This is a genomic window from Rhodococcus sp. KRD197, assembly GCF_017168235.1.
In the GTDB taxonomy this organism is placed as follows: domain Bacteria; phylum Actinomycetota; class Actinomycetes; order Mycobacteriales; family Mycobacteriaceae; genus Rhodococcoides.
The window spans coordinates 186,593-243,956 of the sequence record NZ_JABFAO010000016.1; the positions used below are offsets into that span (position 1 = coordinate 186,593).

Sequence of the window (57,364 nt, forward strand, 5' to 3'; positions counted from 1 at the left end):
GCTCCCCGTGCTACTGGGGTCCACCGGCGATTCGACGATCGCGCAAATACTGGCACCGATCGGGTATGCCCTGATCATCTGGGGAACCGGACTCTACATATGGACCGGCGCCCTCTACACCTACAAAGCCATGGGCATTGCCCGAGCCGTGCCCAGGACATCGGATCGGTCAGCCCGCGATGCGTGACCCCGTCCGCCGCAATCCCGTTCCCTCGCTTCTACGCTCCCTGATGTCGGAGCATCTCGATCCCGGTTACGCGGCAGCAGCGTCGAAAAAGCCCCGCGGCGGCAGGCCCAACAAGGCGGACATCGCGGTGGCGGTTCTCGGGGCCTTGCTCGTCGGCTGCGTTTTCGGGATTGCGATGTCTCAGCTGGCCTCGAACAACGTCGATGGCTCCGGTGAGCGAGGTGACATTCTCGCGAGCGTCCGCGCCGCGCAGGACCGAGCTGCCGCCCTCGACGACAATCGTCGGGAGCTGGCCGAGGATCTCGAAGCGATTCGAGCGGCAGCGCTGACCGACGACGCAGCGGGTGAAAGCGTGCTGACCGAGCTCTCCGCGCTGGAGATCGCTGCCGGCGCGGCGACGGCCTCAGGTCCGGGCATCGTGGTGACGGTGGCCGAACCTCCGACACCGGTGAACCTGTCGGACGTGTCGAGCCCCGTGCGGGGATCGTCCGAGGCCGCGGTTCTCGATCGAGATCTGCAGGTTCTCGTCAACTCTCTGTGGGTCAGTGGCGCCGAGGCCGTTACCGTCGACGATGTACGCATCGGGCCGGGCGTCACCATCAGGCAGGCAGGAGGTTCGATGTTGGTCGACAACCGACCTGTCTTCGCTCCCTACACGGTGGCCGCGATCGGATCACCCAGCCAGCTGCAGGCGCGTTTCGCTGTCAGTGACGCCTACCTGCGCCTGTCCGCATTGGCGCAGCTCTATCAGGTCGGCTTCGATGTCCGCGTCGCCGACGAACTCGACATGCCGGCCTCGGTGGTGCGCACGATTCGGTCGGCGACCCCAGGAGGACAGCCGTGAGCAACGGGAGAACGTGAGCGACGAGAGAATGGGCGAGGAGAACATGCGCAAGGAGGATCAGATCGAACAGGGCGACGAACTCGGCACGCATGCGGCGGTGGGGCGGTCCGGTCGCGGCGGTGTTCTCGTGGCAATGGCGGTCCTGGCTCTGTGCATCGGTGTCGCGGTCGGAACGGTATCCGGACCGCAGGTGCCGGCCAGCTTGGCTCCATATCTTCCCATCGCGGTCGTGGCTGCGCTCGATGCGCTGTTCGGGGGAATCCGCGCGTTTCTCGACGGCATCTTCGACTCCAAGGTGTTCGTGGTGTCCTTCGTCTTCAACGTGCTCGTTGCAGCTCTGATCGTGTGGCTCGGCGATCAACTCGGTGTCGGCACTCAGCTCTCGACTGCGATCGTGGTGGTCCTCGGCATCCGAATCTTCGGCAACGCCGCGGCTCTGCGTCGTCGACTGCTCGGTGCGTGAGGGCGTCGTGACCGAGGACGGCAGGCACAAGCTCCGCAGACAGCATTTCCGCAGCGATCGCATACGTGCGCTCGTCGGCACGCGGCCCAGGTCGATTCTGTTCGGCTCCCTGACGATTGTGTTGATGGTCTTGCTGGGCTTCGGGCTGGTGGTTCAGGTTCGGGAGAACGACAGCAGCGACTCCCTCGACGCGGCAAGACCGGCCGACCTGCTGGTTGTACTCGACAACGTCGGACGCCGAGAGGCGGCTCTGCGGGAGGAGATCGCCGATCTCGAGGCGACGTTGGCCGCCCTGGATCGCTCCGATTCAGGTGGTGCGGCGCTGGCCGATGCCCGTGCACGGCTCGAGTCACTGTCTATCCAGGTGGGCATGACCGCTGCGACGGGCCCGGGTGTGGTGGTCACGGTATCCGATCCTCATACCGGAATCGGCTCGGACGTCTTGCTCGACGCTCTGCAGGAACTACGAGCGGCAGGCGCGGAGGCGGTCCAGATAGCGGGTGCAGATGCAGAACCGGTCCGTATCGGGGTCGAGTCGTGGATTGCCGGAAAGGCGGGGGGAGTGATCGTAGACGGCGTCGAGATGTCCGCACCGTTCGTGTTCACCGCGATCGGCGAACCCGCGACTCTCGCTGCTGCCCTCGACATACCGGGTGGCGTCATCGACACGGTTGCTCGCAACGGCGGACGCTGCGATGTGGTTCGATCGGACCTGGTCGAGGTGTCCGCCTTGCGGGATCCTCGTCTGCCTCAATACTCTCAGCCCGGAAACTAGCTCTGCTCCGACAGGACGAGCTCCAACCGCCCGAAAGGAATGCAGACGTGAGTGAGATCTCCCCGCCGGCCGACCTGCTGTACACACCGGAACACGAGTGGGTTCAGCGAACCGCGCCGACCACCGTGCGCGTCGGGATCACCGACTACGCGCAGGGGCAGCTCGGTGACGTGGTGTTCGTGCAACTGCCCGCCATCGGTGACGAGGTGACCGCGGGATCGTCGATGGGAGAGGTCGAATCGACCAAGAGCGTGTCGGACGTTTTCGCGCCGTTGACAGCCAAAGTCATTGCCGTGAACGAGGATCTGGACACGAGCCCGGAAAAGGTCAACTCGGGTCCCTACACCGAGGGCTGGTTGGTCGAGCTCGAGGTCGAATCGGCGCAAGCGTTGGACGAGTCGGTGGCGCAGATGCTCGACGCCGACGGATATGCTGGAATTACGGCCGGGTAACTTCGCCCGCTCGGACACCGTCGACCGCTTACACACGTGCCCGTCCGCAAGGTACGGTCGTCAGGTGTAGTTGCCGTGGCCGAGTAGCTGTGTGATCTGGCACAGGTCCGCATGATTTGTTGAACGAGCAGGTTGATTACTGCGTAACCCTGGTGGTTCCAAGCCCGGGCGATCGGACTGAGAAGGAGAAACGGTGAGCGAGAACGACAACGACGGCATCTACGGAGAGTCGCCGGCGGAGACCACTTCGGTATTCCGCGCGGATTTTCTCCAGGAGCTCGATAAGTCGGCAACGAGCCAGACTGCCGAGGCTCCGGTGTCGGGCGTGGAGGGCTTGCCGGTCGGGTCGGCGCTGCTCGTGGTCAAGCGCGGCCCCAACGCTGGGTCTCGTTTTCTGCTCGACCAGCCGACCACCTCGGCTGGTCGCCATCCCGACAGCGACATCTTCCTCGACGACGTGACTGTCAGTCGTCGTCATGCCGAGTTCCGTCAGGACGAAAACGAGTTCCAGGTTGTCGACGTCGGCAGCCTCAACGGAACCTATGTCAATCGCGAACCGGTCGACTCGGCAGTGCTCGCCAATGGTGACGAGGTTCAGATCGGCAAGTTCCGCCTGGTCTTCCTCACGGGCCCCCGCGGCAGCGCTGGTTCGCAGGTCGGCGATTCGTCTGCGGGTGCAGGCAGCCAGTGACCGCCGTCGGGCAACAGTCTCCCGGGGGGATGTCGATAGGCTCCGTCCTGGATCGGCTTCGGCCCGACTTTCCCGATGTGACGATTTCCAAGATCAGATTTCTCGAAGCCGAGGGATTGATCTCGCCTGAGCGAACACCGTCCGGTTACCGCCGGTTCTCCATCGCGGACTGCGAGAGGCTGCGGTACGTGTTGACGGCTCAGCGAGATCAATACCTTCCGCTGAAGGTGATCAAGGAGCAACTGGAAGCGATCGACAGTGGGGTTGCGCGGGTGGAAAGTGCCGACCCTGCTCCGCGGAAACCCCGGACTCTCAGTGTGGCGCCGGGTGAAGTGTCGCCGGAAGAATTTCTCCCGGATCGAGAGGTTCGAGTGAGCAAGTCCGACCTGTTGGAACGCGCCGGTATCGAGGACTCGTTCATGACCGAATTGCTCCGGGCGGGGTTGATCACGCCGGGGCAAGCCGGGTTCTACGACGAGGATGCGGTGACCCTGGCTCGTACCGCCCACGCGATGTCGCAGTTCGGACTCGAAGTGAGACATCTCCGGGCATTCAAGCTCGCCGCCGATCGCGAAGCCGGCCTTGTCGCGCAGATCGCCGGCCCTGTCGCCAAGGGTCGTGATGCCGGAGCCCGCGATCGTGCCGAGGAGATGATTCGCGAACTCGCGGCACTGTCTCTCACACTGCACACGTGTCTCGTCAAAGCTGCGGTGCGTGGCTCGCTCGATCGGTGATCACGGTGCTCGCAGAATGCCAACACCGCTCGGCCGCCGGTTTCCCATAGACTCGAGGGCAGTCGGGTCGCCCTCGGACCACCGGCCAGATTCTCAACGCATGTGGGAGGCAGTCACCATGAGTGAAATGCGTGTAGTAGGCATTCGCGTCGAGCAGCCCCAGAATCAACCGGTGTTGCTACTCCGCGAATCCGATGGCGATCGCTATCTGCCGATTTGGATCGGGCAGACCGAGGCCGCCGCGATCGCGCTCGAGCAGCAGGGTGTCCAACCGGCACGGCCATTGACTCATGACCTGATCAAGGAACTGATCATCGCTCTCGGTCACACGCTCAAGGAAGTTCGAATCGTCGATCTGCAAGAGGGCACGTTCTACGCAGATCTCGTCTTCGACAAGGACGTCAGGGTGTCGGCTCGGCCGTCCGATTCCATCGCCATCGCATTGCGGGCGGGTGTGCCGATCATCGCCGAAGAGCCGGTGTTGGCGGAAGCGGGACTGTTGATGCCCGACGAGCGCGAGGACGAGGTCGAGAAGTTCAAGGAGTTTCTCGAATCCGTATCGCCGGACGATTTCAAGGCCACGGACGGTTGAAGGGTCATTCCGGTAACGGATGAGTCTCAACCTCAACTTTAGGTTCAGCCTTACGGCGCGTTGCGTTGACCCTCTCCCTGCTGACCCATAGCGTCTCTTTTGTGAGTTCGCAGTCGGTGATCGTATGTCGCCGATCCGTCCCGGGGAGTAGTCTGGCCTGGTACGCGGAATGGAACTTCACGTTGCAGTAGGCCGGAATTCGCATCCGGCCGGGGCGAGATCACTCGCCTCGCGCAGTGTCGAGACATTCGAGAGGGAGCAGTCAGTGGGAGATACGCCGCAGGAGCACCAGAGTTCAGCGAGCGCTGCGCCGGGGGCCGATGCTTCTGCGCCGAGGGCCGCGAGTTCCGGTGACATCCAGCCCGGATTGTTCCCAGATGATTCGGTGCCTGATGATCTGGTGGGTTACCGAGTCCCGAGCGCATGCCAAATCGCTGGTATCACCTATCGCCAGCTCGACTACTGGGCACGAACCGGTCTCGTGGTTCCGTCCATACGCGGTGCAGCCGGCTCGGGGAGTCAGCGGTTGTACTCGTTCAAGGACATGCTGGTCCTGAAGATCGTCAAGCGCCTGCTCGACACCGGTATCTCCCTACAGAACATCCGTGTCGCAGTCGACCACCTCCGTCAGCGTGGTGTCGGTGATCTTGCGAACATCACCCTGTTCTCGGATGGCACGACCGTGTACGAGTGCACGTCCGCTGAGGAGGTCGTCGACCTGCTACAGGGTGGTCAAGGTGTGTTCGGTATCGCCGTCAACGGTGCCATGCGTGAGCTGACCGGCCTCATCGCCGACTTCCCTGCCGAGCGAGCCGACGGTGGCGAGTCGGAGACCAGCCCGGAGGACGAGCTGGCATCGCGTCGCAAGAATCGCGCAAGCCGCAAAACAGGCTAAACTCATCGCTACGTCGCGCAGGCACGGGAGAGTTCCGGGATCGCCAGTTCCGGACGCCGAAGGAGCAATACCTCCCCGTCAATCTCTCAGGCACCCGGACCGTATCTGCTTCGGCGACTCTGGAAAGTGGTGGAAGAACCACCCGCCCAAGGGGAAAGACGCTTAGGCTGCACGGCCGACGGTGATCGAATCTCTCAGGCGCTCGTTGAGACGAGCATGCGACAGAGGGGGAGGACTGATCGCGCAACCGCGCGAAAAGAGCCCACCTTCTGCACGCACACCTTGGAGCCTCTCGTGACCGAACAGATTCCCCGCTCGTCCTTCGCCGATCGGCACATCGGTCCCGATCGACTCGAACTTGCGCGCATCCTCGATGTCGTCGGAGTGGAATCGCTCGAGCAACTGGCCGCACGAGCCGTTCCGGAATCGATCCTCGATCATTCGGTCGACGGGGTGGCCGACGGCCTCGACACACTGCCGACTGCCGTGGGTGAACACGCTGCGTTGGCCGAACTCGCCGAGATTGCCTCGAAGAACGTCGTCGCGACGTCGATGATCGGACTCGGCTACTACGACACCCTGACCCCGCCGGTTCTCACTCGGGGCATCCTCGAGAACCCCGCGTGGTACACCGCGTACACGCCGTACCAGCCGGAGATCAGCCAGGGCCGTCTCGAAGCCCTGCTGAATTTCCAGACGATGGTGTCGGATCTGACGGCGATGGATGTGGCGAACGCGTCGATGCTCGACGAGTCCACGGCAGCAGCCGAAGCGATGACGTTGCTCCGGCGGGCCAATCGAAAGTCGGCCTCCCATCGCTTCGTCGTCGACAACGATGTCTTCCCGCAGACACATGCTGTCCTCGCCACCCGTGCAGAACCGCTGGGAATCGAACTCGTTCGTGCCGACCTCTCGCACGGCCTTCCCGATGGTGAGTTCTTCGGAGTTCTCGCGCAGATACCGGGTGCGTCCGGAGCGCTCGTCGATCATCGCGACCTCGTCGCCGCAGCCCATGAGCGTGGCGCTTTGGTGGCTCTCGGCGCGGATCTGCTAGCGCTGACGCTCGTCACCCCACCCGGGGAGTTGGGTGCAGATGCGTGTTTCGGCACCACCCAGAGATTCGGTGTTCCCATGGGATTCGGCGGACCCCACGCCGGCTATCTCGCGGTCGGCTCGTCACTCGCTCGGCAGCTGCCCGGCCGTCTGGTGGGAGTTTCGGTGGATGCCGACGGCAATCTTGCCTACCGCCTTGCGCTCCAAACTCGGGAGCAGCACATCCGCCGTGAGAAGGCGACCTCCAATATTTGCACCGCACAGGTGCTTCTGGCCATCGTTGCAGCGATGTATGCGAGTTACCACGGCAGTGAGGGATTGCGGTCGATAGCTCGACAGGTCAATCTGCATGCACTCACGCTTGCCGACGGGTTACGCACAGCTGGTCTGACGTTGGCGAGCGATAACTTCTTCGACACGGTCACCGTCGACGTTCCCGGGCGCGCTCGGACGGTCGTGGAGGAAGCGAAAGCGGCCGGTATCAACCTGCTGTTCGTCGACGCGGACACCGTCGGTGTCTCCTGCGACGAGGCGACCACTACGGACCACGTCGATATTGTCCTGGCAGCATTCGGGGCCGTCCGGTCAGACGGCGACCACGCCCCGTCCATCCCAATGCCACTGACGCGGACGTCGGAGTTTCTCGCCCATCCCGCCTTCACCCGCCACCGCACCGAGACGGCGATGCTGCGCTACCTTCGCACCCTGTCCGACAAGGACATTGCGCTCGACCGCAGCATGATCCCCCTGGGCTCGTGCACCATGAAGCTCAACGCCACCGCCGAAATGGAGTCGATCACCTGGCCGCAGTTCGCGCGCCTGCATCCTTTTGCGCCGGACGAGGACACCGAGGGCATCCGCTCCGTGATCACCGACGTCGAGAAGTGGCTGGTCGACATCACCGGATACGACGCGGTCAGCATTCAGCCCAACGCCGGTAGTCAAGGCGAATATGCCGGTCTCCTCGCCATCCGCAGGTACCACCTCAGTCGCGGGGACGACAGCCGCGACGTCTGTCTGATCCCATCGAGCGCGCACGGGACCAATGCTGCGTCCGCTGTGATGGCGGGTATGAAGGTCGTCGTGGTCGGCTGCCGATCCAACGGCGACGTCGACGTCGATGACCTGCGCGCCAAGATCGCGGCCCACGCGAACAGCCTCGCGGGCATCATGATCACCTATCCGTCGACCCACGGCGTCTACGAGCACGAGATCGACGACATCTGCGCGGCGGTGCACGACGCGGGTGGCCAGGTCTACGTCGACGGCGCCAACCTGAATGCGCTTGTCGGACTTGCCCGACCGGGGCGTTTCGGCGGAGACGTGAGCCACCTCAACCTGCACAAGACGTTCTGCATTCCGCACGGCGGCGGCGGACCGGGCGTCGGTCCGATCGGCGTTCGGTCGCATCTGGCGCCCTACCTACCCGGCCACCCGCTGCGTGCCGAGCTCGGTGACGGGCCCACGGTGTCCGCTGCACCGTTCGGCAGTGCGTCCATTCTGTCGATCACCTGGGCCTACGTGAGGATGATGGGTGCACAGGGCCTTCGCCGCGCAACCCTGACAGCAATCGCGTCGGCCAACTACATAGCCCGGCGACTCGACGAGCACTTTCCCGTGCTCTACACCGGTGACAATGCGATGGTGGCGCACGAGTGCATCCTCGATCTGCGCGGTCTGACCAAGGCCACCGGCGTCACCGTCGACGATGTCGCGAAACGGCTCGCCGACTACGGTTTCCACGCACCGACCATGAGCTTTCCGGTGGCGGGCACACTCATGGTCGAGCCGACCGAAAGCGAGAATCTCGATGAGATCGACGCGTTCTGCGACGCCATGATCGCGATACGCGGAGAAATCGATCGTGTGGGTAGTGGGGAATGGCCGGTCGAGGACAATCCGTTGCGGGGGGCACCGCACACCGCGCGCTGCCTCGTGGGGGAGTGGACACATCCGTATTCCCGCGAGGAAGCGGTCTACCCGGCAGCAGTCTCCGGTCGCGCCAAGGTATGGCCGTCTGTACGCCGGATCGACGGAGCCCACGGCGATCGAAATCTCGTGTGCGCATGCCCCCCGATAGAGGCATTCGCCTGACCTCCCGAGTCGTGGGCTAGGGCCGGGTCAGCGATCTTCGGACGTTGTCGCGTGATCTGTCGAGGTGGCCTGTGCCTCGACCTTGCGCACTAGTGCGTGGATGTCATCGTCTCGGGCCATTCGGTGGTCGATGATCACGTTCGCGATGCCGCGCAGCAACGAGTAGGGCTTCCATGTCGTGGGGGCGATGGTGCTGGCGGCGCGTGCTGTGATTCCGTCGGCAATCGATTTCGCGGCCTGCGCGGCGGTGATCCGTTGGTTCAGCGGCCACGGGAGCATGGCAAGGGCGTCGCTGGCCAAGTCATTCTGATCGACGGAGTCGTGAGTCATCGAGGTTTCTACGATGCCGAAGTAGGCCACTCCGGCGGTGGCGCCGACCGCGGCGAGTTCGATGCGCAGTGCGCGCCCGAGTTGTTCGACTGCTGCTTTGCTGATCATGTACGGGGATGCGGCTGCGCCGGGGGTGAACGCGGCGGCCGAGGATACGACGACGACGTGACCGTGGTGTTGGATGACCTGCTCCAACGCTGGGCGGACGGTGTTGAACACTCCGGTCAGGTTGATGGCGATGACACGATCGAAGTCGTCCTCGTCGATGGTCCGCAGCGTCGCAGGTGGCGGTGCGACCCCGGCATTGGCGACCACGACGTCGAGACGGCCGAAGCGATCCACGGTGTGTGCCACCGCTGTTGTCATCCTCGGTCGATCTCGCACATCCGCGGTCAGGGGCAGGGCTCGTTTTCCCAGTGTCCGGGCAGCGGATTTCACCGCTGTCGTATCCACGTCGACTAGCGCGACGGATGCGCCACGCGTATGCAGGATCCGGGCCAAGGCCAGTCCGATGCCTTGCCCACCGCCGGTGATCAAGACGACCTTGCCGTTGACGTCGTAGGCAGGGGAGCGGCTGTCGAAGGGGAACATCAATGTGTCCTAACCGATGCGTGTGCGGGGGAGGGGTCTGTGGCGCCGAGTTCGTATGCGTCACGGTCGAATCGACGGGTTCGGTTGGCGTACTCGAAGCTCCAGTTCGGATACAGGCCGGCGTTCTTGCCCTCGGCGGTGCGGTAGTAGGTGGTGGCGCAGCCGCCGGTGAGCCACACCGTCCTCGCGCTCCGTTCGTTGACTTCGTAGAGAAAAGCTTCCTGTGCGTCTTTGCGGACTTCGACGCGGTCGAGTCCTTCGGTTCGCATGGTCGCCAATGCGTCCACGATGTAACGGATTTGGCATTCGATCATGTAGATCGCGGATTGGTTGCCGACGGCTCCGAACGCACCGAGGGTGGTGAAGAAGTTCGGGAACCCTGCTAACGTCGCGCCGAGATAGCTTTGCGGCCGGGTGGTGTACAGGTCGGCGAGGGTCTGGCCATCGCGGCCGCGAATGCGGGCCTGTACCGCTGGTGGTACCTCGAATCCGGTGCCGTAGATGATGGTGTCGACTCGATGCTCGACACCATCACGGGTGAGGATCGAGTGTTCGCGGATCTCGGCGATGGCATCGTCGATGACCTCGACGTTGTTTTTGGTGAGCGAGGGTAGATACGAGTCGGAGAAGATCGCACGTTTGCATCCGATCATGTAGTCCGGGGTCAACCGCTTGCGCAGTGTCGAGTCGCGGACCTGACGGAGCAGCTGCATCTTTCCCATCGCCTCGTAGGGGTGGCGGAATCGTTTGTCGATGAACCCGACCAGGCCGAACGCTTCGATCGCGGCGTAGTAGCTGCCCCGCAGACCTTTTCCGATGATCGGGAGTCGGGCAATCAGTGCCCGCTCGGCGCGGGAGGTTGCGCGGTCGAGTCGCGGGATGATCCAGGGTGCGGAGCGCTGGAAGACGAGCAAGCGCGCGACGCGGGGTTGGATCTCGGGCACGAACTGGACCGCGGATGCCCCGGTGCCGAGCACGGCGACCCGTTCGCCGGTGAGATCGTGGTCGTGGTTCCAGTGCAACGAGTGGAAGCTCGTACCGGTGAATCTCTCCATACCGGGGATATCGGGGAACTTGGCTCCGCCGTAGACCCCGGTCGCAGAGATCAGGATCCGGGCGGCGAAGTCGCCGCTGTCGGTGTGTACTCGCCAGCGGCGCGACACCTCATCCCATGCGGCGTCGAGAACTTCGGTATCGAACCGGATATGCCGGACGACATCGTGGTCCTGTGCGACAGAGTGCAAGTAGGCCAGAATTTCCGGTTGCTTACCGTAGGTGCGTGACCAGTCCGGATTCTGCGCGAAGGAGTAGCTGTAGAGGTGTGAGGGAACATCGCAGGCACAGCCGGGGTAGGTGTTGTCCCGCCAAGTGCCGCCCAGGTCACTCGAGCGTTCGAGGATGACGAACTCGCCGAACCCCGCATCGCGCAACTTGACCGCAAGACCGATACCGCCGACGCCCGCGCCGATGATGGCGATATCGACCTGCTCAGGCACCGCACCGTTGCGTTGCTGGTTCATAGTGATTCCTTCCGTACCGCAGCCGCTTTGCGCGCTGCAGCAATGAGTCTTCGGCTCGTTCGATGTTCTGGCGAGCGTGAGAAGAGTGGTGAGGTTCAGAGGTCGAGAACCAGGGGCCCGCCCTGGGAGCGGGACACGCAGATCAACATCGAAGCTTTTCGTTCGGATTCGAGCAGTCTGTTGTCGCGGTGTTCGACCCGACCGGCGAGTACGCCGATCTTGCAGCTGCCGCAGTAGCCCTGCTGGCACGAGTAGACAACACCGGCCACCTGTTCTCGGATCGCGTCGAGCATGGACTGGTCGGCAGCGACCGATACAGTCACACCGCTCCGCGCAAGCTTCACATCGAACGGTTTGCCACCTACCACGGGCGGAGCCGAAAACCGTTCGGTGTGCATCGATCCCGTGGGATCGATGGCCGAGATCAGTCTCCGCGCGGCGTCGGAGACCGGAGGCGGCCCGCAGACATAGGTTGCGCCTCCCGGATGCAATCGGGTCAGTAGTCGACCGACATCGGGCAGGCCGAACTCGTCGTCCGGTCGAACGTCGACGTCACCGCCGGTGCACGCCTCGAGCTCGTCGAGAAACGGCATGTTCTCCCGGGTCCGCCCGAGGTACACCATTCGCCAGGGTATTCCGCGTGCGTTCGCCTTTTTCACCATCGGCAGGATCGGTGTGATACCGATACCACCGGCGATGAACAGGTACGAGTCGGCGGCTACCATTCTGAAGGCATTGCGAGGCCCGCGTACATGCAGCAGGTCACCTGTGCGCAAGGTTTCGTGCACCTCACGGGATCCGCCGCCACCGTCACCGATCAAGCGGACCGCGATCCGGTACCGGTGGCGATCGGCCGGATCACCGCACAGTGAATACTGACGCTGGCGGCCCGAGGGCAAGAACACATCAAGGTGTGAACCCGGATTCCACACCGGCAAGACTCCGCCGCCCGGCGCCGCCAGCGTCAGGCTCACCACATCCTCGGCTTCGGTCTCGATTCCTTTCACAACAAGATCCATATCGAAGTCGTCGTAGCGCAACGGATTCGGACGAGACAGTAGGGGCGCCAACCCACCTTCGACGAACAACCGCTGATAGGCGGCGAAACCCTTGGTAACCACCCGCAGACTGGTCTCGATCCCGTCGTCCGACGCGGGAGCCGGCGCGCCCCAGCGAGAGGTGAACCCGGCCATCGTCATCACTGCTGTTGCTCGGCTGCGCGGGCCGCCGGAGAGGTCGCCAAGTACTCGAGTGCCTTGTCCAGGCTGCCCATCTGTGAGGGGTGAAACCCCGGCCTGAGATAAACCGGGATCTCGGCCAGATAATGCCAGCCAGTGGGGATGACACCGCGGACGGCTGCGCTGAAGAACTGCCACGGCCATGGCTTGCCCCTGACAGGAGATGGATCGTTGTTGGCCAGGTAGATGGCGGTGCTGAACCACAGGATCGCGATGGCGCTACTGGCCAGAAATGCCGTTCGTGCGCGGCGGGCGTAGCTGCCGTCGACGTACTGGTAAACGTCGAAAACCACCGCGCGGTGTTCGACTTCCTCTGCGCCATGCCATTTGACAAGATCCAGCATCATCGGGTGCATCCCCATCTCCTCGAGATGGTCGGCATCGAGCAACCATTGGCCCAGGACGGCGGTGAAGTGTTCCATTGCCGCAAACAACGCCAGCCGCTCACACAACCACGCATGCTTGGCCCGGCCGGTCAAACCGTGATCGCCCAAGATGCTGTTGACAACGAAATTGAAGCGCTTCAGAACCGGTTCGACCTTGATCCCCTGCGTGATCAGATGCTCGCGAACCCCCTGATGTGACTGCGCGTGCATCGCTTCCTGCCCGATGAAACCGACGGCTTCCTCGTGCAAACGAGCGTCGTCGATCAGCGGCAACGCCTCGGCGATCGCTTCGGCCATTGCACGTTCGCCCTCGGGCAGGACAATATGCGCCACGTTGAAGAACTGCGTCGCGAACGGTTCTCCCGGCAAGTACTGCACCGGGATGCCGTCCCAGTCGAACTGCACGTTGCGCGCGTTGATGGCGTGCGCTTCGTCGCGGGGACGCGCCTTGTCGACCAATTTCTCGAGTCTGCGTGTCATATCAGCTTCCTGTCCACTTCGAGGGTCCTGTATTTCGTTCGACCACGATCAACTCGCCTGCTCAGGTCACAGGTTCGCGCCGTCATCGAGAACCGCACAGACGAAGGCCTGCGCGCCGGGTGCAGCAAGGTGTCGGTTTCCGAACCATACCGGAATTACGTAATTCCGTACAGACCTAATTCCGGATATGAACTGTGGGACAATCTCGAGATGGCGCGGGCAACCACAGGCATGTACAACGGGGTCACAGCCGGGCAGCGGCGCAACGAGCGCCGGAAAAAATTGATGGATGCGGCTTTGGAGATTCTGGGTACGCGGGGTTGGTCCGCGATGACTGTCGCCACCGTGTGCGAGGAGGCGAAGGTCGGCCCCCGCTTCCTCTACGAAAGCTTCGAAAACCTCGACGCTTTGGCGCTGGCCGTCCTCGATGACATCGTCGCGACCGCGTCCGCCAACACCGTCACCAATCTCGCTGCAGCACCCGACGACACCACCGCGAAAGTGCATGCCGCAGTGAGCACAATGGTGCACGAGTTTGCCGACGACCCGCGCCGAGCCCGCATCATCTTTGTCGAGTCCTACGGCAACGCGGCGATGATGAAACGCCGATCCCACGCACTACACGATGTCGCCGCGTTGATGGCAACGCTGGCGACCACCTTCGTCGACCTACCGAAAGGCGCCGACGACTTCATCGAATCAGGCACGCTGTTTCTTACCGGTGGCGTGGCTGAACTGGTAATCGCCTGGGTCGCAGGCGATCTCACCCTCAGCCGCGAAGAGCTCATAGATACCTGCACCGAGATGATGATGACCATCGGGGAAAATGCGCACGCCATCGCGGAGCGCTTGGCAATCGCACGCCAACATCGGCTTTGAGTGCACCACTTACCTAATTCAGTACAACAGCCTTCGCAGGAGGTCAGCGAGCTCGGGACCGGCCGACGAGCCGACCGTGGTCAGCGAACCGCCGGTGATATCGGCCATGGACTGCAACGTCTCGATGTCCGGATTGTCTCCGATCGAGACGACGTCGATCGACACGGGACGGTTCTGATCCGTCGATGCAGTCAACGCCTCGATGAACCGATCGGACGTTGCGAGGGCGTTGTCGTCGGGACCATCGGTGACCAGTAGAACGCTGTTCGGTCTGCCGGCAACGAACCCATCGACCGCGGAGGCGTAGGCGGCCAACATCGACTCGTACGTCGACGTCGCGGCCTCCGGCTGCAACGTGGACGCCGCAGCGATCAACTGCTCGCGCCGCATGCCTGTGGGCAGAGTTTCGTCGACAGGTCCGGCGGGAACCACAGTTCGGAAGGCTCGGCCGGCGTCGAGGTCACTGCTGTACACCCACAGGCCGAGTTGGGACGAATCGACCACGCTGCCGAATTGCTGGACGAGCGCATCGGTGGTGTTCTGCAGCCTCGTTCGCTCGCCCTCGGCGGTGTCCATCGACCCCGATACGTCGAGCACGATGGTGACCCGACGCGGCGTCGCTGGATTCTGCACCAGGTCCACCATGGCGCGGCGGGCGTCCGGCGAGGCAACTGGGGCGTTCCCCGGGGGCGCCCCCACCTCGAATCCCAAATCGACGAAGACCGGTGTGTTCTCGGTCTGTCGCATGAAGTCGACGAACTGTGCAGCTGCACGGCGGCGGGTCTCGTCCGTCCACTGCCCAGCCAGGACGGCAGCCGGGTGATCTGCCATCGGTGTAGGCCCGGCGGGGGCATAGGCCGTCAGATCGCTCGCGGCGGCATTGCTCAGTTGCTGAGCTGTCACCGGAACGGCATGCGCCTGCGCGGTTGCCGACATGTCCGCGGTCAGACGGCCGAGTGCTTCGTCCGTCGATTCTGGTGTGACCGCCTCGATGCCGAGATCGGTGGTGGCGAGCGCAGACAATGCCGAGACGGCGAGGCCGGAACGTATGCCTTCCACTGCCACCGGTCGATCCGGCTCACCCAGGGACGAGGCAACCACGGCGGCCAAGGCAGAAGTGGTGGAATCGGAGGCGGGACCGACTGGCAACTGCAGGCGTAGCCCACCCCGGCCGAGAACGTCCAGAGCATCCGGCGTGCTTTGCAGATCAGGCAGATCGGCCCACCCGATATCCGCACGTGCGAGCGCATCGGTCACTGGAGCCGGGCCGGCCAGGACGACGGGGGAGGTGGCGACAGATCTGGGAGTGCCGTCGATGGACTCGACGGGAACCGCCGCCACCGAGTCCGAGGATCGAGGTATCCACAGTGCAGGTACGGGTCCCAGTGCCGCCTCGTCCCATACCGACGCCCCGGCGCTGATCGCCGCTGCGACTGTGTCGGAGTCCGCGGAGGTCACTCGAACGGAGATGCACTGGTCCCGTACGACGGGTCTGCCGTCCGTGAAGCGCTGCGCCAGCGCAGACACCGGGCCGGAGAGATCCGGCTCGACGACAACAGCTACGACGGCGTCGCCCTCGACACACGTATCGGCAGCCTGAACTCCCTGATCGACAATGCGCTCACGCAACTGGAACCACCCGGCCACGGCGAGCACCATCACGATGATGGTGCCCACCGCGATCAACGGGCCCTTGCTGATACCTCTGCTGATACCTCGGGATTCTCCCGAGGTTCGATGTTGGCCCACGAAGGAAAGGCTACAAGTCCACTCAGCGTGCAGCGGCCTTGTACTCGCGACGGCGGCGGTGCAGGATCGGCTCCGTGTACCCGTTCGGCTGGCTGGTGCCCTGGAAGATCAAGTCACTGGCAGCCTGGAACGCAATGTTGTCGTCGAAATTCGGCGCGAGGGGTGTGTACGTCGGATCCTGGGCGTTCTGGCGGTCCACCACCGGTGCCATGCGCTCGAGCGACTCGCGGACCTGCTCCTCGGTGACCACACCGTGGCGCAGCCAGTTCGCGATGAACTGACTCGAGATCCGCAGCGTGGCGCGGTCTTCCATCAGCGCAACGTCGGCGATGTCGGGCACCTTCGAGCACCCCACGCCATCGTCGATCCACCGCACCACGTAGCCGAGGATCGACTGCGAACTGTTGTCGAGCTCCCGGCGCTTACGCTCCTCCGACCAGTCGGTGGACGGTGCGAGAGGGATTTCGAGAATGTCGTCGATGGTTGCTCGCTTGGCCTTCGCGATCTCCTCCTGGCGGGCGAAGACATCGATCTTGTGGTAGTGCAGTGCGTGCAATGTCGCGGCCGTCGGCGACGGCACCCACGCGGTATTTGCTCCGGCCTTCGGGTGGCCGATCTTCTGCTCGAGCATGTCCGCCATGAGATCCGGCATCGCCCACATGCCCTTCCCGATCTGTGCTTTGCCTTTCAACCCGGTGGCCAGACCCGTGTCGACATTGAAATCCTCGTAGGCGGAAATCCATTTCTGGGCCTTCATCTCGCCCTTGGGGACCACAGGCCCGGCTTCCATCGAGGTGTGGATTTCGTCGCCCGTGCGATCGAGGAACCCGGTGTTGATGAACACCACTCTCTCTTTCGCGGCGTCGATGGCTGCCTTGAGGTTGACTGTGGTGCGGCGTTCCTCGTCCATGATGCCGACCTTGAGGGTGTTCTCCGGAAGTCCGAGAACATTTTCCACGCGCCCGAACAATTCGACGGTGAACGCGACCTCGTCGGGGCCGTGCATCTTCGGCTTCACGATGTACAGCGAACCGGTGCGACTGTTGGTGAGCTCGTTGTCACCGGTCAGCGAGTGCATACCGGTCAGCGAGGTGAACAGGGCGTCGAGTATGCCCTCGGGCACCTCGTTGCCGTCGGCGTCCAGGATCGCATCCGAGGTCATCAGGTGACCCACGTTGCGGACGAACAAGAGCGACCGGCCGTGCAAGGTGAGTTCCGTACCCTCGCCTGGAGTGCCACCGATCGGGGTGTAGCTGCGGTCCTTGTTCAGGGTGCGGGTGAATGTCTTGCCGCCCTTGCTGACCTCCTCGGTGAGATCGCCGCGCATGAGGCCGAGCCAATTGCGGTAGCCGAGAACCTTGTCGTCGGCGTCGACGGCTGCGACGGAGTCCTCGAAGTCCATGATCGTGGTGACGGCGGATTCGAGCAGTACGTCCTTGACACCGGCGGCGTCAGTGGAACCGACGGGGCTCTCCGGATCGATCTGGATCTCGAAGTGCAATCCGTTGTTCTTCAGCAGGATTGCAGTGGGCGCGTCGGGTTGGCCCTGAAAGCCGATCAGCTGCGACGGGTCAGCCAATCCGACGATGTTGCCGTCGGCGAGGGTGACTGTCAGCGACGCTGCGTCGACGACGTACTTCGTGGTTCCGACATGGCTGCCCGAAGACAGCGGGGCGGCCTCGTCGAGGAAGTCACGGGCGAACGCAATGACCTTGTCGCCGCGAACCTTGTTGTACGAGCTGCCCTTTTCGGCACCGTCCGTCTCCGGGATGGCGTCGGTGCCGTACAGCGCGTCGTACAGCGATCCCCACCGAGCGTTCGAGGCGTTGATCGCGAAACGTGCGTTGAGCACCGGAACCACCAGCTGCGGTCCCGCAGTGGACGTGATCTCGGTATCGACGCCGGAGGTGGTGATCTGGAAGTCGGCGGGCTCGTCCAGCAGGTAGCCGATTTCCTTCAGGAAGTTCTTGTAGGCTGCGCGATCGTAATCGGGGCCGGCGTGTTCACCGTGCCAGGCGTCGAGCTTGCCCTGGATCTCGTCACGGACAGCCAGGAGTGCCTTGTTCTTCGGGGCCAGGTCGGTGATTACCGATTCCGCGCCCGCCCAGAATGCCTCGGCTTCGACACCGGTACCCGGAAGGGCCTCGTTCTGGACGAAGTCGTACAGCACCTTGGCAACCTGAAGACCGCCAACACGTATCCGTTCGGTCATGAATCCCTCGCTCTTTCCGGTCTCGGGCACTCGAGAGTGCCCCAACGACATCGACATCGATGTTACTCGGCAGTAAGTCCAGCGATTGCATCGACGCTCACCAGTAGATTCTGGCACCGAGCGATCAGTTCCGATCGGAGAGGGGCAGCCCTGGCCATCAGGTCGGTCTGCGCGCGCACGTACTCGGCACGGCCGGCGGGCGTCTCGATGGCTATCGGATCGAGTCCGTACTCCGACAGGTCGTACGGACTCGCCCGCATGTCGATGCCTCTCGCGGACAGCGCGAGTTCGAAACAGTCTGCGACCAGTCGAGATTCGATAAGGGGGGCGAGTTTGTAGCTCCACTTGTACAAATCCATCGTGGCGTGCACGCAGCCTGGCTGTTCGCTTTGTGTTCGGCCCGTCGGCTCGAGGGGGAGCGCGTTGCGTGGGACAGCGTCGCGGGTGAAGAACCTGAAGGCGTCGTAGTGCGTGCACCGCAAGTTCATCGACTCCACCACCTGGTCGGTGCCCTCGTGTCCGAGGCGGAGCGGAACCGAGCCGTGGCGTAGTGCATCGTCACCGCCGCGGTACACCATTGCCCACTCGTGCAGCCCGAAGCAGCCCAGATTCGGTTGCCGCTCCGTCGTCGCGGTGAGCAACCCCAGTGTGAATTCGATGGCGGAACGCCGCTGTTCGAGCAACGACCCCCGCACCCGGTATCCGGCGGGACCGAAACCGAGATCGATCGGTTCGTACGAGGCAAATCCGGCATAGTCCGCAGACTGCTCACCTCCCAGTACGACCCCGTACCCCGGTCCCCATCGCTTGAGGTGACCTGGCTTGAAGCTGTAGTAGGTGAAAAGGAAGTCGAGCACGGGATGATAGGTCCCGCGGCCACGATCTGCCAGGTAGTCGCCGACGAGATGCTCGATGCGGTCGATGTGCGCCGCTCGCGCCACCGTCCACTCCGACTCCGCTACAACGGTGATCATGGTCGTCGATACGTAATCGATGAGGCGTCTCACCAACCGCTTGGTAGCGGACGGCCCTCGGCGAAACCGGCTGCGGACTGAACGCCGATGACCGCGCGCTGATGAAGCTCCGCAAGGGAGCGGGCACCGGTGTAGGTGCAGGTGCTGCGAACACCTGCGCAGATGTGATCGAGTAGATCCTCCACACCAGGGCGGTCGGGATCGAGTCGCATACGTGAACTGGAAATGCCTTCTTCGAACAGTCCCTTGCGTGCTCGGTCGAATGCGCTGTCTGTAGCCGTGCGGGCCGCGACAGCGCGCTTCGACGCCATGCCGAAACTCTCCTTGTAGGCGTTGCCGGCAGTGTCGAAGCGCAGGTCACCCGGCGATTCGTAGGTGCCGGCGAACCATGATCCGATCATCACGTTGCCGGCACCCGCTGCCAATGCCAGCGCGACGTCGCGAGGATGCCGGACACCGCCATCGGCCCACACCGATGCGCCCAGCTCGGCGGCCGCTGCGGAGCATTCGGCGACAGCCGAGAACTGCGGGCGACCCACGCCGGTCATCATCCGCGTCGTACACATCGCGCCCGGACCTACACCGACTTTGACGATGTCCGCTCCCGCTGCCACGAGGTCGCGGGTGCCGGCGGCGGACACGACGTTTCCGGCGACCAACGGCACCCCGAGATCGAGCGACTTGATTGCCGTCAGCGCGTCCAGCATCTTCGCCTGATGCCCGTGGGCGGTGTCGACGACGAGCAGGTCGGCGCCGGCTTCTTTCAGCGCCCGTGCCTTTGCCGCGACGTCACCGTTGATGCCGACCGCGGCGGCTATCCGCAGTCGGCCCTGGGCGTCCAGCGCAGGTGAGTAGATTCCGGCGCGCACGGCACCGGTTCTGGTGAGTACTCCGGCGAGTGACCCGTCGGGCCCGACCAGCACCGCGAGGCCCTCGTGGACTCCGTCGAGCTTGTCGAATACCGAACGGGGAGTTGCATCCGCTGGCGCCGTGACGAAGTCGGTCGCGGCAACGGTCTGCAAGCGGGCGAACCGATCGACGTCGGCGCACGCGGCCTCGGTGACCACACCCACCGGGCGTCCTGCCTCGACCACGACGACTGCACCGTGTGCGCGCTTGTGCATCAGCGCCAGCGCATCCGATACCGACGCGTCCGGTCCCAGGACCACCGGTGTATCGGCCACCAGATCGCGGCTCTTGACGAACGCGATGGTCTCGACGACCGCGTCGATCGGAAGATCCTGCGGAAGAACCGAGATGCCACCGCGTCGGGCCACTGTCTCTGCCATACGACGACCGGACACGGCGGTCATGTTCGAGACAACGATGGGAATCGTCGTACCGGAACCGTCCGAGGTGGACAGATCGACATCGAATCGCGACGTCACATCGGTTCGGTTGGGAACGAAGAAGACGTCGTCGTAGGTCAGGTCGTAAGCGGGCCGGTGGCCATCGAGGAACTGCACGTTGTGCCAGCGTACCGGTCAGTGTGTATCGACGCGCTCGGCGACCTGCGCTTGCGACCGTGACAACGCGATAGTGGCATACACCATGACCGCCACGCAGGCTGCGATGACGACGAGCGCGAACGCGTCGTCTCTGACGCGTTCGTCCAGAACAGTGATTCCGAGGAACGCGGCGCCGAAGGGTTCACCGATGGTGACAGCCGGCAGTGACGCCGACAGGGGACCGGATTGGAAGGCGCGCTGCTGCAGGTAGAAACCGAAGGCGCCGCAGCCGACGAGCGCGTACGTCTGCCACGCAGCCAGCGCTCCGAGGCGCTCCTTTTCCACCACGTCCGTCACGAACTTGGTGAAGGCGACGGCCATCCCGAAGAGCAGTCCGCCGGCCGCTCCCAGCAACAGGGCCCGCATTCCGGGGTCGCGCAGTGTCAACCCAGCGATCGTGCAGGCCGACACGAGACCGAGTGCGATGGCGAGCGGGCCGATCCACTCCGCGAACGACGCGTTCGAATGCCCCTCCGTCGGGTCGCCCACCACGATGAACACAGCGAGTGCCAGCGCCAGAGCAAACGCGAGAAACCACGTCGAACGCGTCATCGCGTATCCGGAGAACTTGGCCGACAGGGGGAGCGCGAACAGGAGCATCGACACCAGCAGCGGCTGCACGATCAGCACCGAACCGACCCACAGGGCCACAACCTGAACGGCGTAGCCACCGACGTCACCGATGACCCCGGCCCACCAACGGGGGCTTCGCAGCAGCGATGCCATCAACGATGCACCCTCGGGGACAGCCGCGGCGGCGCTCTGCTGGGCGACCGAGGCGCCGGCGAACAGGAAGGCCGCGAGGAGCGCAAGTACGATCGGCAGCCAGTTCATCGGCGACCGGTTCGGCGCGACCGATGCGTCGGCGACTTCACTCCGGACTTGGACCGAGCAGAACCGGATCGAGCAGAACCGGGCCGCGCAGCACTGCGTGTGCCGGCCGTGGGCCCCTCGTTCGTGGGTGGCGGCGGACCCGGCGGTTGTCGGGCACCGGTGGTGGCGCGGAGCAGCGGACTCGTCGGGCCGACGTCCACGACATCGATCCCGATCCGCGACTGTCCGGCCACGGCGAGGAAGCGCTCGACCTGGCTTTCGGTCACCAGAGTCACCACGGTTCCACCGCGCCCTGCGCGCGCGGTTCTCCCGGCACGGTGGGTGTAGTCCTTTGCATCCTCGGGCGGGTCGACGTGGACGACCAGCGAAACGTGGTCGACGTCGATCCCCCTGGCCGCGACGTCTGTGGCGACCAGCACCGGCACCGACCCGTCGGCGAATTGGGCGAGCGTACGTGTGCGATTCGCCTGTGTCTTGTCTCCATGCAGGGCGGCCGCCGACACCCCGACTGCGAGGAGTGATTCGGTGAAGCGGTCCACAGCGTGTTTGGTACGCAGAAACATAATTGTCTTGCCCTCACGCGCCGCGATAGCCGCCGCAACGGAAGTTTTGTCCTGCTGCGTGACCCGGAAGAAGTGATGATCCGCGGCTTCGACGACCGGGGGCTCCGCGCTGTGCAGTACTGGATTGTCGAGATGCCCGCGGATCAGTTCGTCGACATCGCCGTCGAGGGTGGCCGAGAACAACATGGTCTGTCCGCCAGCAGGAATTCGCTTCAACAGGGCGGTGACCTGGGGGAGAAATCCCAGATCTGACATACGGTCGGCCTCGTCGACCACCGTCGTGGTGATTTGTGCGAGCGAGAGGTGACCCGCGCTGACGAGGTCCTCGAGACGACCCGGTGTTGCGACGACGACATCCACCCCGCGTCCCAGTCTGTCGATCTGGCGCTTGAGGGGCACACCACCGACGAGGCTCGAGATTCGCAATCCTGATGCGAGTGCGGGTTCTTCGAGCGCACTGTCGATCTGTAGCGCCAGCTCCCTGGTGGGTACCAGGATCAGGCCACGAGGGTGCTGGGGACGGCTTGCGCTACCCGAAAGCCGGTGCAGCAGTGGGAGTCCGAAGGCGAGAGTCTTGCCTGATCCCGTGGGTGCCCGCCCGAGAACGTCTCGACCGGCGATAGCATCGGTGATGGTCGCGGCCTGGATCGGGAACGGGGACTCGACACCCATTTTTCGCAGAGCGTGAATCACGACGGGGCGGAGCCCGAGATCTGCGAACGAGGGCGAGGGGCCGAGCATGAGAAAACACTACCGCCGGTCGACCGCGGCCGGGACCACACTTGGGTCGCCGGCCGCGGATCGAGCGTGCGTCAGGCTTGGACTTCGCTCCGGTCGCCGCTCCACAGGGTGTGGAACTTGCCTTCGGAGTCCACTCGCTCGTAGGTGTGTGCACCGAAGAAGTCGCGCTGGCCCTGCGTCAGCGCTGCAGGCAACCGTTCGGCGCGAAGTGCGTCGTAGTACGCCAGCGACGAGGCGAAGGCAGGTACCGGAATGCCGAGTGAAGCGGCGGTCACGACGACTCGTCGCCAGCTGTCGATCGCATCCTCGATCGCATCTCGGAAGTACGGCGCGAGAATCAAACTCGGTAGGTCGGCATTGTCGTCGTAGGCATCCTTGATGCGGTTGAGGAACCGGGCGCGAATGATGCAGCCGCCGCGCCAAATGGTGGCGAGATCGCCGGGGTGCAGGTTCCAGTCGTACTCGACACTGCCGGCGGCGATCTGGTCGAAGCCCTGGGCGTAGGCAACGATCTTGGAGGCGTACAGAGCTCGGCTGATGTCGTGGGTGAACTGCTCGGCGTCGGACGGCTTTGCCGCCAGAGTTCCTGAGGCGAGACCGACGGCGGCCTTTCGCTGACCGCGCGAGCCCGACAGCGCTCGAGCGAACACGGCCTCCGCGATGCCAGTGACCGGCACTCCCAGATCCAAGGCCGCCTTAACGGTCCAACGGCCGGTGCCCTTCTGCTCTGCGGCGTCGACGATGACGTCGACGAGCGGCTGACCGGTCTTCGCGTCGACCTGGTTCAGTACCTCGGCTGTGATCTCGACGAGGTAGCTCTCCAGATCGCCCTTGTTCCATTCGGAGAAGACGTCCGCAACCTGTGCGGGGGTGTAGTCGAGAGCGTCGCGAAAGAGGTGGTAGGCCTCGCCGATGAGCTGCATGTCGGCGTATTCGATTCCGTTGTGCACCATCTTCACGAAATGACCGGATCCGTCGGGTCCGATATGCGTGCAGCACGGTGTGCCATCGACCTGCGCGGCGATGGATTCCAGCAGCGGTCCCAGCGCCTTGTACGAGTCGGCTGGTCCGCCGGGCATGATCGATGGTCCGTTGAGCGCGCCTTCTTCACCGCCGGAGATCCCAGCGCCCACGAACAGCAGTCCGCGCTCCTTCATCGAAGCCTCGCGTCGAATGGTGTCGGTGTAGAGAGCGTTTCCACCATCGATGATGATGTCGCCCTCTTCCATGGCGCTCGCCAACTCTTCGATCACTGCATCCGTCGGGTCGCCGGCCTTCACCATGATCAGGACCCGTCGCGGCTTCTGGAGCGCACCGACGAATTCCTCGATGGTTTCGGTGCGGACGAAGTTGCCTTCACTCCCGTGCTCGGCGAGAAGTGCATCGGTCTTCTCGATGCTGCGATTGTGCAGCGCGACCGTATGTCCGTTCCGCGCGAAGTTCCTGGCGATGTTCGAACCCATCACGGCGAGTCCGGTGACGCCGATCTGGGCAAGGTCCGTCTTTTCCACTGCTGAGGTCATGGGTACAGCTTTCCTTGCCGAGCCGTCGGAGGAAAGTCGGGGGCTCCTGCGGCTGCGTCACCTTCTCGTCCACCGAGCCTGTTCGGGCGCAAACGAAACCGGGCGCCGCCTCGAATTCTCATTCGAGGCGGCGCCCGGTGTGCCGTGCTGTGGTTCAGCGGTCACGCATCAGCTATTGCGTGCGGGACCGTCGAAACCGTCGTACGAACGCTGGTCGGTGCGGCTACGGAATCCGCCCGATCGAGTGTCGTCGCCCTGGTAGCCGCTGGTGCGGGGACGGTCACCTTGGTAGCCGCCGGTGCGGGGACGGTCACCTTGGTAGCCGCCGGTGCGGGGACGGTCACCTTGGTAGCCGCTGGTGCGGGGACGGTCACCTTGGTAGCCGCCGGTGCGGGGACGGTCGCCCTGGTAGCCGCCGGTGCGGGGACGGTCACCTTGGTAGCCGCCGGTGCGGGGACGGTCACCTTGGTAGCCGCCGGTGCGGGGACGGTCGCCCTGGTAGCCGCCGGTGCGGGGACGGTCGCCCTGGTAGCCGCCGGTGCGGGGACGGCTGTCGCGGCGGTCACGCGGGCTGGAGTTCTCTGCACGCAGTGCCTCGCCGGTCGGCTTCTTCGCGCCCGTGATGGAAGACAGTTCGGTCGAACCTGGCGAGACATTCACCGAGGTCGCTTTGACTCCGGCCATTCCCGTCAACTTCTGAACCTGTCGACGCTGATTCGGCAGGACGATCGCAACGACAGTGCCCTTTTCGCCGGCGCGTGCCGTACGGCCGGCACGGTGGAGGTAGTCCTTGTGGTCTGCAGGCGGGTCCACGTGCACGACGAGATCGATCCCGTCGACGTGGATTCCGCGTGCGGCCACATCGGTAGCCACCAGAACCGGGGTTCGGCCATTCTTGAATCGATCGAGCACGCGGGTGCGCTGGTTCTGGGCCTTGCCGCCGTGGAGCGACTCAGCGGCGATGCCGAGTGCGCGAAGACGGTCGGTGATGCCGTCGCAGCCGAGCTTGGTGCGCGCGAACATGATCGTGCGACCCTCGCGTGCCCCGATCTCGGACAGCACGATGTCCTTCTGGCCCCGGTCGACCATGAGCATGTAGTGGTCCATGGTCCGGACACTGGCCTTGCCGTCCTGCGTCGAGTGTTCGACATGGTCGGGCAGGAACTGGCGAACGATGGACTGTACTTCGCGATCGAGAGTGGCGGAGAACAGCATTCGCTGTCCATCTGCCGGAGTGTCGGAGAGTACGGCGCGGACCTCGGGGAGGAATCCCATGTCGGCCATCTGGTCGGCTTCGTCCAGCGCTGTGATCTCGATGGAATCGAGCACGCAAGTACCTTGCCGCAGATGGTCGGCGAGGCGACCCGGAGTTGCGACCAGAACGTCGACGCCGCGACGCAGTTGCTCGACCTGCTTGTTGAATGGGGTGCCGCCGACTGCGGCGCGCACCGTCAAGCCCTGGGCACCGGCGTACGGTGCCATCGACTCGACAACCTGGAAGGCCAGTTCACGGGTAGGGACGAGCACGAGTGCGCGCGGCCGCTTCGCGGATGGGCGGTCGGTATGCAGTGCGAGACGGGCAAGGATGGGCAGACCGAAGGCCAGCGTCTTGCCCGAGCCGGTTTGCGCGCGGCCGAGCACGTTCTTGCCGGCGATCGCGTCCGGTAGAGCCTTCGCCTGGATGGGCGAGGGGATGGTGATGGAGTTTCGTGCGAGCGCCGCGACTACGGGCTCGGGAAGTCCGAGTTGGGCGAAGGTGATGACGTCGGCCGCGACAGACGAATCAGCGCCTGGAACCTCGGGTGTAGCAGAAACGTCGGGTGTACTAGTCAAGACAGCGTGAGTCACGCAGTTGAACCTCTCCGGATTGCGGGCACGCCACAGAGCAACAGCTGTACAGAAACACCCGCGAGAGGGGCACAAAAACAGCTACAACACATTCATGACGAGCCAGGGCACTGTCACCTGGCCATCCATGCGCTTTCTCATATGCGCAAAGTGGGGCTGTTTGTGCCTTCGATTTACTAGGCCGCAATGGCGACCGTGTTCGAGTGTACGCGACCGGTGTTCGATTCACCGACTCGAACGGATGTGAGGTAGCCGACTCTTTTCGACACTCAGTGATGCCGGATGAGTCGGCTGAGTTCGACCAACCAGGGCATCGCAACGAAAATCGTGGGAACGATCAGGATGATGGCGGCCGCGACGTAGGCAGCGGTACCTCTTCGTGCATCGTTTCCTGGCCCAGCGAGGCGTTGTACTCGGATCAGGGTGCTCGGTCCACCTGCGGCGAGTGCTCCTCGCGGTGCAGTGGAGCCCGCGCAGGTGACGAGCGCCCGCGCGAGGGGAGTGGGGCCTGTGGCTTTGACAGCCGAATCGTCGGCTAGGAGCTCTACGAGCAATTGGACACTGCCCAATGCCGACTTGCTTCGAACGATTCGGGGAAACGCTTCGTTGACAGCCGTGAACGCCTCGAGAACGAGGTCGTGACGCGAACGTAGATGCGACCGCTCGTGGCTCAGAATTGCGAGCACCTCGGACGGATCGAGACTGGCTAGAACACCCTCGCTGAGAACTACGCGCTGACGGAGCCCCGGCAGGCAGTACGCGATCGGTTCGACCGCGTCTAGAACACGAACGTCGGCATCGCGGATGCAGGGGAAAGGGCGACCGTTGTCGGTGCTGCGGTCGAGCAGGTCGACAAGCACTCGGTGGCGTGCTCGTCGCCGCCGAGTGCGGACCGCAACTCGAACGACGGAGTACATCAGCTTTGCGCCGATCCCCAGGGTGATGGCGAGCACGACGATGTAAAGGAGCCACAGGGGAAATCCCAGTGCTTCGATCTCGTCCGTAGGCGCTGTCGTAGGTCGACCGTCGGGACCCGGAACGAGCAGTAGACCGCCGATGGCCAGGCCCGAGCTGAACGCCGAGAGGACCGCGGCGATGGCGATTGCCTGCCACAGGACGAGGGCGGCCCGGGGCGCCAAGTGAGTCCACTTCGCACGGCTCAGAAACGCAGGAACCGGCCCCGCGAGCAGCAGGGCGAGTACCGCGAAAACCAGTGCGGTGGTGGAGTTCATTTCCTCACTAACCGAGGGGAGGGGTCAATCGGACTTTCCGTCTGCGACGAGAGCGTGGGAGGGCTCGTCCGATTGTGCCACTTCCAAGGCAGCGAGTGCTTCGCGGAGGGCGGCTGCTTCATCGGCGCCGACTCTGCCGACGAAGTGCACCAGGGCAGCGGCGCGTCCACCGGACTCGGGGGCCTGCGCCAGGGCGTCGACCATGAGGCTGGCAACCAGCTCGTCTCGACCGTGCAGGGGGACGTAGCGATGAGCTCTGTCGTCCCGCTGCTGCACGACAAGTTGTTTCTTGGCCAGACGCTGTAGCACCGTCATCACTGTCGTATACGCGAGCTCACGGTGGGCGGAGAGCGCCTCGTGCACCTGCCGCACGGTCTGGGGCTCCGAAGAATCCCAGAGATGATCCATCACTGCGCGCTCGAGTTCCCCTAGACCAGCCATTCCTCTGAGTCTACGGGTAGTCCGACGCAAATGCGTACTACTCGGGGTAGTACATGAAATGCAACCGTTGTGTGATCCGTCATAGGCGACTCGCCGCCAGTTGTGCGACACCACGCCGATCAGCTGAGAAGAGTGCTTATTCTGCATTCATGTCATGGCCACGACGTCTCGACCGAGTCCGGTGAACTCGCTCGCGTCGCTCTCGCTGGTGAGCGATACGACCTTCGCCGTCGCATCGGTGGCGGGAGTCCTCGGTGCAATCTGGCTCCTTGCGTGCCGAAAGCGCTGGTATCTGCAGCGAGCGCTCCCCGCTTGCCTCCTCGGCGCGGCAGCGGTGACGCTCGCGATCTACCTCGTCGTGGAGAAGCTGTGGCGGCCGTTTCCCGATCCGATCGAAATCCCCATCTACGTATGGATAGGCGTCGCACTCGCGGCCCTGCTACTGATGGTTCCGCGGACGCTCGCCGCTCGGAGGGTTCTCACCCGCGTCGTATCGGTCTTGGCGGCTCTGCTGGTGGTGGTCGCGGCCGCAGCTCAGATCAACATGGTGTTCGCGGCATATCCCACAGTGGGTTCACTGTTCGGCCTCGCCGACGCCAACAGTGTGAGCCTCGATCAGGTGCCCGGACCGGAGGCTGATGTGGTCACCGGCAGCCCCCTCGACACGGTGTGGTCGCCCCCGCCCTCACTGCAGACCGAAGGAGAGCTGACCTCGGCGACGATCGAGGCCACCGCGTCGAATTTCTCGGCTCGCCCTGCCCAGATCTACCTGCCGCCCGCCTACTTCGCCGACCCACGTCCGCTTCTTCCCGTGCTGGTGCTGCTCGCTGGGCAGCCTGGGCAGCCCGAGGACTGGTTGAACGGGGGAAAGCTGGCCGAGACGATGAACGACTTCGCCCGAGATCATGCCGGTCTGGCACCCGTCGTCGTGGTTGCCGACGCGACGGGTTCCACCTTGGCCAACCCGCTGTGCGTGGATTCACCGCTCGGCAACGTCGACACGTACCTCTCGCGCGACGTGCCGACCTGGATCGAGTCGACGTTTCAGGTCGACCCGAACCCTCGAAGCTGGGCCATCGGGGGCCTGTCCTACGGCGGTACCTGTGCAATCCAGATGGCGACCAATCACCCTGACATCTACCCGACCTTCCTCGACCTTTCGGGGCAGATCGAACCGACTCTCGGTGATCGCAGCCGCACCGTGAACGAGGCGTTCGGCGGGGACGAGTCCGCGTTCGAAGCCGTCAACCCGATGGATCTGCTCGAAACGAAGCGGTTCCCCGACTCGGGTGGCGCGTTCGTGGTCGGCGCCGACGACGACGAGTACCGGGCCGGCCAACAGGCGATGTACAAGGCAGCCGAAGCGGCAGGCATGGACGTTCGATACTCGGAAATACCCGGCGGCCACAGTTTCGCAGTCTGGTCCGAAGGTTTGAAGCAACAGTTGCCGTGGTTGATGCAGAGAGTAGGTCTGATCTCATGACCGGTCCCGTCGACAGTGCCCCCGAGATGGCGTCCGACCGTGTCCCCGAGGACGCGGCTTCCACGCCATCGTGGTTCGCCCGCCGCAGCGCTCGATTCGGAGGTGCCTGGCGAGCTACGTCGCGGCAATTCGTGCGACTGCGCGCACTCGTGGTCTTCGGCGCAAAGGGTGCACCGATCAGCATCGCTTTGTTCTTCGTCGTGTCCGCTCTGGGCGTGCTTGCACTGCTGATCGGCGGGGACACGGTCCGCAGACAGCTCGCCCTGGGCATCGTGGCGTTCGAACACCTTCGAATCTGGACCGTTGTGACCTCCGGTCTGCTGGCGCCCGGGGTGATCGGGTACGTCGTGTTCGTCGTCGGCGTCTTCGTCGCCGCCGCCCCTATCGAACGCCGGATCGGTTCACGCAAATTTGCCGTGGCAGCGGTGGCGACCCAGGTTCTCGGTGCCATAGCAGGTCTCGGTCTCGCGGCTCTTGCTCGTTTGTTCGACGCGAATTGGGGCTTTCGCCTGCATGTCGGTACGGCTGTGGGTCCGACCACCTGGATTGTCGGGGTGGTGATGGTGGCCAGCTCGCGGATGGACACTCTGTGGCGTCGGCGCATCCGGGTCGGCCTCCTTGCGCTGTTGATCACCTTGGCACTGTTCAGTGGCCATCTCCAGGATGTCGTTCGGCTCGCAGCTGCCGTGGTGGGTCTGTTGCTCGGCCCCGTCCTTGTCGGCAGGTCCGCGCGGGGTCCGCGCTTGGCCGGCACCCAGCGCGAAGGCCGTGTCCTGGTGGCGCTCGTGGTTGCCGCAAGCGCGCTCGGGCCGCTGCTCGCGGCGCTCAGCCCGAACGCTGTGGGCCCGTTCGCGGTATTGCGTGAGGTGATTCGTGGCGTGCCCTACACACCGGGTGAGGTGCGCGAGATCTGCGCGGATTCCCCGGGCGACGCGGAGTGCCGTACCGGGTTGTTGGAGCTGCGTCTCGGCGGAGTGGGGCCGACGATCCTGTCGCTGATGCCCTCGATCTTTCTGCTGTGCCTCGCCGACGGTCTACGCCGCGGGCGGGCTGCGGCCTGGTTCGCGACGGTGGTCGCCCAGTGCGTGCTGCTGGTCGTCTCGATAGCGAACTACGCGATACGTTTCGTCGAGGCCGGCGACAACGACTCGGTCTTCTACGGTCTCGACTCGCCCACGGCCTACCGCACGATCGTGCCCTTTCTGCTGCCGCTCGCGGTGCTGGTGGTACTCCTGTTGACACGCAAATACTTCGACGTGACCGCGCCACGCGGTACTTACCGAAAGTTCACCGTGATCGGAGCCGCGACGGCCGCGATTCTGGCCGCGCTCTACGTTCTCGGAGGGCTTCTCGCCCGGGGTGGATTCGACAACGAACCCACAGCTGCGGCCCTGATCGGCGACTTCCCGCAGCGACTTCTCCCACCTGTCTATCTCCAGTGGCTCGATCCACGATTCCTCCCGGAAAGCACTCTCGCGACGGTGTTGTTCGAGTGGACCGGTGTGTTGTTCTGGGCCGTGCTGTGTATCGCGATCCTGAGCACCTTCTCGACCTCGGCGGCCGATTCCGACAAGGGTGCAACCAATCGCGCACGGGCGATTCTGACCTCGAGCACTGGTAGTGCGCTGTCGTGGATGACTCTGTGGAAGGGCAACACGTATTGGTTCTCACCGGATGGAACCAGCTTCGTCGCGTACCGGGTGATCGCCGGTGTCGCTCTGACGACGGGCGATCCGGTCGGGCCGCGAGAGCGGCTGCGCGAGAACGTCGTCGACTTCGCCGAGTTCGCATCGACCAACGGCTGGATACCGTGCTTCTACTCGGTCACACCGCAGGTACGCCAGATCACCGATGCTCTCGGATGGGGCGGTATCCAGGTAGGCGAGGAAACGGTCCTCGATCTCGAGAATCTGGCATTCACGGGCAAACGTTTCCAGGATGTTCGCACCGCGCTGAACCGTGCGAAGAAGGCGGGGATAAGCGCGGAATGGGTCAGCTTCCACGATGCACCGCTCGCGATCACGGACCAGATCACGGCGATCTCGGAGGAGTGGGTCGCGGACAAGGGAATGCCGGAGATGGGGTTCACGCTCGGCGGTCTGGACGAAGTCGACGATCCGCACGTGAGGTGTTTGATCGCGGTCGACGAACACAGAACGGTGCACGGCATCACATCGTGGATGCCGGTATACGAGAACGGCAGGATCGTCGGCTGGACCTTGGACTTCATGCGTCGACGGTCGGAGGGGTTCCGGCCGACGATGGAGTTCCTGATCGCCTCGGCTGCGGTGTCGCTGAAGGAGGAGGGCGTGCGCATTCTGAGTTTGTCGGGGGCCCCTCTCGCGAAGGTCGTTGCAGATCGTGGAGCACAGTCGGGGCCCGAGGCGTCAGCGGAGACCACCGACGAGCTGACGTTCTCCCGGGTCCTCGATCGGCTGCTCGACCTGCTGGGCAGGACGCTCGAGCCCGTGTACGGATTTCGGTCGCTGCTTGCATTCAAGGCGAAATTTCAGCCGCGGTACGAACCCATGCACATGACGTTCGCCGACCCCGCCGCGCTGCCGAGCATCGGGAACGCGATCGGTCGGGCCTATCTCCCCGACGTGTCGCTGGGAGATGGCATGCGACTGCTCAGAACCATGATCAAACGTTAATTGCCGGTCGCCATCGACTCCGACGCCTCGACGGGACCACCGACCGATCCGTAGACGTGACGGGTGCCGATCGGCACGATGAGCGGGCGATCCGAGACAGGATCTTCGATCACGCGTGCCTCTAGTCCGAACACGTCGAGCAGGAGCTTTTCGGAGATCACGTCCTGCGGCCTTCCGGCCTCGACGATCTTGCCCTGGGACATCACGATCAGTTGATCGCTGTAGCGTACGGCGAGGTTGAGGTCGTGCAGCACCATCACCACGGTCCGCCCCAACTCCTCGTGTAGACGATCGACCAGGTCGAGGACCTCGATGGAGTGAGCGAGATCGAGGTACGTCGTCGGTTCGTCGAGGAGAAGGATGTCGGTGCCCTGCGCCAACGCCATCGAGATCCACGCCCGTTGACGTTGTCCGCCGGACAACTCGTCCACCGGTCGGTCCGCGAGATCGCCGACGCCGGTCAGCTCGAGTGCGTTCGCGACCTGGGATTCGTCGTCGGAGCTCCACTGACGTATCCAGGACTGGTGGGGGTGGCGACCTCTCGACACGAGGTCGCCAACGGTCAGACCCTCTGGCGCGGTCGGCGCCTGGGGCAGCATGCCGAGGACACGCGCGACATCTTTGGTGCGCATCGAAGTGATGGCTTTGCCGTCGAGGATCACTCTTCCGGACTTGGGTTTGAGCAGTCTTCCGAGAGACCTGAGCAGGGTGCTCTTGCCGCATCCGTTGGGGCCGATCACCGTCGTGATGACTCCCGAGTGTATTTGCACGTTCAGCTTCTCGATGATGACGCGGTCGCCGTATCCGAGGGTGAGATCTTCCGCGACGAGTCGCGACGATTCGAAGGTGGTCATGCGGAAACCTTTCGGTTACTACGGACGAGCAGATAGAGGAGAAAGGGTCCGCCGAGCGCGGACGTGACGATGCCGACCGGCAATTCGACGGGCAGCACTGTCCGCGCGATCAGGTCGCTGCCCACGACAAGCAGCCCGCCCATGAGTGCGGACGCGAATATCGGGGGTCCCGGAGTTCGAAGGATGCGAAGGGCAATCTGAGGTGCAGCGAGCGCGACGAAGCCGATGGGGCCGGCGGCCGCGGTCGCGATCGCCGCGAGCGCGACCGCGGCCAACAGCAGCGATGCTTGTCCATGTTGTAGGCGCACACCGAGTGATCGCGCGTTGTCATCGCCCAACCGAAGCGCGCCGAGGGTGAACGTGGACACGAGCGCGAAGCCACCGACGGTGACGATCGCGACCAGCACGGGCCACACCGTCGACCAGTCTGCGCCGTTCAGTGATCCGTTGAGCCACAGTTGCGCGCGCGAGACGTCGTTGATCTCCGCACTGATGAGCAGCCATCCGATCGCCGCGGTGAGCATCGCGTTGATGGCGATACCGACGAGAATCAGTCGAAATCCCTCGACCCCGCGTTTCCAGGCGAGCGCGTAGATGATCATTGCGGTGGCTACACCGCCGATGAGAGCGGCGAGGGGGAGTCCGAGAGTGGCGAGCAGACCGACGAAGGTACCGCCGCCGCCGAGCACGATCAGCGCGACTGCCGCTGCGCTGGCACCTGCCGTGATGCCGAGGATGTCGGGACTCGCGAGTGAGTTGCGTGCGATGGACTGCGTCACCGCCCCGGACATACCGAGTGCCACTCCGACGAGAATTCCGGTCAACGACCGGGGTAGACGAAGGTCGATGACGATGAATCGATCGATACGCGAACCTCCACCCAGTAGGACATCGATCACTTGCGGAATGGACAGCGGGAAGTCGCCGCGGCCGATGTTGATGCAGAACACCAGGAAGAGCGCGGTGAGCATGGCGAGGGTCAGCAACACCATGATCGGTCGCCTGACCAACGAGACCGGACCTACGCGGAACGCCGGTCGCGAAGGCACACGGCGACTCGGAGCGTCGACGGGTGCTGAAACAGGTTCTGCTTCGGTGGTCACAGGCTTGCCAGCTTTCGACGACGAACCAAAGCAATGAAGAACGGAGCACCGAACAGTGCAAGGACGATGCCGACCTGCAACTCGCCTGGCCGGACCACGACGCGGCCGATGACATCAGCGACCAGGAGCATCACCCCGCCCATCAGGCCCGCGTACGGAACCAGCCAGCGATAGTCGGGTCCGGTCACCACACGGGCGATGTGCGGCACGACGAGGCCGATGAACGCGATGGGGCCGCAGGCGGCGGTGGCTGCGCCGGTGAGCAATGTGATGGCGACGATGCCGACCGTGCGCGTGAGTGCGATGTTGGTGCCGAGGGAGCGGGCGACGTCGTCACCGAGACTCATGACGTTCAGGCCCGGGGTGCTCGCCAACGCAATGAGGACGCCGATCACGAGAAACGGCAGCACCTGCCACAGCACGTCGAGGCCGCGGCCCGCGACCGACCCGACGGACCAGAATCGGTACCCGTCGAGGCTCGTCTGATCGAGAATGACGATGGCGTTGGTCATCGCCGCGAGAAAGAAGGCGACGCCAGCCCCGGCCAGCGCCAGATTCAACGGGCTCGCGCGGCCGTTTCCGATCGACGAGAGCCCGAAGACGACGACGCTGGCGAGCGCGGACCCGGCGACAGCGAACCAGAGGTACTGGCTCGGGGAGTTGAATCCGAACAGGTAGATCGAGAGAACCACGAAGAATGCTGCGCCGGCGTTGAGTCCGAGCAGCCCCGCGTCGGCGAGTGGATTGCGGGTGTGTCCTTGAATCAACGCGCCGGCAATGCCGAGTGCGATGCCCACTACGAGAGCGAGCAGCGTCCGTGGAACGCGGAGGGTCCGCACGATGATGTCGGTGTCGGTGCCCGTGCTGGACAACAGCGCGTGACCGATTTCGTCGAAGGTCAGAGGTCGGGCGCCTATTGCGATACTGGCCAGGATCGCTGCCGCCAGTGCGACGGCCAGCACGATGAGACCGAGTATGCGGCGTCTGCGGATGCCCGCCACCGACGTGTCCTGGGGAACCTGTTCGAACAGTTCGTCGATGGCAGTTTTCTCGTGGACTACTTCGCTGGTTCCCCGGCCGATTCCCATTCTGCGGAGCGCAGCGCGCTTCGCTCCGATCGCGTCGCCGGTCACGCTGTCCCGGACGATGAGCGAGGCCCATCGTTTGCCGGTGCTCTGTCCTTCCCGGCCCTCACGGAAGCCCACGTTCCAGATGGCCACACCTGCAGTCACCGCCAGCGCGATACTGCCGAACACGAAGCGATCGGCTTGGCCGCCACCGTTGGCCTCGCGCAGGGAGTCGACCACGGACCACCCGATGGCGAGAGGTATCAGAACGATCGCAAGGTCGACGATCGCTGCCCATGCTCGAGGTGTCCACCGCGCCGGACCACGAGGGATGTCCTCGGTGGCGAACGCGTCGTCGGAATCGAGGCGCGGGCCCACCGACAGCGCGGTGAGATCCGGAACCGACGAGGTGACCGGGTCGGCAGATGGTGTCGTCGTCACTGCGTGATGACTCCTCGCTGCGATAGATGGCGCGTCTTAGGTTACGGAACCCTTGTTCGTAGTGTGCGCTCAGGTAAGGGAAGGCATGCCGTATAGCGGCTACCCGAGTCCCACACCCCCGCCTACTAATGGTTAGGCTAACCTACATCGAACGAACCGAAGGTTCATGATGTCGACTCGAGGGAGTGTTCCGGTGTCCGTAGCAACCACGACTCACGATGCTGTGTCCACGACACGCGATGCTTGGGCCGATGTACGTCGTGCAACCGAACGAGGCGGCCAGGGCGGCCCATTGATGCGCGCAAGCGCGCGACTGCGCTCACTCAATCCCGACTATCCGCGGATGTACGCGGTGGCGACGATGGCGAACGAGAGCAAGCGGCGGTGGTGGCAGCTCGCGGCCGGGCTGGACGACGGCCGCGTGGAGCAGATGGTTGCTCGGTCGATGGAGGATCTCGAAGAACCCGAGTCTGCGGCGATCCAGGTTGCGACAGCCCTGGTGCACGCCGTGGTCGGTCGCGTGTCCGCCATGCTGGTGCTGGAGGGCCGCGCCTGGGACCCCGGCATCGACAACCTGTGGATTCATATGGACAGCGATGGGTGCATCGACTGGGCCGGCGTCACTTCGCCCGTACTGAGGGTGCTACCAGGCGACGCCCTGGCGGATGAGCCGGGTGCGGTGACGCTACCGTGCGAGCAGGCACTCCTGGTGTGGACGGCTCATCGGTGCATCACCTCCCTCGAGGCGGTGCTGCGCTCGTTCGCGAGCCGGTCACCCATCGATGCTCGCGTCTTCTGGAGCCTGGTGGGGGATTCGGTGCTGGGCGCCTCCACTCTCGTTCCAGTACTGGCCGGGACCTATGCGTCGGAGAGTGCGCGGAGGGGTCAGGCGCTACTGGACGCATTCGTCGCGGCGGGCGCCCCCGTCCGAAACCGCCCCGTGCGAAATCGAACCGTGCCGATCGGCCGAATACGAGCGCGTGCATCGTAGGGATTGCTTAATGAGGTAAGCCTTGCCTATAGTTGAGTCGTTACACACGAACGGACCGTGCCGGAGTCCTGAGGGCTGCAGAGACTCCCGGTCCTTGCGCGGCGGGCCTCACATTCACCGAATGTGAGGCCCGCCGATTTTCCTGCATCCACGGTCGTGTAGTTCTGATTCGGCGGCGGTGATCGATCGTCGTTGCCGGAATGCACACTGGTGCGAGCGAGGAGAACCTGTGAGCGGGACTGAACACGAAACAGCGAATGGTGCGCCGAACCTCGGCGATATAGACCCAGCGCAGATGACCGAGCTGTGCGGTCGAGGCTTCGACGGGGCAGTCGGCCTCGAGTACACCGACATCTCCGCCGACCATGTTCGCGCCACATGGGAGGTCACCCCAGCATTGCATCAACCGGCCGGCATCATGCACGGCGGAGTGCTGTGCTCGGTGGTGGAGTCGCTCGCAAGTATCGGTGCGAGCGTCTGGCTGGGTGAGCGCGGGCACGTGGTCGGCGTGAACAACAACACGGACTTCCTCCGCGCATCTCGTCAGGGACGCCTCGTTGCCGAAGCGCGGCCGATACATCGAGGTCGAACACAGCAGATCTGGCAGGTCGACATCACCAACGAAGCCGGCAAGCACGTCGCACAGGGCAAGGTACGTCTGGCGAACATCGTCGATACCGAAAGTCTGGGACAGTAGGTCCGGTGACGAACGAAGCCCCCGGGCCCGAGCCGGCCTCCACTGGCGCTCGCCTCACCGAACGTGCGTACGACCGAATCGACACGATTCTCGGGCCGGTCGATGCTGTACTCGCACGCGACTATCCGGGTGATCGACTCGGTGGACAGCCGATCCACACCGTGTACGTGTCGGCCTCCGATGCCTCGGTGGATCTTCCGCACCAGTGGGGAAGCGATGCACTGGCTCTGCTCGAGGCAAACCGTGAGGTCTTCGACTCGCTGGACTCGGCGGGCATCGTTCCCAGAGTTCGCGAGATCCTCGAACGCAGCCCTGTGCAGGATCTGCGGATCGACTTCGAGGACGGCTACGGCTGGCGCGCTGATTCCGTTGAGGACGATCATGCTCGCCGGGCCGGCCGGGTCCTCGCGAGACTTGCAGCGGATCCGTCGGGGCCGAGCTGGCTGGGTATTCGCCCCAAAGGGCTTGCGCCCCATGAACGCGGTCGCGCCATCAGGACACTCGAGCTGGTGCTGGACGGTGCGGGGGGCGTGCCCGACGGATTCGTCTTCACGGTGCCGAAACTGCGTGCAGTGGAACAGGTCGACGCCGTGGTGGCACTGTGTGAAGAACTCGAGCGCGCTCACGGGCTTGCCGAACGCTCGCTACGGTTCGAGCTGCAGATCGAGAGCCCACAGGCTGTCGTCGGACGTGACGGCACTGCCACGGTTGCACGCGCATTGGGACACGCAGACGGCCGTTGCACGTCACTCCATTACGGCACTTACGATTACAGCGCAGCGTGCGGAATCGCCTCGGCGCAGCAGTCTCTCGCACATCCGGTTGCCGATCACGCGAAGAATGTCATGTTGGCTGCAGCCGCACAGAGCGGAGTCTGGGTGTGTGACGGCTCCACCCAGGTCGTTCCCGTCGGCACACCCGACGAGATAGAATCGGCGATCGTTCGCCACGCCGCACTGGTCACACGCTCGCTCGAACGCGGCTTCTATCAGGGCTGGGACATGCACCCAGCGCACCTCGCGACCCGGTGGACTGCCACGCTGTCGTTCTTCCGGTCGGCGATGCCCGCAGCGGCAACACGGGTGGCGGCATATCTCGACCGCGCTTCGGGGGGAATGATGGACGAGCCGGCAACTGCGCAGGCGCTCGCCGGGGTTCTCGTGCGCGGACTCGACTCGGGCGCGGTGAGCGAACAGGATCTGAAGTCCGTCTCGTCGTCGATCACGCGAGAAGTCCTCGACGCTCTGCTGACTCGGACAGTCGGCGGGGCTTCGTCCCCCGATCCGAAGGCCTGACATCACCGCCGATGTCGGCGTTCGCTGCCGCTCCACGTGAATCGTGTCAGTATTGGCGTCACCGAAAAAGGGCCGATCGACGTCGGCCGAGACCGATGAGGATGGAGACCAATGCGGCTGACTCCACACGAGCAGGACCGTCTGCTGATCAGCTACGCCGCCGACCTGGCTCGGCGGCGCAGTGAGCGCGGGCTGTTGCTCAACCACCCCGAGGCGGTGGCCCTCATCACCGACCATCTGCTCGAGGGCGCCCGCGACGGCAAATCGGTGGCGGAACTGATGGCGACCGGCCGTGAAGTGCTGGGCGCCGACGACGTCATGTCCGGGGTTCCCGAGCTCCTTCCCGAGGTGCAGGTCGAGGCCACATTCCCGGACGGAACCAAACTCATCACCGTGCACGATCCGATTTCTCCGAAACGCGATGACGGGCATCTTGTTCCGGGTGAGGTGATCACCGTCGAGGGCACGATCGAACTCAACGACGGCGCCGATGTCGTGACGATCGACGTGGTCAACACCGGCGACCGCCCGGTTCAGGTCGGCAGCCACGTGCACTTTCCTCAGGCCAACGCGGCCCTCGAATACGATCGGGATCTCGCTCACGGTCGACGCCTCGACATCCCGGCCGGGACGGCCGTCCGATTCGAACCGGGCATCTCGATGACGGTCGATCTCGTCCCGATCGGCGGTACCCGCGAAGTGCACGGTCTGAGCCTCACCCCTCCTGGAAAGCTGGATGCTTGATGGTGCACATGAGCCGGTCCCGCTACGCACAGCTGTTCGGCCCGACCACCGGTGATCGGATTCGCTTGGCCGACACCGATCTGCTGATAGAGGTCACCGAGGACCGCTGCGGTGGACCTGGGCTCGCCGGCGAGGAGGCCGTATTCGGCGGTGGCAAAGTCATTCGTGAATCGATGGGACAGTCACGTGCCACCCGAGCCGACGGAGCCCCCGATACCGTCATCACCGGAGCTGTGATCGTCGACCACTGGGGGATCATCAAGGCAGACATCGGCATTCGAGACGGCCGAATAGTTGCACTCGGCAAGGCCGGGAACCCGGACACGATGTCCGGTGTGCACCCCGATCTCGTGATCGGCCCGTCGACCGAGATCATCGCCGGCAACGGAAAGATCGTCACCGCCGGTGCAATCGACTGCCACGTTCACTTCATCTGCCCCCAAATCATGGACGAGGCCCTCGCCGGCGGCATCACGACGGTGGTCGGCGGTGGGACCGGGCCGGCGGAAGGCAGCAAGGCAACCACGGTCACACCCGGCGCGTGGCACCTGTCTCGAATGCTCGAAGCTCTCGACCACTGGCCGATGAACATCGTGCTGTTGGGCAAGGGAAACACCGTCAGTAGCGAGGCGATGTGGGAGCAACTACGCGCAGGCGCCTCCGGGTTGAAGCTGCATGAGGACTGGGGGTCGACCCCGGCCGCCATCGATGCATGCCTGCGGGTGTGCGAGGACGCCGGAGTTCAGGCCGCGCTGCACTCGGACACTCTCAACGAAGCAGGCTTCGTCGAAAGCACCCTCGGTGCGATCGCCGGACGCGGCATTCACGCTTACCACACCGAAGGTGCCGGAGGAGGTCACGCTCCGGACATCATCACCGTCGCCTCGCAAGGACACATCTTGCCGAGTTCGACCAATCCCACACGGCCCCACACGATCAACACTCTCGACGAGCACCTCGACATGCTCATGGTCTGTCATCATCTGGATCCGTCGATACCCGAGGACCTCGCATTCGCGGAGAGCCGCATCCGGCCGTCGACCATCGCCGCAGAGGATCTACTGCACGACCTCGGGGCGATCTCGATGATCGGCAGCGATGCGCAGGCAATGGGCAGGATCGGCGAAGTGGTGCTGCGGACTTGGCAGACCGCGCATGTGATGAAGAAGCGGCGTGGCCTGCTCTCCGGCGATGTCGGTGCCGACAACAACCGCGTCAGGCGATACATCGCGAAATACACCATCTGCCCGGCAGTCGCCCACGGGCTCGATCACGAGATCGGTTCGGTGGAACCGGGCAAGCTGGCGGATCTGGTCCTGTGGGATCCGGCATTCTTCGGCGTCCGGCCGCACCTGGTCGTCAAGGGCGGGATGATCGCCTGGGCTCAGATGGGTGACGCCAACGCCTCGATTCCGACTCCACAACCAGAACTGCCCAGGCCCATGTTCGGTGCCTCCGCGAAAGCCGCCGCAGCGACCTCCGTGCATTTCGTCGCACCGCAGGCAATCGAGGACGGTCTGGCGGACCGATTGAACTGCGACCGCCGACTCGTCGCTGTGGGCAATGTTCGGGCCGTAGGCAAGTCCGATATGCCGCTCAATGACGCGCAGCCACGAATCGAGGTCGACCCGGACACGTTCACGGTGAAGATCGACGGTGAAGTATGGACGGCAGACCCGGCAACGGAACTCCCCATGGCACAGAGATACTTCCTGTTTTGAGCAGGCACACCGTGCGGGATGCCGGAGCCTGCCAGGCGATCTCGTGAGTGCGGCGATCACACGGGTAGCCACCGTCATGTCGCTGGCCGATTCGAGGTTGCCGATCGGCGGTCACGTGCATTCGGGCGGCGTGGAGGAGGCCATCGAGCAAGGACTCGTGCGAGATCTCGTGACGGTCGAGGCGTTCCTGAACAGGCGCCTACGGACCACCGGGGCGGTGTCTGCGTCGATCGCGGCGGCGGTGTGCGAATCGATCGTCGCCACCGATGTCGCCGACGCCGAGTGTGACGCACGAACACCGTCCCCTGCGGCGAGGGCCGCGTCACGCGCACAGGGACGAGGATTGCTCAGGTTGGCGAAAGTCAGCTGGCCCGAACACGATTGGACGGCATTGCCGCCGCGACCCCACCTCGCCGTCGTGCTCGGAGTTGTCGGTCGCGTGGCCGGTATCTCTGGGCAGGATGTGGCCTCGATCCAGGTCTACACCACCATGACAGGATCCGCGGTGGCGGCGCAGCGTCTGCTGGCGCTGGACCCGTCCGAGGTGGCGGCGTGCACCCTCCGTCTGGCGATCACGTGCGACGAGGTCACCGACTCGGTGTGCGCGCATCTGCCCGAGCTCGTCGATCTGTCCGATCCGCTGCTCGATGTGCTGGCCGAGTCGCATGCGCATCGTGACCGGCCCCTTTTCGTATCCTGACCTCCGATCCACCTCAGCTCCAGAAAGGCCATGACATGCCTCCGCATTTCATCGACGGACAACCGCACGACCACGGACTCGGTCGGCCCAAGCGAGTCCGTGTCCCCGGCGAGCCACTGCGGATCGGAATCGGGGGCCCGGTCGGCTCCGGCAAGACGGCGTTGGTCGCGGCCCTGTGCCGAGAACTGCGCGACGAGTTGGCCCTCGGCGTGCTGACCAACGACATCTACACCACCGAGGACGCCGACTTTCTGCGGCGCCATGCCGTACTGCCCGACGAACGGATCACCGCCGTCCAGACCGGTGGTTGCCCGCATACCGCGATCCGCGACGACATCACTGCCAACCTCGATGCCATCGACGATCTCGTCGAGGGCAACCCGCCACTCGACCTCATTCTCGTCGAGTCCGGCGGGGACAACCTCACAGCCACGTTCTCGTCAGGACTCATCGATGTTCAGATCTTCGTCGTGGACGTCGCAGGTGGCGACAAGGTGCCACGCAAGGGTGGTCCGGGCGTGACGTTCTCCGATCTGTTGGTGATCAACAAGACCGATCTCGCCCCATACGTCGGAGCAGACCTCACCGTGATGGAGAGCGACGCGGTGCGAGTACGCGAGGGGCGGCCCACCGCCATGATCTCGCTGACCGAGGATCCAGCCGCCACCCTCGTCCTCGAATGGGTCAGGACTCAGTTGAAGGAGACGGCCGACGCCGATGCGCACTGAGCTCGTCATCGAGGCCAGCGCTGATCGCAGTCCGCGCATCATCTCCTCGGGAGGATTGTCGGGCCGTCTGACCGGACCGGATACCGTGCACATGATCGGCACGGCTGCAACACCTCTCGGCGGCGACGAGATGCACATTCGAGTCGTCGTGGCAGCTCGTGCTCGGCTCGTCGTCCACAGCGTTGCGGCCTCGGTTGCTCTACCCAGCGCCTCGAACAGGGAATCGTTCGCGCACTGGTCGTTCGAGGTGGACGAGGGGGGCGACCTCGTCTTCGATCCCGAACCGATGATCGTCGCTGCGGACGCGGTTCACCACACCGACACGACCATCCGTTTCACCTCGTCGTCTTCGGTGGAGTTTCGCGAGCGCGTTCAGATCGGCCGCAGCGGTGAGTCCGCTGGGCAGTGGCGTGCGTCGATGCGCAGCGATGTCGATACTCGTCCGCATTTGCGCCACCGTGTGGAGTTGGGCGTCGGGACGACCGGGCACGACGCACTCAACGCCCCGATGGCGTTGTCGAGCACGCTGAGGTACCCGGACGAGCGAGCCCCCGACAGTTCCGGACACAGCCTTGTCCGGATGCCGCTGGCCGCGGGAGGATCGCTGACGACCTGCACCGGTTCCAGGCTGGACGCACTACCGTTGACGTCATGACCGATTCGGACACCGCCGGCGTGCTTCGCCCGTTCGATCCTGAGCATGTGGCACAAGCGCGTGCGGCCCTCGACGCGGTGGACGATCTCGGTGAGTGGGTGCAGCGATTCGACCTGCTGGGTGACCCGACCAGACTCCGGATCCTGTTGTGCATGCACCGCGCGCCAGGTATCTGTGTCACTGACCTGTCCGCGGCACTCGGAATGACGGCGACGTCGGTTTCGCATGCGCTGCGGCTGTTACGCAACGAGGGCTGGGTTGCCGTGGCGCGGGACGGTAAGAAAATGACCTATCGGCTCGACGACGAGATCGTCCATCGCATGCTGCACGAACTCGGCGCCACCCATGCACATCCAGTGCGGGAGTGACGCCGAGTTCTGTGTGAATGAGCCTGGGTGATCAGCCTGCGGCTCTGGCTTCCTGGTCGGCTCGACCGCTATCGCCCGGACTCTCTGTCGCTTCTATCGAGTTGAGTTGCTCGATGGCCAATCGGGCGAAGACCTGCTGTTCGGTCGACGCCATCTGAGCGCGTCCGCGTCCGAGGAAGGTGACGAACCACGAGATGACGGTGGTGATTCGGCTGCGGTATCCGACAAGGTAATACAGGTGCAGAGCGAGCCACATCATCCACGCGATGAAGCCGCTGAATTCGAGTTTGCCGACCTTCGCAACCGCATTGAATCGAGAGACGGTCGCCATCGACCCCTTGTCGAAGTACTTGAACGGCTGGCGCTGTGCTGGATCGGCACCGTTGAGTGAGGCCTTGATCTGCTTGGCTGCGTAGGTTGCGCCCTGAATGGCGCCCTGCGCCATGCCGGGGACATCCTTCACCAGCATGAGGTCGCCGACTACGAACACGTTCGGGTGGCCCTTGATGGTGAGATCGGGTTCGACGACAACGCGGCCGGCGCGGTCGGTTTCCGACTCCGATTGATCGGTGAGAATCTTGCCCAGCGGGCTGCCCTGAACTCCGGCAGACCAGACCTTGCACTGCGCTTCGATACGTCGGGTGCTTCCGTCCTTTTCCTTGACGGTCAAACCGTCATTGTCGACGTCGGTCACCATGGCGTTGAGCTGGATCTCGACCCCGAGCTTCTTCAGCCGGTCGGCCGCCCTCTTCCCCAACTTCTCGCCCATCGGCGGCAGCACCGAGGGTGCCGCGTCGAGGAGAATCACGCGCGCGTCACGTGGATCGATATTGCGGAACGCCCCGTCGAGTGTCCGGTCTGCGAGTTCTGCGATCTGGCCGGCAAGCTCGACGCCCGTCGGTCCGGCGCCGACGACGACGAACGTCATCAGCCGATCGCGCTCTTCTTGGTCGTGGGACAATTCGGCTTGTTCGAAGGCGCCGAGGATGCGGCCGCGAAGCTCGAGCGCGTCGTCGATCGTCTTCATTCCCGGCGCGAACTCGGCGAAGTGATCGTTGCCGAAGTAGGACTGCTGAGCACCCGCCGCGACGAGGAGGCTGTCGAACGGTGTGACTGTGGTGCGCTCGAGGAGTCTGGACGTCACGGTCTTGGCGGTGAGGTCGATGTCGATGACCTCGCCCATCAAGACCTCGGCGTTCTTCTGCTTGCGCAGGATGACACGGGTGGTAGGAGCTATCTCGCCGACGGAGAGGATCCCGGTTGCCACCTGGTAGAGGAGCGGCTGAAAGAGATGGTGCGTGGTCTTCGCTACCAGAGTGACGTCGACGTCGGCCTTCTTGAGCGCCTTCACGCCGAACAGACCGCCGAAACCGGAACCGATGACTACAACGCGATGACGTTTCGATTCGACCGGTTGGATGCTCATTACCTGCTCCCTAAAGATTGAGATGTGGTCACAACGGTAGTCGCCATCGTTTCTTCCGTCTCGGCAAGGGGCATGACGTGCGTCGAACATGCGCAAACCGCGGCCTGCGAACAGCAACCTGTGGAAAGTTTTTAATGTCAGGACAAAGTCTTGACTTTGCTTGTGATGTGGATTACATATTGAGTGCCACATCGAGTGATTCACCACCGACCCATCGGGGATCGGCGTCGAGAAAGAGAATTGATGACACTTCAGACGAGTCACGGCTCGGGACGTACAGGTTCGCTCCGCGTACTGCGCTCAGGCGCTGTCCTCGGACTGGCGCTGTGCGCCACCGTGGCCGCGGGTTGCTCGAGCACCGGCGGAGCGCCGGAGAGCACCGGCGGCGGTTCCAATGCAGGTACCGCGGACACGCCACGAGCAACGATCGCGATGATCACACACGAAGTTCCCGGAGATTCGTTCTGGGATCTCATCCGCAAGGGTGCCGAGGCGGCCGCAGCGAAAGACAACATCGAGCTGCGATACTCTGCCGACCCGGAGGCACCCAACCAGGCGAACCTGGTGCAGAGTGCGATCGACTCGAACGTCGACGGCATCGCGATCACGCTTGCGAAGCCGGACGCCATGGCACCTGCGGTCGAGGCTGCCACAGCCAAGGGAATCCCTGTGGTCGCCTTCAATTCCGGCTACGACGTCTGGGAAGAACAGGGCGTCAGCCAGTACTTCGGACAGGACGAGACGATAGCCGGACGTACCGCAGGCGAGCGCCTCACCGCCGACGGCGCAACCAAAGTGCTCTGCATCATCCAGGAACAGGGCCAGGTCGCCCTCGAATCGCGATGCGCAGGCGTGACCGAGGGATTCACAGGCGGTAGTACAGAAATCCTCAACGTCAACAGCGAGGACATGCCGTCGGTGGAAGCCACCATCACGGCCAAGCTTCAGCAGGACCCGACCATCGACCACATCGTCGCACTCGGCGCGCCGATCGCGCTGACGGCCGTGCAGTCCAAGGCCAATGCCGGTAGCGATGCCACCGTGGTCACGTTCGACACCAACGCCGCACTCGTCGACGCTATTCAGTCCGGCGACGTCGAATGGGCGATCGACCAGCAGCCTTACCTCCAGGGATACCTTGCAGTGGACTCGCTGTGGCTGTACCTGAACAACGGAAACACCATCGGTGGCGGACAGCCGGTTCTGACCGGTCCCGCATTCATCGACGCATCCAACATCGACTCCATCGCCGAGTACGCCCGGAACGGAACCCGCTAGTTAGACATCCCAGGGCCGTAATTTGTCAAGCGGCGGTGGGTTGTTGTTCCGTTCGGTGTGCCCAGGCGATGTGTTCGTCGTATTTGGTGCGGTGTCGTAGGCAGCCGTGCAGTAGTCCGACGAGTCGGTCCCTCGGGTTGGGCGTCGAGGACGGGGTCTGGGCCCTTGGATAGGCGGTGGGTGAGCCCCGCACCCGGCCGGGGTGCTTCCGCAGTACTCGTGGCCCCGGATTTCCTGCCTTCGACGGGAAATCCGGATCTTCGCACACACTTTGGGGATCCTGTTACTCATGGACCGGGACAGCCGCCCGCGAGCCCAGTTCCCCATATCCCGCATATTTCAGCAGTCTCCTAGGCGAGCGGTCGGCCTGGACCGAACACGAACCTGGCCGACCGCCACCAGCACGGAAGGATAGTCATGAGTACGCAGGCCGACTTGGATCTGTCGAAACACAACGTCATCACGGATGAGCGGGTGAAGAAGCGGAAACCGTTGCAGCGAGCCTTACTTCGCCCGGAGATCGGCGCTCTGTTCGGAGCGATCGTCATCTTCGTCTTCTTCTTCATCGTCGCACCTCCCTTCCGGTCTCCGGAAGCGCTCGCCACCGTGTTGTATGCATCGTCGACCATCGGCATCATGGCAATCGGTGTGTCACTGCTGATGATCGGTGGAGAGTTCGACCTCTCCACCGGTGTAGCAGTGACTTTCTCATCGCTGATGGCGTCGATGATCGCCTACAACCTTCACCTCAATGTCTGGCTCGGTTCCGCACTGGCCCTGGTACTCGCGCTGGGTGTGGGTTTCTTCAACGGCTACATGGTGATGAAGACGAAGATTCCATCCTTCCTCATCACTTTGGCCAGCTTCTTGATGCTCACCGGCATCAACCTTGCCGTCACAAAGTTGGTCACCGGTCAGGTAGCCACCCCGTCGATCTCCGATATGGCCGGCTTCGACTCCGCGCAAAGGGCATTCGCCTCCTCGATCAACATCTTCGGGATCTCGCTCCGCATCACCGTGATCTGGTGGCTGCTGTTCACAGCGATCTCCACCTATGTGTTGATGAAGACCCGAATCGGCAACTGGATCTTCGCGGTCGGTGGCAACCAGGACTCGGCTCGTGCCATCGGCGTGCCGGTCACCAGGGTCAAGATCGGTCTGTTCATGTTCGTCGGCTTCTGCGCCTGGTTCGTGGGAATGCACCTGTTGTTCGCGTTCAACACCGTGCAGTCCGGCCAAGGTGTCGGCAACGAGTTCCTCTACATCATCGCTGCCGTCATCGGTGGCTGCTTGCTCACCGGTGGCTACGGCACCACCGTCGGCGCCATGATCGGTGCGTTCATCTTCGGTATGGCCAACCAGGGCATCGTCTACGCCGGCTGGAATCCTGACTGGTTCAAGTTCTTCCTCGGAGCGATGCTGCTGTTCGCCGTCATCGCCAACACCAGCTTCCGCAACTACGCAGCAAAAGGGTGACCCATGTCCACTACAGCCGAAGCCCCCACCGAACCCTCGTCGAACGGCGGGAAGACCCCGCTGATCGAACTGAAGAATGTCGGTAAGTCCTACGGCAACATCATCGCCCTTTCCGGAATCAACCTGCGAGTCGGTGCCGGTGAAGTGACCGGTGTTCTCGGCGACAACGGAGCAGGAAAATCGACGCTGATCAAGATCATGGCCGGTCTGCATCAGCAGACCGAGGGCGAGCTCCTCGTCGACGGGGTCGAGACGAAGTTCAGCTCACCGAAGGACGCTCTCCGCAAGGGAATCGCCACGGTCTACCAGGATCTCGCCGTCGTCTCACTGATGCCGGTGTGGCGAAACTTCTTCCTCGGCCAAGAATTACGCAAGAAGGGACTGTTCCGGTCCTTGGATGTCTCCGCCATGCGTGCGACGACCATCGAAGAACTCCACAAGATGGGCATCGATCTCCCCGACGTCGATGCCCCCATCGGATCGCTTTCCGGCGGACAGCGTCAGTGTGTCGCCATCGCCCGCGCAATTCTCTTCGGCGCGCGCGTCCTCATCCTGGACGAGCCGACTGCGGCACTGGGCGTCAAACAGTCGGGGATGGTGCTGCGCTACATCACCGCGGCCAAGGAGCAGGGATTCGGCGTGGTGTTCATCACGCACAACCCGCACCACGCTTACATGGTCGGCGACCATTTCGTGCTGCTGAACCGCGGTCGACAGAAACTCGATTGCACCTACGAGGACATCACCCTCGACGAATTGACGAAGGAGATGGCAGGCGGCGACGAACTGGAAACGCTCTCCCACGAACTACGCCGCTGAAGGAGCCCGGTACTCCTCGGGTCAGTGATTTCTGGCTCGCCGTGCCAATTCCACCGTGGCCGCACGCAGTTCGGCAATGTCTCCGATCGGCTGCGCGTACCCGACGCGGGTCGCGGCGTTGTCGCGAGGAGTGGAAACGCTGAGGTCGAGCCCGTGGCGGTCTGCGGATGTGCAGGTAGCGGAAGTCGCGTCCGGAAAGCCGCCGAGATGCCTGGCCATCTCGAGGAGTGAGGAGGCGTGATCGTCGTTCAGATGCTCAATCGCTCCGGCAGCATTGGGGGAGATGGGATCCGGCTTCGCGCGGAGGTAGTCCGCAGAGGTCGCCGAGTCCATTCGTCCGTAGCCGCCCACCCAGCGAGCACGGTGAACGCGCAAGATCCACAGCGTGAAATCGCTGTAGTCGATGTAGTACTTGGCCGCGGGCACGGCATCGAGATGAGCCGCGCGAGCAGCCTCCATCTCCCCGGCCCGCGGTTCCTCGACAACACCAGCGAGCGTGACGCGCGCAACTGCGAGCGGATCTGCGGCAGATTCGGGGGCCACGATCGACAGGCTGGCGCGGTGTTCTCGATGTAGGTTCCGACCGTGCTCGGCCATGCGAGAGACGCACAGAACCGGCGAACCGTTCACCATTCCGTAGGTGACATAGGACGCCCACGGCGCGCCGTCTTCGCTCAGGCTCGCCAATGTCGCGATATTCGTCGATGCCGCGACGGTCCGGGCTTCCTCGGCCGCTGTCGGCCGCTCCACGGGGTGGATCTCGTTCAGTGGGGGAGGAGTCGAAGGGGCGTCGCCTGGGTCGCCATGATCGAGTGCCATGGTCCGCAGTCTACGGAGTCGACACTGTTGCCGTATCGACACTGTGGCCGGATCGTTGCAGGTGGTCGGTTTCGTGCTGCCGATGCCGGGGCATAGTGGTGGAGTGCTCAGAGTGATTCGCCACAACCTGACTGTGCGTGCGGTCCTAGCCGCCATGGGTCTGTTCGTCTTCGTTGCTCTCATCTGGGGTGCCGTCGGTTACGTCTACGCCGATCACGACAAAGCGGCTGCTGGAGCCACGGTGGGCCTGGGAATTCTCGCAGTCGGTTGGCTGGCAGTGTGGAGCGCGGCAGCGGTCAAGTTCGTGCGTTTGCGGGCCCGCCGGCGCAAGAGCGACGACGGGCCAGGGCGCCGAGCAGCTGGATGACGGGTCGATCGCCGTTCACGGATTCGTCAGTACCACCAGCTGCCGGGTTGCGCGGGTCATCGCTACATACTGGTCCACCGCGCCGTCGACCCCGGGGCCGAACCTCGCAGGATCCACCAGTACCACCAGATCGAACTCGAGGCCCTTCGTCAGTTCCGGAGTCAACGACCGCATCCGGGCTGTCGGTTGAAATGCGCTCTCACCCACCACACAACCGGTACCGTCGGGGTTCTCCGCGAGCCAAGTGTCGACGATCGGGAGCAGATCGGCCACGCATCCGTATCTGACCGGTATGCCGCTGCTTCGTATCGAAGTCGGTACGTTCGCGTCCGGGATCGCTGCGCGGATGACCGGCTCGGCCACGGCCATGACTTCCTCGGGTGTCCGGTAGTTGACGGTCAACGAAGAAATCTCGATGCGATCGAAACCGACACGGTGGAGGCGCTCCCTCCAGTTCTCCGTGAAACCGTGTCGTGCCTGCGCTCGATCTCCGACGATCGTGAAGCTGCGAGAGGGACAGCGTCGCAGCAACATCAACCACTCGGCGTCCGTCAGTTCCTGCGCTTCGTCGACGACGATATGCGCGAACGGGTCGGCGAGCGCATCCTTCATATCGGCAGGCAAGGCGGATATATCGACGAGAGCATCGCGAATGCCTTCCTGCCGCAGTTGGGCGATCATGCCGTCCTCGTCCGGTCCCTGCAGGAGTTCGTCGACCACACGATCCATTCGTGCTCGTTCTGCGGTGACAGCAGCCTCGCGTAGGCTCATGCGCCGGGACCATCCGGGATCACCGAGTCGCTGTCGGGCCGCGTCGAGCAGCGGCAGGTCCGAGTCGGTCCACCGGATCGGGTTCGTACGTTGTAGGCGTCGAACCTGCTCGGTGGTCAGCCAGGAGGCGCACTTGCGCAGGTACGCGGGCACGGACCACAAGTCTCCGACGAGGTCGGCAGCCTCGATGAGAGTCCACGCGCCGTCGAGAGCTTCTGTGAGTTCGTAGAGGCGCATCAGCGATTCTCGTAGCACGGTCTGCGAGACATCCCCGTCGTACTTCTCCAGTAGTATCGTCACGAGCATGCGCCTGATGTCCTCGCGTGCCTCGTTGTGCGGTGTACCGGGCTCCGGCGCGTCGAACGCCTCGGTCCAGTCCTCGGGGCCGAGCCAGAGATCCGCCCACTCGGTTTCGACGACCATCCCTTTCGTGGGCGGTTGCTCGTAGAACTGAACTGCAGCGTCGATCGCCTCCACCATATGAGTCGAGGACTTCAGTGCTGCCACGACAGGATCGCTCTCTTGCACTGCACCTGCACCCTCCACGACGAGGTCGCGGAGGGTGCAGGTGTGGACACCCTCCTCGCCGAGGCTGGGCAGGACATCGGCGACGTACCCGAGGTAGGGCTCGTGCGGACCGACGAACAGGACTCCACCGCGACGCTGGTGCAGACGCGGATCCGAATACAGCAGGTAGGCAGTACGATGCAGTGCCACAATGGTTTTGCCTGTTCCTGGGCCACCGTCGACGATCAGGGTGCCGCGTGATCCAGCACGGATGATGGCATCTTGATCAGCTTGAATCGTACCCAGGACATCGCGCATTCGCGGTGACCGGACGCTGCCCAGGCTTGCGATGAAGGCAGACTGATCGTCCAACGCTGCCCGGCGGAAAGCATCACCGACCTCGGTGGCTGCGAGCTGATCGACGTCGAACACCTCGTCCCAGTAGTCGCTGATCCGGCCGTTGGTCCAGAGGTACCGGCGACGCCGAGAGATTCCCATCGGGCGTGCGTGGGTTGCACCGAAGAACGGTTCGGCTGCAGGTGAGCGCCAGTCGATCAACAGTTCATTGCCGGCCTCGTCCAACAGTCCAGTGCGTCCGATGTACCGGTATGTCCGCCCGTCCGCGCTGAGAGTGTGGCCGAGGCACAAGTCCAGACCGTAGCGACGAAGCGAACGCAAGCGGCCAGCCAGTCGGTGTACCTCGAAATCGCGTTCCATCACCTCCTGTCCCATGTCGGCCTCCGCCTTGCGGGCAGCATCGAGCCGCGCGGAGACGTCGGCAATCGAACGCGCGAGGCTCGCGCTGATTGCGGCGAAATGTCGGTCGTCATCAGCGATCAGTGCCGCCGCAGACTTGGGGCCGAGCGAATCGGCCGAAGCAAAAGCGATCGAATCGTACATGCGCGCCTTCCGTTTCAGCTGGTCAGAAGCATCGAAACGCAAGTGTGCAACGCACCCCGGGTCTTGTGGCAAGACCCGGGGTGCGCTATAGATTGAAGGTGGAAGAGGCGGGTGGATCGCTCTCAGTTCAGTTTTCGCGTGGCTTTGTGCCGTTTCTCTATGTGAATCACGGTCCGAGTGGCCAATGAACTGTCCCCGATCATGGTGACGGCGTCCCGGGCAACCTGATCGGCCGCGCTTGCAGCCTCGCCGAGAAGCTCGGGAGATTCAGCGGTCGCATGGATGACGATGGTTCTTTGGCGTCGATCGATGACAGCCTTCGCCGACGCCTTCTTGATAGCGGCGTATGTTTCGAGAGCTCGCGCGGATGCGCTTGCCAATGCCGTGATATCGGCAGTCGCTCGGCCGGATATCGTCCGCTCGACCTCGGTATTCGATTTCTCGCCGGCGACCGAGGCGCGGTCGATCTTCGACGCCGGTCGGTGTGCCACGAGCCAGCGCAGCGCCACGAGAACGAGAATGACGCCGACGCCTGCACTCGCCCATGGCCACCAACTCGACTCGGATGCACTGACGGGACCGGGGGCAGTGATGTATTCGGGAATGTCGTCGATGAGCGCTGTGTCCCACAGCAGTACCGCGACGCCACCGGCAACGAGAAGGAGTCCGATGATGGCCGTCGCGAGGCGGTCCACCGCCACCGTGGAACGGGTCATGACCTACCTCCGGTCCGAGTGCGCACCTTGGTCTTGGGCGCGGCGGTCAAGGGCTCGAGCGCGACGCCGACTTGGTCCGCGATGGCTTTTTCGAGCCCGGAGCGTTCGTCACCGGTGATGTCGGCGCGCACCGTCACCGACCGTCGAGTCGCCGAGGCGCGCGCGTCGAGTACGCCGTCGACCGATCTGGCGGCCTCGGCCGCTATGCGCGCCACCCCCGACGGTTCGATGTAGACACTGGTCTGCGCTGCCACCTCGAGCGCAGTTCTGCGCCGTGGCTTGAGCGCGGCGACGAGGAGGAGCAACCCGATGACTATGGAGGCGACTGCGATGGGAATCATCCATCCTGCAAAGGCCAATCCGTCGACCCACTGCGCCGCTGTCTCCGTCCACAGCGTGCCGTCGATCCAGCCCGCACCGACTACGCCGTCGCGGATACCCACAGCTCCAGCCGCGAGCAGAAGCAGCGCCACGAGAGGCCCGGTGAATCCGGCTGCGGGCAGAGCAAGCGGCTCCTTCGCGCGGGCGGGGGTCAGACTCGTGTTGTGCACGGATTCGGTATATCCGGACGGCTTGTCGGTGTTCACGTCATGGTTCACGTAGTGGCACTCCCACCTGATGTGACACCCGCGGGCGCCGGGTCGACGATGATCGCAGGCACCGTCACGTCGACGCCGTCGACGTGCAGGCCGGCCAATGAACTCAGCGCGCGGGCGACGTTGTCTCGCACCGACGCCGTGAGCGCGGGGAGCGGCGTCGGCCAGAGCGCCGCAATGTCGACGCCCGCGCGCACACGACCACCGGAAATCAAGACCCGGACGCGTGGGAGGTCACGTCCGGTCAACTTGCCGAACCCTTCCGAGCGCGCCAACACACCGTCCGTATCGAGCGCAGCCTTGACAGCCAGACGTTCGACCACCTTGTCCTTGATCGTCAAGGTGCCTCGCTCGGCCGGCTCTGTACGACTGCCTGCCGGGGCGGCGGCAGGTTCGTCAGCCACGACCGCGTCCACCGCCACGCAGGAGCGCGCTGAGATCGAAATCGCCGTCGCGTGCGCCGCCGAGAACATACCCGACCGCGCCGAGGACGAGGGCAACGAGGAAACCGGTGAATCCGCCTGCTGCGGCGGCGACGCCGAGCAGGAGACCGGCAATCAAGCCGAGCGATGCAGTGTTCATCAGTGCAATCCTTCGATGGTTCGTGGTGTCGAATGGGCGTGGTCGGGTTGGTCGCTGTCAGCGGCCGGGGGAGGGCGGAGATGCTGCCGTGACGTCCTCTACGCACACGTTGACATCTCGGGTACCCGTCAGGATCGATACCCGTGAGCGAATGGCGGCGGCCAAAGCGGAGAGATCCGATCCGTAGACGGCGGTGACGTGTATTTCGACCGAGTTCTCATCGACACGAATACCTGGTACTCGTCTGCCCGGTAGGTATGTTCCGATTTCACCGAACATTCCGGGGTGGAGGCCCGCGACACCCGACACGGAGGTCGTTGCTTGGCCCACGACCTCCGCAATTTCGGGTGGCACCGACTGCTCGACGCCTGATGGGGCAGGGTCGTTCACTGGACTCGCGATGGTTTTGGCTCCTCGCCGGTGTCGTTATTGCTCTCTTCGTCGTCGAGGTGCACATCATGGACAGTGATGTTCACTTCGGTGACCTCGAGGCCGGTCATGCGCTCGATTGCCGCGATGACGTTACGCCGAATACCCGACGCGAGATCTGTGATCGAGACCCCGTATTCGGCGACGATGTCGAGGTCTACTGCTGCCTGCTTTTCGCCGACCTCGACGGACACTCCCTGGGAGTGGTTGATGCTGGCGCCTGGGATGCGTTCGCGCAGGGCTCCGACGACTCGCGAAGCTCCTCCACCGACTGCATAGACACCGGTTACTTCTCGGGTGGCGATTCCGGCGATCTTGGAGACCACCGTGTCGGCAACCACGGTCCGGCCTTGACTGGACACCAAGGTCGAACCCGAACTAGAGCCTGCGTCGATTTCGGTCGATGGGGTCGCGGTCGTGCTCGTTGTCTTTGGTGCGGTCATCGCGTTTTCTCCTCCGGTAGCGGTAGACGCCGGGTACGTCTACGCCCTACATACCCGGCTTCGATCAGGTAAACCCCGCCGGGGCGTCGAACTCGGCGACATAATTGTCCGACCGATGACTTTTCGGTATCCACGCGGTCCATCTCCATGACCGTTCGTGGAGCCAATGCAGGAGGACCCAAATGCGCAGATTGATAGTCACCGCTTTCGTCTCGGTCGACGGTGTCATGGAAGCACCGGGGGGCGAGCCCGGCTATCGCAACGCGGGCTGGACCTTCGAGAACATCGAGTTCGACGTGGCGGCGTACGAGATCAAAGACCGCGAGCAGCAGGAAACGACGGCACTGCTGTTGGGACGAAAATCGTATGAAGCGTTCGCGCCCGTCTGGCCGACGATGGAGGAGTTCGCGGAGTACAACGCGATGCCTCGCTACGTAGTATCGAGCACTCTTGCGCAGGAGGATTCGCGGTGGCCGGCGACTATCCTGCGCACCGTCGACGAGGTGGCAGCTCTCAAACGTACAGAGGGTGGGCCCATCGCGGTGCACGGAAGCGCCGAACTCGGGCAATCGCTGGCCGACGCCGGACTGGTGGATCGCTACCACCTGTTGGTGTTCCCGGTTCTCCTCGGCGCGGGCAAGAGACTGTTCAGCGACAGTGACAAGGACAGCACCCGCCTCCAGCTCGTGGAATCGGAGTCCTACAGCAACGGAATTCAGAAGCAGATTTTCGACGTCGTGGGTGAACCCGCGCGTTCCTGACCCCCGCTGTCCCTGACGCCCGATGTCGTCGGCGACGTGCGTAAGCTCTCGCTTCGTGCACATCGTCGACACGCGCGCTCTCGGCAGGCGCGGTACCGGGTCAGGATTCGCGAGCCCACGATGAACCGGCCGGTTCAGAAGTCCATCTCGGCGCTGAAGATGCCGTCCATTCCGCGGCCGCGGAATCCAGCGTCGATGGTCCTGGTCGGGTTCGCAGCTGCCATTTTTCTGGGTACCGGTTTGCTGATGCTTCCGGTCTCTTCGGAAACCGGAGATGCGACATCGTTGGTGACCGCGTTGTTCACCGCCACCTCGGCCATTTGTGTCACCGGACTCGTCGTGGTCGACACCGGATCGTACTGGTCCGGCTTCGGCGAGGTCGTGCTGATGACACTCATCCAAATCGGCGGGCTGGGCATCATGACCTTGGCTTCGCTGCTCGGTCTGCTGGTCGCGCGTCGCATGGGTCTTCGGATGCAGTTGGTGGCTCAGGCGGAGACGAAGACTCTGAAGCTGGGGGAGAGCAAGAGAGTTGTTCTCGGCGTTCTTCGAATGAGCCTGGCGATCGAAGCCGTGACGTCTCTTGCGCTGGCTGCTCGTTTCCACTGGGGGTATGACGAGTCCGTCGGCGACGCACTGTATTCGGGTGTCTTTCACGGCATCTCCGCGTACAACAATGCGGGTTTCGCCTTGTACCCCGACAGCCTCAGTCGATACGTCAGCGACCCCTGGGTCATTGTCCCCATCACCATCGCGTTCGTTCTCGGGGGACTCGGGTTTCCGGTTCTCATCGAAGTTGCGCGTTCCATCAGGCGAACGAAGACGTTCGACCACCGCCGCAACTCGTGGACGCTGCATACGAAGATCACCCTCATCACCTACGCGGCACTAGCGGCTTTCGGCGTCGTCGCGATCACCGCCGTGGAATGGACCAACCCGGACACGCTGGGAGCACTGAGCACGCCGGGCCGACTGCTCGCCGGCATCTTTCAAGGCCTGAGCCCCCGTACGGCTGGCTTCAACAGTATCGACACGGGCGCTATGCACCCGTCGGCGCTGCTGATCACCGATGGGTTGATGTTCATCGGCGGCGGCAGCGCTGGTACCGCCGGTGGAATCAAAGTCACCACGTTCGCATTGTTGGCTTTCGTCATCGCAGCCGAGGTGCGGGGTGAGCCCAGCGTGCATGTGATGGGCCGCAAGATCGGGGCGCAGGTTCAGCGCCAGGCGGTGACTGTCGTACTTCTGTCCGTCGCGGCAGTCATCGGCGGCACGGTCGCAATCATGCTCATGACCCCGTTCGATCTCGACGACGTTCTGTTCGAAACCGTATCGGCGTTCGGTACGGTGGGTTTGTCTACCGGCATCACCGCTGATCTGCCTGATGTTGGACAGATCGCGTTGGTTCTGTTGATGTTCATCGGTCGGCTCGGCCCGATTACGCTCGCGTCGGCCTTGGCCTTGCGCGAACGTGGCCGACGCTACGAACTACCTGAGGAGCGACCCATCGTTGGCTAGGAACAAGAGATCCGGCACACGTGTCGTGGTTATCGGACTCGGACGGTTCGGTGCATCGCTCGGGCGCGAGCTGTGTGGGCACGGCTCCGAGGTACTCGGCTTGGATACGGACGCACATCGAGTCCAACGGTATGCCGACGAGCTGACGCACACCGCCATCGTGGATTCGACCGACGTGGATGCGTTGGCTCAGCTCGGCGTGCCGGATTTCGGCCATGCAGTGGTGGCCATCGGAAGCGATCTCGAATCGAGCATTCTCACGACATCGCTCTTGTCCGATTTCGGCATCGAGAACATCTGGGCGAAAGCAACGAGTCGCCAGCACGGGAAGATCCTCGAACGGGTCGGCGCCCACCATGTGGTTCTCCCCGAACACGACATGGGGGAGCGGGTCGCTCATCTGGTCACTGGACGAATGCTCGACTACATCGAGTTCGAGGAAGACTACGCGATGGTGAAAACTCTTGCGCCGCAGTCTATGGTGGGCCGAACGCTCCGCGACAGCGACGTCAGGCAGACCTGCGGCATCACGGTGGTGGGAATCAAGCATCGAGGCGCGGACTTCACTCACGCAGCACCCGAATCCGTAATCGAAGAGGGTGACCTGCTGATATGCGCGGGACGAA

The 57,364-nt window shown here is 63.8% G+C and carries 55 protein-coding genes and 1 riboswitch (2 of these 56 cut by a window edge); of the genes, 29 read left to right on the plus strand and 26 right to left on the minus strand.

From position 1 onward, the window contains the following. From J1M86_RS22795 to gcvP, 10 genes are all read left to right on the plus strand, one after another. Window positions 1–187, plus strand: the end of a protein-coding gene (locus J1M86_RS22795) for a CDP-alcohol phosphatidyltransferase family protein (protein ID WP_206511463.1). Its footprint begins 425 nt before the window's first position; the window shows 187 of its 612 coding nt (coding positions 426–612); the start codon falls outside the window, past its left edge; the stop codon is at window positions 185–187. After that, window positions 180–1,031 carry a DUF881 domain-containing protein gene (locus J1M86_RS22800; RefSeq protein ID WP_230558098.1) on the plus strand — a complete coding sequence of 284 codons (852 nt, stop codon included), beginning with the start codon at window positions 180–182 and terminating at the stop codon, window positions 1,029–1,031. Before J1M86_RS22795 ends, J1M86_RS22800 begins: the two co-directional genes overlap by 8 nt. 133 nt (window positions 1,032–1,164) lie before the next feature. Then, on the plus strand, window positions 1,165–1,494 hold the full coding sequence (locus J1M86_RS22805; protein ID WP_075840307.1) for a small basic family protein: 330 nt from the start codon (window positions 1,165–1,167) through the stop codon (window positions 1,492–1,494). Window positions 1,495–1,555: 61 nt separating this feature from the next. Beyond that, window positions 1,556–2,269: a DUF881 domain-containing protein gene (locus J1M86_RS26755; RefSeq protein ID WP_307786721.1), complete on the plus strand. Its 714-nt coding sequence runs from the start codon at window positions 1,556–1,558 to the stop codon at window positions 2,267–2,269. A 47-nt stretch (window positions 2,270–2,316) separates the two neighbouring features. Beyond that, window positions 2,317–2,721, plus strand: a complete 405-nt coding sequence (gene gcvH / locus J1M86_RS22815; RefSeq protein ID WP_206511464.1) for a glycine cleavage system protein GcvH — start codon at window positions 2,317–2,319, stop codon at window positions 2,719–2,721. A gap of 193 nt (window positions 2,722–2,914) precedes the next feature. After that, the gene (gene garA / locus J1M86_RS22820) at window positions 2,915–3,412 is read left to right on the plus strand and encodes a glycogen accumulation regulator GarA (RefSeq protein ID WP_075840295.1); all 498 of its coding nucleotides are present in this window, start codon (window positions 2,915–2,917) and stop codon (window positions 3,410–3,412) included. Next, on the plus strand, window positions 3,409–4,146 hold the full coding sequence (locus tag J1M86_RS22825) for a MerR family transcriptional regulator (RefSeq protein ID WP_075840294.1): 738 nt from the start codon (window positions 3,409–3,411) through the stop codon (window positions 4,144–4,146). The genes garA and J1M86_RS22825 overlap by 4 nt, the downstream gene beginning before the upstream one ends. Before the next feature lie 118 nt (window positions 4,147–4,264). Further along, on the plus strand, window positions 4,265–4,738 hold the full coding sequence (locus tag J1M86_RS22830) for a bifunctional nuclease family protein (protein WP_206511465.1): 474 nt from the start codon (window positions 4,265–4,267) through the stop codon (window positions 4,736–4,738). A gap of 265 nt (window positions 4,739–5,003) precedes the next feature. Then, on the plus strand, window positions 5,004–5,633 hold the full coding sequence (locus tag J1M86_RS22835; RefSeq protein WP_075840293.1) for a MerR family transcriptional regulator: 630 nt from the start codon (window positions 5,004–5,006) through the stop codon (window positions 5,631–5,633). Window positions 5,634–5,647: 14 nt separating this feature from the next. Further along, a riboswitch (glycine riboswitch) is annotated at window positions 5,648–5,745 on the plus strand. Between the two features lie 182 nt (window positions 5,746–5,927). Further along, entirely contained in the window at window positions 5,928–8,780 is a 2,853-nt protein-coding gene (gene gcvP / locus J1M86_RS22840; RefSeq protein ID WP_307786718.1) for an aminomethyl-transferring glycine dehydrogenase, read from the plus strand. A gap of 27 nt (window positions 8,781–8,807) precedes the next feature. Here gcvP and J1M86_RS22845 read toward each other — a convergent pair whose 3' ends face one another. The 4 genes from J1M86_RS22845 to J1M86_RS22860 all read right to left on the minus strand — a co-directional run bounded on the left by J1M86_RS22845 (window position 8,808) and on the right by J1M86_RS22860 (window position 13,325). Then, window positions 8,808–9,701: a short-chain dehydrogenase/reductase gene (locus J1M86_RS22845; RefSeq protein WP_075840292.1), complete on the minus strand. Its 894-nt coding sequence runs from the start codon at window positions 9,699–9,701 to the stop codon at window positions 8,808–8,810. Continuing rightward, entirely contained in the window at window positions 9,701–11,221 is a 1,521-nt protein-coding gene (locus tag J1M86_RS22850) for an NAD(P)/FAD-dependent oxidoreductase (RefSeq protein ID WP_206511467.1), read from the minus strand. The genes J1M86_RS22845 and J1M86_RS22850 overlap by 1 nt, the downstream gene beginning before the upstream one ends. A 95-nt stretch (window positions 11,222–11,316) precedes the next feature. Continuing rightward, window positions 11,317–12,420 (minus strand): PDR/VanB family oxidoreductase, encoded by a 1,104-nt coding sequence (locus tag J1M86_RS22855; RefSeq protein ID WP_241260535.1) that lies wholly within the window; start codon window positions 12,418–12,420, stop codon window positions 11,317–11,319. Continuing rightward, on the minus strand, window positions 12,420–13,325 hold the full coding sequence (locus J1M86_RS22860; protein ID WP_075840290.1) for a metal-dependent hydrolase: 906 nt from the start codon (window positions 13,323–13,325) through the stop codon (window positions 12,420–12,422). Before J1M86_RS22860 ends, J1M86_RS22855 begins: the two co-directional genes overlap by 1 nt. Before the next feature lie 210 nt (window positions 13,326–13,535). On the opposite strand from J1M86_RS22860, the gene J1M86_RS22865 reads away from it, so the two are divergent. Then, on the plus strand, window positions 13,536–14,204 hold the full coding sequence (locus J1M86_RS22865; RefSeq protein WP_075840306.1) for a TetR/AcrR family transcriptional regulator: 669 nt from the start codon (window positions 13,536–13,538) through the stop codon (window positions 14,202–14,204). A gap of 18 nt (window positions 14,205–14,222) precedes the next feature. On the opposite strand, the gene J1M86_RS22870 is transcribed toward J1M86_RS22865, so the two are convergent. The 10 genes from J1M86_RS22870 to J1M86_RS22915 form a co-directional block, all read right to left on the minus strand. Next, on the minus strand, window positions 14,223–15,953 hold the full coding sequence (locus J1M86_RS22870) for a substrate-binding domain-containing protein (protein WP_307786719.1): 1,731 nt from the start codon (window positions 15,951–15,953) through the stop codon (window positions 14,223–14,225). Window positions 15,954–15,975: 22 nt separating this feature from the next. Next, window positions 15,976–18,165, minus strand: a complete 2,190-nt coding sequence (locus J1M86_RS22875; protein ID WP_075840305.1) for a malate synthase G — start codon at window positions 18,163–18,165, stop codon at window positions 15,976–15,978. 62 nt (window positions 18,166–18,227) lie between these two features. Next, window positions 18,228–19,139, minus strand: a complete 912-nt coding sequence (locus J1M86_RS22880) for a 3-methyladenine DNA glycosylase (RefSeq protein WP_206511530.1) — start codon at window positions 19,137–19,139, stop codon at window positions 18,228–18,230. 29 nt (window positions 19,140–19,168) lie between these two features. Further along, entirely contained in the window at window positions 19,169–20,605 is a 1,437-nt protein-coding gene (locus J1M86_RS22885) for a GuaB1 family IMP dehydrogenase-related protein (protein ID WP_206511468.1), read from the minus strand. Between the two features lie 18 nt (window positions 20,606–20,623). Continuing rightward, window positions 20,624–21,481, minus strand: a complete 858-nt coding sequence (locus tag J1M86_RS22890; RefSeq protein WP_206511469.1) for a DMT family transporter — start codon at window positions 21,479–21,481, stop codon at window positions 20,624–20,626. Continuing rightward, window positions 21,478–22,785, minus strand: a complete 1,308-nt coding sequence (locus tag J1M86_RS22895; protein ID WP_206511470.1) for a DEAD/DEAH box helicase — start codon at window positions 22,783–22,785, stop codon at window positions 21,478–21,480. The genes J1M86_RS22890 and J1M86_RS22895 overlap by 4 nt, the downstream gene beginning before the upstream one ends. A gap of 71 nt (window positions 22,786–22,856) precedes the next feature. Beyond that, window positions 22,857–24,308 (minus strand): NADP-dependent phosphogluconate dehydrogenase, encoded by a 1,452-nt coding sequence (gene gndA, locus J1M86_RS22900; RefSeq protein ID WP_206511471.1) that lies wholly within the window; start codon window positions 24,306–24,308, stop codon window positions 22,857–22,859. A 168-nt stretch (window positions 24,309–24,476) separates the two neighbouring features. Continuing rightward, window positions 24,477–26,069 carry a DEAD/DEAH box helicase gene (locus tag J1M86_RS22905; RefSeq protein ID WP_307786722.1) on the minus strand — a complete coding sequence of 531 codons (1,593 nt, stop codon included), beginning with the start codon at window positions 26,067–26,069 and terminating at the stop codon, window positions 24,477–24,479. Window positions 26,070–26,425: 356 nt separating this feature from the next. Next, window positions 26,426–27,388: a M56 family metallopeptidase gene (locus tag J1M86_RS22910; protein WP_206511473.1), complete on the minus strand. Its 963-nt coding sequence runs from the start codon at window positions 27,386–27,388 to the stop codon at window positions 26,426–26,428. A 24-nt stretch (window positions 27,389–27,412) separates the two neighbouring features. Further along, on the minus strand, window positions 27,413–27,829 hold the full coding sequence (locus J1M86_RS22915) for a BlaI/MecI/CopY family transcriptional regulator (RefSeq protein WP_206511474.1): 417 nt from the start codon (window positions 27,827–27,829) through the stop codon (window positions 27,413–27,415). A 181-nt stretch (window positions 27,830–28,010) separates the two neighbouring features. Between J1M86_RS22915 and J1M86_RS22920 the strand changes: the two genes are divergently transcribed. Both J1M86_RS22920 and J1M86_RS22925 read left to right on the plus strand, forming a co-directional pair. Next, window positions 28,011–29,312 carry an alpha/beta hydrolase-fold protein gene (locus J1M86_RS22920; protein WP_206511531.1) on the plus strand — a complete coding sequence of 434 codons (1,302 nt, stop codon included), beginning with the start codon at window positions 28,011–28,013 and terminating at the stop codon, window positions 29,310–29,312. A 26-nt stretch (window positions 29,313–29,338) separates the two neighbouring features. Continuing rightward, window positions 29,339–31,966, plus strand: a complete 2,628-nt coding sequence (locus J1M86_RS22925; RefSeq protein ID WP_206511532.1) for a DUF2156 domain-containing protein — start codon at window positions 29,339–29,341, stop codon at window positions 31,964–31,966. Here the strand turns inward: J1M86_RS22925 and J1M86_RS22930 are convergent. The 3 genes from J1M86_RS22930 to J1M86_RS22940 all read right to left on the minus strand — a co-directional run bounded on the left by J1M86_RS22930 (window position 31,963) and on the right by J1M86_RS22940 (window position 35,368). Beyond that, a complete protein-coding gene (locus J1M86_RS22930) occupies window positions 31,963–32,820 on the minus strand; it encodes an ABC transporter ATP-binding protein (protein ID WP_206511475.1) in 858 nt (285 codons plus the stop codon). The two genes, J1M86_RS22925 and J1M86_RS22930, sit on opposite strands and share 4 nt — an antisense overlap. Then, on the minus strand, window positions 32,817–33,812 hold the full coding sequence (locus J1M86_RS22935) for an iron chelate uptake ABC transporter family permease subunit (RefSeq protein ID WP_241260538.1): 996 nt from the start codon (window positions 33,810–33,812) through the stop codon (window positions 32,817–32,819). Before J1M86_RS22935 ends, J1M86_RS22930 begins: the two co-directional genes overlap by 4 nt. 107 nt (window positions 33,813–33,919) lie before the next feature. After that, a complete protein-coding gene (locus J1M86_RS22940) occupies window positions 33,920–35,368 on the minus strand; it encodes an iron ABC transporter permease (RefSeq protein WP_307786723.1) in 1,449 nt (482 codons plus the stop codon). A gap of 358 nt (window positions 35,369–35,726) precedes the next feature. Here J1M86_RS22940 and J1M86_RS22945 point away from each other — a divergent pair, with 358 nt between their 5' ends. The 9 genes from J1M86_RS22945 to J1M86_RS22985 all read left to right on the plus strand — a co-directional run bounded on the left by J1M86_RS22945 (window position 35,727) and on the right by J1M86_RS22985 (window position 43,330). After that, complete coding sequence (locus J1M86_RS22945) at window positions 35,727–36,422, plus strand: hypothetical protein (RefSeq protein WP_241260578.1); 696 nt, start codon at window positions 35,727–35,729, stop codon at window positions 36,420–36,422. A 295-nt stretch (window positions 36,423–36,717) separates the two neighbouring features. Continuing rightward, complete coding sequence (locus J1M86_RS22950) at window positions 36,718–37,119, plus strand: PaaI family thioesterase (RefSeq protein ID WP_075840283.1); 402 nt, start codon at window positions 36,718–36,720, stop codon at window positions 37,117–37,119. 5 nt (window positions 37,120–37,124) lie between these two features. Next, the gene (locus tag J1M86_RS22955; protein ID WP_206511477.1) at window positions 37,125–38,414 is read left to right on the plus strand and encodes an aldolase/citrate lyase family protein; all 1,290 of its coding nucleotides are present in this window, start codon (window positions 37,125–37,127) and stop codon (window positions 38,412–38,414) included. Between the two features lie 111 nt (window positions 38,415–38,525). Next, on the plus strand, window positions 38,526–39,158 hold the full coding sequence (locus J1M86_RS22960; RefSeq protein WP_206511478.1) for an urease subunit gamma: 633 nt from the start codon (window positions 38,526–38,528) through the stop codon (window positions 39,156–39,158). Then, window positions 39,158–40,879: an urease subunit alpha gene (locus J1M86_RS22965; RefSeq protein ID WP_206511479.1), complete on the plus strand. Its 1,722-nt coding sequence runs from the start codon at window positions 39,158–39,160 to the stop codon at window positions 40,877–40,879. The genes J1M86_RS22960 and J1M86_RS22965 overlap by 1 nt, the downstream gene beginning before the upstream one ends. Before the next feature lie 76 nt (window positions 40,880–40,955). Continuing rightward, window positions 40,956–41,579: an urease accessory protein UreF gene (locus J1M86_RS22970; RefSeq protein WP_075840302.1), complete on the plus strand. Its 624-nt coding sequence runs from the start codon at window positions 40,956–40,958 to the stop codon at window positions 41,577–41,579. Between the two features lie 35 nt (window positions 41,580–41,614). Beyond that, window positions 41,615–42,307 (plus strand): urease accessory protein UreG, encoded by a 693-nt coding sequence (gene ureG, locus J1M86_RS22975; protein ID WP_206511480.1) that lies wholly within the window; start codon window positions 41,615–41,617, stop codon window positions 42,305–42,307. Continuing rightward, window positions 42,297–42,962 (plus strand): urease accessory protein UreD, encoded by a 666-nt coding sequence (locus tag J1M86_RS22980; RefSeq protein ID WP_206511481.1) that lies wholly within the window; start codon window positions 42,297–42,299, stop codon window positions 42,960–42,962. Before ureG ends, J1M86_RS22980 begins: the two co-directional genes overlap by 11 nt. After that, window positions 42,959–43,330 carry a helix-turn-helix transcriptional regulator gene (locus J1M86_RS22985; RefSeq protein WP_075840277.1) on the plus strand — a complete coding sequence of 124 codons (372 nt, stop codon included), beginning with the start codon at window positions 42,959–42,961 and terminating at the stop codon, window positions 43,328–43,330. The genes J1M86_RS22980 and J1M86_RS22985 overlap by 4 nt, the downstream gene beginning before the upstream one ends. Before the next feature lie 31 nt (window positions 43,331–43,361). Here the strand turns inward: J1M86_RS22985 and J1M86_RS22990 are convergent, their stop codons facing one another. Beyond that, window positions 43,362–44,756, minus strand: coding sequence for an NAD(P)/FAD-dependent oxidoreductase (locus J1M86_RS22990; protein WP_206511482.1), 1,395 nt, complete (start codon window positions 44,754–44,756; stop codon window positions 43,362–43,364). Window positions 44,757–44,999: 243 nt separating this feature from the next. Here J1M86_RS22990 and J1M86_RS22995 point away from each other — a divergent pair, with 243 nt between their 5' ends. The 3 genes from J1M86_RS22995 (at window position 45,000) to J1M86_RS23005 (ending at window position 48,329) form a co-directional block, all read left to right on the plus strand. Further along, window positions 45,000–46,034, plus strand: coding sequence for a substrate-binding domain-containing protein (locus tag J1M86_RS22995; RefSeq protein WP_075840275.1), 1,035 nt, complete (start codon window positions 45,000–45,002; stop codon window positions 46,032–46,034). A gap of 417 nt (window positions 46,035–46,451) precedes the next feature. Continuing rightward, window positions 46,452–47,510, plus strand: coding sequence for an ABC transporter permease (locus tag J1M86_RS23000; protein WP_206511483.1), 1,059 nt, complete (start codon window positions 46,452–46,454; stop codon window positions 47,508–47,510). Window positions 47,511–47,513: 3 nt separating this feature from the next. Further along, window positions 47,514–48,329 (plus strand): ATP-binding cassette domain-containing protein, encoded by an 816-nt coding sequence (locus J1M86_RS23005; RefSeq protein ID WP_075839957.1) that lies wholly within the window; start codon window positions 47,514–47,516, stop codon window positions 48,327–48,329. A gap of 21 nt (window positions 48,330–48,350) precedes the next feature. Here the strand turns inward: J1M86_RS23005 and J1M86_RS23010 are convergent, their stop codons facing one another. Next, on the minus strand, window positions 48,351–49,148 hold the full coding sequence (locus tag J1M86_RS23010) for a HugZ family protein (RefSeq protein ID WP_206511484.1): 798 nt from the start codon (window positions 49,146–49,148) through the stop codon (window positions 48,351–48,353). Window positions 49,149–49,251: 103 nt separating this feature from the next. On the opposite strand from J1M86_RS23010, the gene J1M86_RS23015 reads away from it, so the two are divergent. Then, the gene (locus J1M86_RS23015) at window positions 49,252–49,515 is read left to right on the plus strand and encodes a hypothetical protein (RefSeq protein WP_241260539.1); all 264 of its coding nucleotides are present in this window, start codon (window positions 49,252–49,254) and stop codon (window positions 49,513–49,515) included. Between the two features lie 15 nt (window positions 49,516–49,530). Here the strand turns inward: J1M86_RS23015 and helR are convergent, their stop codons facing one another. From helR to J1M86_RS23050, 7 genes are all read right to left on the minus strand, one after another. Further along, window positions 49,531–51,693 (minus strand): RNA polymerase recycling motor ATPase HelR, encoded by a 2,163-nt coding sequence (helR, locus tag J1M86_RS23020; protein WP_206511485.1) that lies wholly within the window; start codon window positions 51,691–51,693, stop codon window positions 49,531–49,533. A 122-nt stretch (window positions 51,694–51,815) separates the two neighbouring features. Continuing rightward, on the minus strand, window positions 51,816–52,409 hold the full coding sequence (locus J1M86_RS23025) for a hypothetical protein (protein ID WP_206511486.1): 594 nt from the start codon (window positions 52,407–52,409) through the stop codon (window positions 51,816–51,818). Further along, window positions 52,406–53,008: a DUF6286 domain-containing protein gene (locus J1M86_RS26925; protein ID WP_206511487.1), complete on the minus strand. Its 603-nt coding sequence runs from the start codon at window positions 53,006–53,008 to the stop codon at window positions 52,406–52,408. Before J1M86_RS26925 ends, J1M86_RS23025 begins: the two co-directional genes overlap by 4 nt. Beyond that, window positions 53,005–53,409, minus strand: coding sequence for an Asp23/Gls24 family envelope stress response protein (locus J1M86_RS23035; protein WP_307786720.1), 405 nt, complete (start codon window positions 53,407–53,409; stop codon window positions 53,005–53,007). Before J1M86_RS23035 ends, J1M86_RS26925 begins: the two co-directional genes overlap by 4 nt. Further along, window positions 53,402–53,587 (minus strand): hypothetical protein, encoded by a 186-nt coding sequence (locus J1M86_RS23040; protein WP_206511489.1) that lies wholly within the window; start codon window positions 53,585–53,587, stop codon window positions 53,402–53,404. The genes J1M86_RS23035 and J1M86_RS23040 overlap by 8 nt, the downstream gene beginning before the upstream one ends. 57 nt (window positions 53,588–53,644) lie before the next feature. Further along, window positions 53,645–53,977: an Asp23/Gls24 family envelope stress response protein gene (locus tag J1M86_RS23045; protein WP_230558385.1), complete on the minus strand. Its 333-nt coding sequence runs from the start codon at window positions 53,975–53,977 to the stop codon at window positions 53,645–53,647. Then, on the minus strand, window positions 53,974–54,459 hold the full coding sequence (locus tag J1M86_RS23050) for an Asp23/Gls24 family envelope stress response protein (RefSeq protein ID WP_075839953.1): 486 nt from the start codon (window positions 54,457–54,459) through the stop codon (window positions 53,974–53,976). The genes J1M86_RS23045 and J1M86_RS23050 overlap by 4 nt, the downstream gene beginning before the upstream one ends. Before the next feature lie 182 nt (window positions 54,460–54,641). Here J1M86_RS23050 and J1M86_RS23055 point away from each other — a divergent pair, with 182 nt between their 5' ends. From J1M86_RS23055 to J1M86_RS23065, 3 genes are all read left to right on the plus strand, one after another. Next, window positions 54,642–55,220, plus strand: coding sequence for a dihydrofolate reductase family protein (locus tag J1M86_RS23055; protein WP_206511490.1), 579 nt, complete (start codon window positions 54,642–54,644; stop codon window positions 55,218–55,220). Window positions 55,221–55,340: 120 nt separating this feature from the next. Further along, window positions 55,341–56,738 carry a TrkH family potassium uptake protein gene (locus tag J1M86_RS23060; RefSeq protein ID WP_241260540.1) on the plus strand — a complete coding sequence of 466 codons (1,398 nt, stop codon included), beginning with the start codon at window positions 55,341–55,343 and terminating at the stop codon, window positions 56,736–56,738. Next, on the plus strand, window positions 56,731–57,364 hold the 5' portion of the coding sequence (locus J1M86_RS23065; RefSeq protein WP_206511491.1) for a TrkA family potassium uptake protein. 35 nt of this gene lie beyond the right edge of the window; 634 of the gene's 669 nt are visible here — the first part of the coding sequence; its start codon is at window positions 56,731–56,733; its stop codon lies beyond the right edge, outside the window. The genes J1M86_RS23060 and J1M86_RS23065 overlap by 8 nt, the downstream gene beginning before the upstream one ends.

Excerpts from the sequence above, each read along its gene's own strand:
- J1M86_RS22800 (WP_230558098.1), top strand. The coding sequence starts at position 180 with ATGCGTGACCCCGTCCGCCGCAATCCCGTTCCCTCGCTTCTACGCTCC.
- J1M86_RS22805 (WP_075840307.1), top strand. The coding sequence starts at position 1,165 with ATGGCGGTCCTGGCTCTGTGCATCGGTGTCGCGGTCGGAACGGTATCC.
- J1M86_RS22830 (WP_206511465.1), top strand. The coding sequence starts at position 4,265 with ATGAGTGAAATGCGTGTAGTAGGCATTCGCGTCGAGCAGCCCCAGAAT.
- J1M86_RS22845 (WP_075840292.1), bottom strand. The coding sequence starts at position 9,701 with ATGTTCCCCTTCGACAGCCGCTCCCCTGCCTACGACGTCAACGGCAAG.
- J1M86_RS22850 (WP_206511467.1), bottom strand. The coding sequence starts at position 11,221 with ATGAACCAGCAACGCAACGGTGCGGTGCCTGAGCAGGTCGATATCGCC.
- J1M86_RS22855 (WP_241260535.1), bottom strand. The coding sequence starts at position 12,420 with ATGACGATGGCCGGGTTCACCTCTCGCTGGGGCGCGCCGGCTCCCGCG.
- J1M86_RS22860 (WP_075840290.1), bottom strand. The coding sequence starts at position 13,325 with ATGACACGCAGACTCGAGAAATTGGTCGACAAGGCGCGTCCCCGCGAC.
- J1M86_RS22865 (WP_075840306.1), top strand. The coding sequence starts at position 13,536 with ATGGCGCGGGCAACCACAGGCATGTACAACGGGGTCACAGCCGGGCAG.
- J1M86_RS22875 (WP_075840305.1), bottom strand. The coding sequence starts at position 18,165 with ATGACCGAACGGATACGTGTTGGCGGTCTTCAGGTTGCCAAGGTGCTG.
- J1M86_RS22880 (WP_206511530.1), bottom strand. The coding sequence starts at position 19,139 with ATGATCACCGTTGTAGCGGAGTCGGAGTGGACGGTGGCGCGAGCGGCG.
- J1M86_RS22890 (WP_206511469.1), bottom strand. The coding sequence starts at position 21,481 with ATGAACTGGCTGCCGATCGTACTTGCGCTCCTCGCGGCCTTCCTGTTC.
- J1M86_RS22895 (WP_206511470.1), bottom strand. The coding sequence starts at position 22,785 with ATGCTCGGCCCCTCGCCCTCGTTCGCAGATCTCGGGCTCCGCCCCGTC.
- gndA (WP_206511471.1), bottom strand. The coding sequence starts at position 24,308 with ATGACCTCAGCAGTGGAAAAGACGGACCTTGCCCAGATCGGCGTCACC.
- J1M86_RS22910 (WP_206511473.1), bottom strand. The coding sequence starts at position 27,388 with ATGAACTCCACCACCGCACTGGTTTTCGCGGTACTCGCCCTGCTGCTC.
- J1M86_RS22915 (WP_206511474.1), bottom strand. The coding sequence starts at position 27,829 with ATGGCTGGTCTAGGGGAACTCGAGCGCGCAGTGATGGATCATCTCTGG.
- J1M86_RS22925 (WP_206511532.1), top strand. The coding sequence starts at position 29,339 with ATGGCGTCCGACCGTGTCCCCGAGGACGCGGCTTCCACGCCATCGTGG.
- J1M86_RS22930 (WP_206511475.1), bottom strand. The coding sequence starts at position 32,820 with ATGACCACCTTCGAATCGTCGCGACTCGTCGCGGAAGATCTCACCCTC.
- J1M86_RS22935 (WP_241260538.1), bottom strand. The coding sequence starts at position 33,812 with ATGGTGTTGCTGACCCTCGCCATGCTCACCGCGCTCTTCCTGGTGTTC.
- J1M86_RS22945 (WP_241260578.1), top strand. The coding sequence starts at position 35,727 with ATGCGCGCAAGCGCGCGACTGCGCTCACTCAATCCCGACTATCCGCGG.
- J1M86_RS22950 (WP_075840283.1), top strand. The coding sequence starts at position 36,718 with ATGACCGAGCTGTGCGGTCGAGGCTTCGACGGGGCAGTCGGCCTCGAG.
- J1M86_RS22960 (WP_206511478.1), top strand. The coding sequence starts at position 38,526 with ATGCGGCTGACTCCACACGAGCAGGACCGTCTGCTGATCAGCTACGCC.
- J1M86_RS22965 (WP_206511479.1), top strand. The coding sequence starts at position 39,158 with ATGGTGCACATGAGCCGGTCCCGCTACGCACAGCTGTTCGGCCCGACC.
- J1M86_RS22970 (WP_075840302.1), top strand. The coding sequence starts at position 40,956 with ATGTCGCTGGCCGATTCGAGGTTGCCGATCGGCGGTCACGTGCATTCG.
- ureG (WP_206511480.1), top strand. The coding sequence starts at position 41,615 with ATGCCTCCGCATTTCATCGACGGACAACCGCACGACCACGGACTCGGT.
- J1M86_RS22980 (WP_206511481.1), top strand. The coding sequence starts at position 42,297 with ATGCGCACTGAGCTCGTCATCGAGGCCAGCGCTGATCGCAGTCCGCGC.
- J1M86_RS22985 (WP_075840277.1), top strand. The coding sequence starts at position 42,959 with ATGACCGATTCGGACACCGCCGGCGTGCTTCGCCCGTTCGATCCTGAG.
- J1M86_RS22990 (WP_206511482.1), bottom strand. The coding sequence starts at position 44,756 with ATGAGCATCCAACCGGTCGAATCGAAACGTCATCGCGTTGTAGTCATC.
- J1M86_RS22995 (WP_075840275.1), top strand. The coding sequence starts at position 45,000 with ATGACACTTCAGACGAGTCACGGCTCGGGACGTACAGGTTCGCTCCGC.
- J1M86_RS23000 (WP_206511483.1), top strand. The coding sequence starts at position 46,452 with ATGAGTACGCAGGCCGACTTGGATCTGTCGAAACACAACGTCATCACG.
- J1M86_RS23005 (WP_075839957.1), top strand. The coding sequence starts at position 47,514 with ATGTCCACTACAGCCGAAGCCCCCACCGAACCCTCGTCGAACGGCGGG.
- J1M86_RS23010 (WP_206511484.1), bottom strand. The coding sequence starts at position 49,148 with ATGGCACTCGATCATGGCGACCCAGGCGACGCCCCTTCGACTCCTCCC.
- helR (WP_206511485.1), bottom strand. The coding sequence starts at position 51,693 with ATGTACGATTCGATCGCTTTTGCTTCGGCCGATTCGCTCGGCCCCAAG.
- J1M86_RS23025 (WP_206511486.1), bottom strand. The coding sequence starts at position 52,409 with ATGACCCGTTCCACGGTGGCGGTGGACCGCCTCGCGACGGCCATCATC.
- J1M86_RS23040 (WP_206511489.1), bottom strand. The coding sequence starts at position 53,587 with ATGAACACTGCATCGCTCGGCTTGATTGCCGGTCTCCTGCTCGGCGTC.
- J1M86_RS23050 (WP_075839953.1), bottom strand. The coding sequence starts at position 54,459 with ATGACCGCACCAAAGACAACGAGCACGACCGCGACCCCATCGACCGAA.
- J1M86_RS23055 (WP_206511490.1), top strand. The coding sequence starts at position 54,642 with ATGCGCAGATTGATAGTCACCGCTTTCGTCTCGGTCGACGGTGTCATG.
- J1M86_RS23060 (WP_241260540.1), top strand. The coding sequence starts at position 55,341 with ATGAACCGGCCGGTTCAGAAGTCCATCTCGGCGCTGAAGATGCCGTCC.